General features: G+C 60.7%; 57 protein-coding genes and 1 other RNA gene (2 of these 58 only partly in view). 35 read left to right on the top strand and 23 right to left on the bottom strand.

Annotated features, from left to right (window positions below; all coding sequences use genetic code 11):
* Positions 1 to 799, bottom strand: the 5' portion of a protein-coding gene (locus N2A98_RS25820) for an NADPH:quinone oxidoreductase family protein (RefSeq protein WP_019817790.1). It extends 179 nt beyond the left edge of the window; 799 of the gene's 978 nt are visible here — the first part of the coding sequence; its start codon is at positions 797 to 799; its stop codon lies beyond the left edge, outside the window.
* Between the two features lie 150 nt (positions 800 to 949).
* On the opposite strand from N2A98_RS25820, the gene N2A98_RS25815 reads away from it, so the two are divergent.
* A complete protein-coding gene (locus N2A98_RS25815) occupies positions 950 to 1,357 on the top strand; it encodes a flagellar basal body-associated protein FliL (RefSeq protein WP_014720413.1) in 408 nt (135 codons plus the stop codon).
* Between the two features lie 38 nt (positions 1,358 to 1,395).
* On the opposite strand, the gene N2A98_RS25810 is transcribed toward N2A98_RS25815, so the two are convergent.
* Positions 1,396 to 1,845: an EVE domain-containing protein gene (locus N2A98_RS25810; protein ID WP_044269738.1), complete on the bottom strand. Its 450-nt coding sequence runs from the start codon at positions 1,843 to 1,845 to the stop codon at positions 1,396 to 1,398.
* 195 nt (positions 1,846 to 2,040) lie between these two features.
* Here N2A98_RS25810 and N2A98_RS25805 point away from each other — a divergent pair, with 195 nt between their 5' ends.
* On the top strand, positions 2,041 to 2,190 hold the full coding sequence (locus tag N2A98_RS25805) for a hypothetical protein (RefSeq protein WP_010207387.1): 150 nt from the start codon (positions 2,041 to 2,043) through the stop codon (positions 2,188 to 2,190).
* 12 nt (positions 2,191 to 2,202) lie between these two features.
* Here N2A98_RS25805 and N2A98_RS25800 read toward each other — a convergent pair whose 3' ends face one another.
* The 4 genes from N2A98_RS25800 to N2A98_RS25785 all read right to left on the bottom strand — a co-directional run bounded on the left by N2A98_RS25800 (position 2,203) and on the right by N2A98_RS25785 (position 3,621).
* Positions 2,203 to 2,832 (bottom strand): 5-formyltetrahydrofolate cyclo-ligase, encoded by a 630-nt coding sequence (locus tag N2A98_RS25800; RefSeq protein WP_044269736.1) that lies wholly within the window; start codon positions 2,830 to 2,832, stop codon positions 2,203 to 2,205.
* A gap of 56 nt (positions 2,833 to 2,888) precedes the next feature.
* A non-coding RNA gene (gene ssrS, locus N2A98_RS25795) (6S RNA) lies at positions 2,889 to 3,067 on the bottom strand.
* 30 nt (positions 3,068 to 3,097) lie between these two features.
* The gene (locus N2A98_RS25790) at positions 3,098 to 3,415 is read right to left on the bottom strand and encodes a cell division protein ZapA (RefSeq protein WP_014720410.1); all 318 of its coding nucleotides are present in this window, start codon (positions 3,413 to 3,415) and stop codon (positions 3,098 to 3,100) included.
* The gene (locus N2A98_RS25785) at positions 3,412 to 3,621 is read right to left on the bottom strand and encodes a TIGR02449 family protein (RefSeq protein WP_003177365.1); all 210 of its coding nucleotides are present in this window, start codon (positions 3,619 to 3,621) and stop codon (positions 3,412 to 3,414) included. Before N2A98_RS25785 ends, N2A98_RS25790 begins: the two co-directional genes overlap by 4 nt.
* A 138-nt stretch (positions 3,622 to 3,759) precedes the next feature.
* Here N2A98_RS25785 and N2A98_RS25780 point away from each other — a divergent pair, with 138 nt between their 5' ends.
* From N2A98_RS25780 to gcvH, 8 genes are all read left to right on the top strand, one after another.
* Positions 3,760 to 4,317: a YecA family protein gene (locus N2A98_RS25780; protein ID WP_044269733.1), complete on the top strand. Its 558-nt coding sequence runs from the start codon at positions 3,760 to 3,762 to the stop codon at positions 4,315 to 4,317.
* Between the two features lie 20 nt (positions 4,318 to 4,337).
* On the top strand, positions 4,338 to 5,660 hold the full coding sequence (gene pepP / locus N2A98_RS25775; protein WP_044269731.1) for a Xaa-Pro aminopeptidase: 1,323 nt from the start codon (positions 4,338 to 4,340) through the stop codon (positions 5,658 to 5,660).
* A complete protein-coding gene (gene ubiH, locus N2A98_RS25770; RefSeq protein WP_044269730.1) occupies positions 5,657 to 6,844 on the top strand; it encodes a 2-octaprenyl-6-methoxyphenyl hydroxylase in 1,188 nt (395 codons plus the stop codon). The genes pepP and ubiH overlap by 4 nt, the downstream gene beginning before the upstream one ends.
* A 60-nt stretch (positions 6,845 to 6,904) precedes the next feature.
* The gene (locus N2A98_RS25765) at positions 6,905 to 8,122 is read left to right on the top strand and encodes a 2-octaprenyl-3-methyl-6-methoxy-1,4-benzoquinol hydroxylase (protein ID WP_199520616.1); all 1,218 of its coding nucleotides are present in this window, start codon (positions 6,905 to 6,907) and stop codon (positions 8,120 to 8,122) included.
* A 220-nt stretch (positions 8,123 to 8,342) separates the two neighbouring features.
* A complete protein-coding gene (locus N2A98_RS25760) occupies positions 8,343 to 9,347 on the top strand; it encodes an extracellular solute-binding protein (RefSeq protein ID WP_047712039.1) in 1,005 nt (334 codons plus the stop codon).
* Positions 9,348 to 9,497: 150 nt separating this feature from the next.
* Positions 9,498 to 11,114 (top strand): iron ABC transporter permease, encoded by a 1,617-nt coding sequence (locus N2A98_RS25755; RefSeq protein ID WP_044269724.1) that lies wholly within the window; start codon positions 9,498 to 9,500, stop codon positions 11,112 to 11,114.
* A 156-nt stretch (positions 11,115 to 11,270) separates the two neighbouring features.
* Complete coding sequence (gene gcvT, locus N2A98_RS25750) at positions 11,271 to 12,353, top strand: glycine cleavage system aminomethyltransferase GcvT (protein ID WP_044269722.1); 1,083 nt, start codon at positions 11,271 to 11,273, stop codon at positions 12,351 to 12,353.
* Between the two features lie 52 nt (positions 12,354 to 12,405).
* Entirely contained in the window at positions 12,406 to 12,789 is a 384-nt protein-coding gene (gene gcvH / locus N2A98_RS25745; protein ID WP_047712037.1) for a glycine cleavage system protein GcvH, read from the top strand.
* Between the two features lie 128 nt (positions 12,790 to 12,917).
* On the opposite strand, the gene N2A98_RS25740 is transcribed toward gcvH, so the two are convergent.
* The 6 genes from N2A98_RS25740 to N2A98_RS25715 all read right to left on the bottom strand — a co-directional run bounded on the left by N2A98_RS25740 (position 12,918) and on the right by N2A98_RS25715 (position 18,180).
* Positions 12,918 to 14,063: a DegT/DnrJ/EryC1/StrS aminotransferase family protein gene (locus N2A98_RS25740; RefSeq protein ID WP_044269718.1), complete on the bottom strand. Its 1,146-nt coding sequence runs from the start codon at positions 14,061 to 14,063 to the stop codon at positions 12,918 to 12,920.
* 164 nt (positions 14,064 to 14,227) lie between these two features.
* Positions 14,228 to 14,542: a DUF2388 domain-containing protein gene (locus N2A98_RS25735; protein ID WP_003176799.1), complete on the bottom strand. Its 315-nt coding sequence runs from the start codon at positions 14,540 to 14,542 to the stop codon at positions 14,228 to 14,230.
* Positions 14,543 to 14,610: 68 nt separating this feature from the next.
* Positions 14,611 to 15,057: an NfeD family protein gene (locus N2A98_RS25730; protein ID WP_044269716.1), complete on the bottom strand. Its 447-nt coding sequence runs from the start codon at positions 15,055 to 15,057 to the stop codon at positions 14,611 to 14,613.
* Positions 15,058 to 15,067: 10 nt separating this feature from the next.
* Entirely contained in the window at positions 15,068 to 15,988 is a 921-nt protein-coding gene (locus N2A98_RS25725; RefSeq protein WP_003195285.1) for an SPFH domain-containing protein, read from the bottom strand.
* Between the two features lie 76 nt (positions 15,989 to 16,064).
* Entirely contained in the window at positions 16,065 to 17,759 is a 1,695-nt protein-coding gene (locus N2A98_RS25720) for a GspE/PulE family protein (protein ID WP_078804020.1), read from the bottom strand.
* 82 nt (positions 17,760 to 17,841) lie between these two features.
* A complete protein-coding gene (locus tag N2A98_RS25715) occupies positions 17,842 to 18,180 on the bottom strand; it encodes a hypothetical protein (RefSeq protein ID WP_044269712.1) in 339 nt (112 codons plus the stop codon).
* 127 nt (positions 18,181 to 18,307) lie between these two features.
* On the opposite strand from N2A98_RS25715, the gene N2A98_RS25710 reads away from it, so the two are divergent.
* Positions 18,308 to 18,778, top strand: a complete 471-nt coding sequence (locus N2A98_RS25710; RefSeq protein WP_003195279.1) for an Lrp/AsnC family transcriptional regulator — start codon at positions 18,308 to 18,310, stop codon at positions 18,776 to 18,778.
* A 562-nt stretch (positions 18,779 to 19,340) separates the two neighbouring features.
* Here N2A98_RS25710 and N2A98_RS25705 read toward each other — a convergent pair.
* Positions 19,341 to 20,708, bottom strand: coding sequence for a CYTH domain-containing protein (locus N2A98_RS25705; RefSeq protein WP_056783153.1), 1,368 nt, complete (start codon positions 20,706 to 20,708; stop codon positions 19,341 to 19,343).
* A 158-nt stretch (positions 20,709 to 20,866) separates the two neighbouring features.
* On the opposite strand from N2A98_RS25705, the gene argE reads away from it, so the two are divergent.
* The gene (argE, locus tag N2A98_RS25700; protein ID WP_003195275.1) at positions 20,867 to 22,015 is read left to right on the top strand and encodes an acetylornithine deacetylase; all 1,149 of its coding nucleotides are present in this window, start codon (positions 20,867 to 20,869) and stop codon (positions 22,013 to 22,015) included.
* 133 nt (positions 22,016 to 22,148) lie between these two features.
* Positions 22,149 to 23,447 carry an amino-acid N-acetyltransferase gene (gene argA, locus N2A98_RS25695; RefSeq protein ID WP_003195273.1) on the top strand — a complete coding sequence of 433 codons (1,299 nt, stop codon included), beginning with the start codon at positions 22,149 to 22,151 and terminating at the stop codon, positions 23,445 to 23,447.
* Positions 23,448 to 23,580: 133 nt separating this feature from the next.
* Here the strand turns inward: argA and tauA are convergent, their stop codons facing one another.
* Entirely contained in the window at positions 23,581 to 24,567 is a 987-nt protein-coding gene (tauA, locus tag N2A98_RS25690; protein WP_275622798.1) for a taurine ABC transporter substrate-binding protein, read from the bottom strand.
* Between the two features lie 370 nt (positions 24,568 to 24,937).
* Between tauA and N2A98_RS25685 the strand changes: the two genes are divergently transcribed.
* The 8 genes from N2A98_RS25685 to N2A98_RS25650 all read left to right on the top strand — a co-directional run bounded on the left by N2A98_RS25685 (position 24,938) and on the right by N2A98_RS25650 (position 32,174).
* A complete protein-coding gene (locus tag N2A98_RS25685) occupies positions 24,938 to 26,281 on the top strand; it encodes an OprD family porin (RefSeq protein WP_044269685.1) in 1,344 nt (447 codons plus the stop codon).
* 274 nt (positions 26,282 to 26,555) lie between these two features.
* Complete coding sequence (locus tag N2A98_RS25680; protein WP_003195267.1) at positions 26,556 to 27,194, top strand: peroxiredoxin; 639 nt, start codon at positions 26,556 to 26,558, stop codon at positions 27,192 to 27,194.
* 312 nt (positions 27,195 to 27,506) lie between these two features.
* The gene (gene ssuE / locus N2A98_RS25675) at positions 27,507 to 28,100 is read left to right on the top strand and encodes an NADPH-dependent FMN reductase (protein ID WP_020301824.1); all 594 of its coding nucleotides are present in this window, start codon (positions 27,507 to 27,509) and stop codon (positions 28,098 to 28,100) included.
* Positions 28,101 to 28,197: 97 nt separating this feature from the next.
* Positions 28,198 to 29,166: a sulfonate ABC transporter substrate-binding protein gene (locus N2A98_RS25670; protein ID WP_275622797.1), complete on the top strand. Its 969-nt coding sequence runs from the start codon at positions 28,198 to 28,200 to the stop codon at positions 29,164 to 29,166.
* A 26-nt stretch (positions 29,167 to 29,192) separates the two neighbouring features.
* A complete protein-coding gene (gene ssuD / locus N2A98_RS25665) occupies positions 29,193 to 30,341 on the top strand; it encodes an FMNH2-dependent alkanesulfonate monooxygenase (RefSeq protein ID WP_003195260.1) in 1,149 nt (382 codons plus the stop codon).
* 9 nt (positions 30,342 to 30,350) lie between these two features.
* The gene (gene ssuC, locus N2A98_RS25660) at positions 30,351 to 31,136 is read left to right on the top strand and encodes an aliphatic sulfonate ABC transporter permease SsuC (RefSeq protein ID WP_003195258.1); all 786 of its coding nucleotides are present in this window, start codon (positions 30,351 to 30,353) and stop codon (positions 31,134 to 31,136) included.
* Entirely contained in the window at positions 31,133 to 31,939 is an 807-nt protein-coding gene (gene ssuB / locus N2A98_RS25655) for an aliphatic sulfonates ABC transporter ATP-binding protein (RefSeq protein ID WP_044269683.1), read from the top strand. The genes ssuC and ssuB overlap by 4 nt, the downstream gene beginning before the upstream one ends.
* 19 nt (positions 31,940 to 31,958) lie before the next feature.
* A complete protein-coding gene (locus N2A98_RS25650) occupies positions 31,959 to 32,174 on the top strand; it encodes a TOBE domain-containing protein (protein ID WP_003176783.1) in 216 nt (71 codons plus the stop codon).
* Positions 32,175 to 32,309: 135 nt separating this feature from the next.
* Here the strand turns inward: N2A98_RS25650 and N2A98_RS25645 are convergent, their stop codons facing one another.
* Together N2A98_RS25645 and N2A98_RS25640 are read right to left on the bottom strand one after the other, a co-directional pair.
* Entirely contained in the window at positions 32,310 to 32,939 is a 630-nt protein-coding gene (locus N2A98_RS25645; protein ID WP_003195254.1) for a TetR/AcrR family transcriptional regulator, read from the bottom strand.
* 232 nt (positions 32,940 to 33,171) lie between these two features.
* Positions 33,172 to 34,548 (bottom strand): glutamine synthetase family protein, encoded by a 1,377-nt coding sequence (locus tag N2A98_RS25640; RefSeq protein WP_003195252.1) that lies wholly within the window; start codon positions 34,546 to 34,548, stop codon positions 33,172 to 33,174.
* Positions 34,549 to 34,826: 278 nt separating this feature from the next.
* Here N2A98_RS25640 and N2A98_RS25635 point away from each other — a divergent pair, with 278 nt between their 5' ends.
* From N2A98_RS25635 to N2A98_RS25600, 8 genes are all read left to right on the top strand, one after another.
* Positions 34,827 to 35,066, top strand: coding sequence for a hypothetical protein (locus N2A98_RS25635; RefSeq protein ID WP_078467453.1), 240 nt, complete (start codon positions 34,827 to 34,829; stop codon positions 35,064 to 35,066).
* 79 nt (positions 35,067 to 35,145) lie between these two features.
* Positions 35,146 to 36,504 (top strand): glutamine synthetase family protein, encoded by a 1,359-nt coding sequence (locus N2A98_RS25630; RefSeq protein ID WP_003195249.1) that lies wholly within the window; start codon positions 35,146 to 35,148, stop codon positions 36,502 to 36,504.
* 58 nt (positions 36,505 to 36,562) lie between these two features.
* Positions 36,563 to 37,927, top strand: coding sequence for an aspartate aminotransferase family protein (locus tag N2A98_RS25625; RefSeq protein ID WP_003195247.1), 1,365 nt, complete (start codon positions 36,563 to 36,565; stop codon positions 37,925 to 37,927).
* A 183-nt stretch (positions 37,928 to 38,110) separates the two neighbouring features.
* Entirely contained in the window at positions 38,111 to 39,205 is a 1,095-nt protein-coding gene (locus N2A98_RS25620) for a polyamine ABC transporter substrate-binding protein (protein ID WP_044269694.1), read from the top strand.
* Positions 39,206 to 39,447: 242 nt separating this feature from the next.
* A complete protein-coding gene (locus N2A98_RS25615) occupies positions 39,448 to 40,542 on the top strand; it encodes a polyamine ABC transporter substrate-binding protein (RefSeq protein ID WP_003195242.1) in 1,095 nt (364 codons plus the stop codon).
* Between the two features lie 66 nt (positions 40,543 to 40,608).
* Positions 40,609 to 41,751: a polyamine ABC transporter ATP-binding protein gene (gene potA, locus N2A98_RS25610; protein ID WP_003195240.1), complete on the top strand. Its 1,143-nt coding sequence runs from the start codon at positions 40,609 to 40,611 to the stop codon at positions 41,749 to 41,751.
* A 35-nt stretch (positions 41,752 to 41,786) separates the two neighbouring features.
* Positions 41,787 to 42,668, top strand: a complete 882-nt coding sequence (locus tag N2A98_RS25605; protein WP_169855749.1) for an ABC transporter permease subunit — start codon at positions 41,787 to 41,789, stop codon at positions 42,666 to 42,668.
* Entirely contained in the window at positions 42,665 to 43,549 is an 885-nt protein-coding gene (locus N2A98_RS25600) for an ABC transporter permease subunit (RefSeq protein WP_003195236.1), read from the top strand. The genes N2A98_RS25605 and N2A98_RS25600 overlap by 4 nt, the downstream gene beginning before the upstream one ends.
* Positions 43,550 to 43,690: 141 nt before the next feature.
* Here the strand turns inward: N2A98_RS25600 and N2A98_RS25595 are convergent, their stop codons facing one another.
* Positions 43,691 to 44,332: an HD domain-containing protein gene (locus N2A98_RS25595; protein ID WP_275622796.1), complete on the bottom strand. Its 642-nt coding sequence runs from the start codon at positions 44,330 to 44,332 to the stop codon at positions 43,691 to 43,693.
* A 248-nt stretch (positions 44,333 to 44,580) separates the two neighbouring features.
* On the opposite strand from N2A98_RS25595, the gene N2A98_RS25590 reads away from it, so the two are divergent.
* A complete protein-coding gene (locus N2A98_RS25590) occupies positions 44,581 to 45,546 on the top strand; it encodes a GlxA family transcriptional regulator (RefSeq protein WP_047712030.1) in 966 nt (321 codons plus the stop codon).
* On the opposite strand, the gene N2A98_RS25585 is transcribed toward N2A98_RS25590, so the two are convergent.
* The gene (locus tag N2A98_RS25585; RefSeq protein ID WP_034128991.1) at positions 45,524 to 45,877 is read right to left on the bottom strand and encodes a carboxymuconolactone decarboxylase family protein; all 354 of its coding nucleotides are present in this window, start codon (positions 45,875 to 45,877) and stop codon (positions 45,524 to 45,526) included. The genes N2A98_RS25590 and N2A98_RS25585 overlap by 23 nt on opposite strands.
* Positions 45,878 to 45,976: 99 nt before the next feature.
* Here N2A98_RS25585 and N2A98_RS25580 point away from each other — a divergent pair, with 99 nt between their 5' ends.
* A complete protein-coding gene (locus tag N2A98_RS25580; RefSeq protein ID WP_275622795.1) occupies positions 45,977 to 46,879 on the top strand; it encodes an AraC family transcriptional regulator in 903 nt (300 codons plus the stop codon).
* A 133-nt stretch (positions 46,880 to 47,012) separates the two neighbouring features.
* On the opposite strand, the gene N2A98_RS25575 is transcribed toward N2A98_RS25580, so the two are convergent.
* Together N2A98_RS25575 and N2A98_RS25570 are read right to left on the bottom strand one after the other, a co-directional pair.
* Positions 47,013 to 49,367 carry a penicillin acylase family protein gene (locus N2A98_RS25575; protein ID WP_275622794.1) on the bottom strand — a complete coding sequence of 785 codons (2,355 nt, stop codon included), beginning with the start codon at positions 49,365 to 49,367 and terminating at the stop codon, positions 47,013 to 47,015.
* Positions 49,368 to 49,393: 26 nt separating this feature from the next.
* Positions 49,394 to 49,969, bottom strand: coding sequence for a DUF6436 domain-containing protein (locus tag N2A98_RS25570; RefSeq protein ID WP_032894642.1), 576 nt, complete (start codon positions 49,967 to 49,969; stop codon positions 49,394 to 49,396).
* Between the two features lie 98 nt (positions 49,970 to 50,067).
* On the opposite strand from N2A98_RS25570, the gene N2A98_RS25565 reads away from it, so the two are divergent.
* Complete coding sequence (locus N2A98_RS25565) at positions 50,068 to 51,009, top strand: alpha/beta hydrolase (RefSeq protein ID WP_275622793.1); 942 nt, start codon at positions 50,068 to 50,070, stop codon at positions 51,007 to 51,009.
* Between the two features lie 86 nt (positions 51,010 to 51,095).
* On the opposite strand, the gene N2A98_RS25560 is transcribed toward N2A98_RS25565, so the two are convergent.
* On the bottom strand, positions 51,096 to 51,848 hold the full coding sequence (locus tag N2A98_RS25560; RefSeq protein ID WP_047712026.1) for a DUF2059 domain-containing protein: 753 nt from the start codon (positions 51,846 to 51,848) through the stop codon (positions 51,096 to 51,098).
* Positions 51,849 to 51,979: 131 nt separating this feature from the next.
* Here N2A98_RS25560 and N2A98_RS25555 point away from each other — a divergent pair, with 131 nt between their 5' ends.
* Together N2A98_RS25555 and N2A98_RS25550 are read left to right on the top strand one after the other, a co-directional pair.
* The gene (locus tag N2A98_RS25555) at positions 51,980 to 52,612 is read left to right on the top strand and encodes a 2OG-Fe(II) oxygenase (RefSeq protein WP_003195222.1); all 633 of its coding nucleotides are present in this window, start codon (positions 51,980 to 51,982) and stop codon (positions 52,610 to 52,612) included.
* A gap of 2 nt (positions 52,613 to 52,614) precedes the next feature.
* Positions 52,615 to 53,097, top strand: coding sequence for a DUF523 domain-containing protein (locus tag N2A98_RS25550; RefSeq protein WP_275622792.1), 483 nt, complete (start codon positions 52,615 to 52,617; stop codon positions 53,095 to 53,097).
* A 486-nt stretch (positions 53,098 to 53,583) separates the two neighbouring features.
* On the opposite strand, the gene N2A98_RS25545 is transcribed toward N2A98_RS25550, so the two are convergent.
* The gene (locus N2A98_RS25545; protein ID WP_275622791.1) at positions 53,584 to 54,057 is read right to left on the bottom strand and encodes a transporter substrate-binding domain-containing protein; all 474 of its coding nucleotides are present in this window, start codon (positions 54,055 to 54,057) and stop codon (positions 53,584 to 53,586) included.
* Positions 54,058 to 54,191: 134 nt separating this feature from the next.
* Between N2A98_RS25545 and N2A98_RS25540 the strand changes: the two genes are divergently transcribed.
* Entirely contained in the window at positions 54,192 to 54,632 is a 441-nt protein-coding gene (locus tag N2A98_RS25540; protein WP_044269662.1) for a DUF4399 domain-containing protein, read from the top strand.
* 142 nt (positions 54,633 to 54,774) lie between these two features.
* Here the strand turns inward: N2A98_RS25540 and serA are convergent, their stop codons facing one another.
* On the bottom strand, positions 54,775 to 55,172 hold the end of the coding sequence (gene serA, locus N2A98_RS25535) for a phosphoglycerate dehydrogenase (protein WP_003195214.1). The gene runs 832 nt beyond the window's last position; only the last 398 of its 1,230 coding nucleotides appear in the window; the start codon falls outside the window, past its right edge; its stop codon occupies positions 54,775 to 54,777.

Genomic DNA, 55,172 nt, shown 5'->3' with positions numbered 1-55,172 from the left:
ACGAGCCCCAGAACACCCCGACCACCGCTGCGCCCTTGAGCAACGCCAGGTTCACCGGCAGTTCAGGAATACGCCCGCTGGCGAAACCTACCACCAACAGCCGACCGTTCCAGGCGATCGAACGAATGGCCTGGTCAAACAGGTCACCACCCACTGGGTCGTAGATAACATCGGCGCCGTTGCCATCGGTCAGGCGCTTGACCTCATCCTTGAGGCTGGCTTCGCTGTAGTTGATCAGCTCATCGGCGCCGGCGGCCTTGGCCACTGCAAGTTTATCGGCGCTGCTGGCAGCAGCAATCACCCGGGCGCCCATGGCCTTGCCAATCTCTACCGCAGCTAGGCCCACGCCGCCGGACGCGCCAAGCACCAGCAGGGTCTCGCCGGGTTGCAGGTTGGCGCGTTGTTTCAGCGCATGCATGGAGGTGCCGTAGGTCATGCTGAAGGCGGCGGCGGTGTTGAAATCCATGCTCGGCGGGATCGGCAGCACGTTATAGCCGGGCACCGCGACCTGCTCGGCAAAGCTGCCCCAGCCGGTCAGGGCCATCACGCGGTCGCCGACTTTCAGGTGGCTGACTTTCTCACCCACCTCGCTGACCACGCCTGCCGCTTCGCCACCGGGTGAGAACGGAAAGGGCGGCTTGAACTGGTATTTGCCTTCGATGATCAGCGTGTCCGGGAAATTCACCCCGGCCGCATGCACGTCCAACAGGATTTCGTTCTTCTTGATCGCCGGGCTGGCGATCTCTTCCAGCACCAGGGTTTCGGCGGGGCCGAAGGCTTTGCACAGCACAGCTTTCATCGGACTATTCCTTTTGGCGTCGTGGCCGATAAGTGTAGGAGGGTACGCCCGTGGGTCAACGAGCATGCCCACGCCTGATAAGCCCCCATAAGCTTGTGCTCAGCCTTGCTAGCGTTATGCTACCCGGCAACCGAATTCGAGGAATGAACTGTGAAAGCGTGGATCCTGTTGATGCTGGCCCTGACCTTGCCGATGGCAGCCCAGGCCGAAGAGGCCAAAGAGGGCGAGGCGCCGAAGGTCAGCTATATCAGCCTGAGCCCGCCGTTCGTGGGCAATTACGGCCTGGATGGCACCGCCAAGCTCAAGGTCTACAAGGCCGACATTGCGCTGCGCGTGACCGGTGATGAAGCGGCGAAGTTGGTCAAGGCTAACGATCCGTTGATTCGTAACCAACTGGTGGCGCTGTTTACCCAGCAGACCAACGAGACCATGAGCAGTGTGGAAGGCAAGGAAAAGCTGCGCCAAGAGGCGTTGAAGCAAACGCAGCAGGTGATGAACGATGAAACCGGCAAGCCGGTGGTGGAAGACCTGCTGTTCAACAACCTGATCATCCAGTAGGAGCGAGCAAGCTCGCTCCTACAAGAAGCCGGGGCCAGTTAAAGCAGATGAAGGACCGCTGCCCACTGCTCCGGTGTGACCGCCATGACAGAAAGCCGGCTGCCCTTCTGCACCAGCGGCATTTCAGCCAGTGCGGTTTGTTGCTTTAGATAGCCCAGGCCCAGCACCTTGGGGAAGGTCTGCACATGGGCGACATCGATCGCACTCCACGGGTTTTTCTCCGGCGTGGCCTTGGCGTCGAAATAGTGGCTTTCTGGTTCCAGCGCAGTGGGGTCCGGGTAGGCGGCCTGAATGATTTTGCCGATGCCGGCAATCCCTGGCTCCGGGCAACTGGAGTGGTAGAAGAAAAATTCGTCGCCCACGGCCATAGCGCGCAAAAAGTTGCGGGCCTGATAGTTGCGTACGCCGTCCCAGCGCGCTTCGCCGAGCTTTTCCAGGCCGTTGATGGAGAGTTCGTCGGGCTCGGATTTCATCAGCCAGTAGGCCATTTTGGGGCTCCTGAAAAAGGCATTGGGCAAGTTGTCGGGCAATTGCATGACAAACCGACAGTCGGTTGGCGTCAAGGTTTGCGTGTTGGTTCACGTTACCGCAGAATGCGCGCTTTTAAGCTTGACGCAGCTGCAACGGACTACTTTGGAACGTTGTTGTCATCGTGTACGAGGTGCCTGAAAGGGGGGCAATCGATGCAACGTAAGCCGGATTTACTATGGATTTTGGTTATTTTGTTTGGTCTGGGCGTCGTGACCACCGGTTATGCCCAAAGCCTGTGGTCGAACAAGACCGATGCACCGGTTGAACTGGCTCAGCAGCAGCCACAACCGTTCAAGCGTTAACTCAAGCATTCACTAAGGCGCCGCTGTTTCCAGCGGCGTTTGTGCGACATACCACTGCTTATCGGTGACCGTCCCCGCCAACGGCACATCCCAGCTGGCCTGCGCCAGGCGTTCGACTTTCTGGCATTCATGGGCCAGCCCTAGCAGCGTTGGCTTGCGCCAGCTCTGGCGCCGAGAAAGATAGGCCAGGCTGCGGTCGTAAAACCCGCCGCCCATGCCCAGGCGCCCACCCACATCATCGAACCCCACCAACGGCAACAACACCAGGTCCAGCGCCCAGACTTGGCGTTGGCGATGGGCATTGACCCGTGGTTCAAGGATGCGAAAGCGGTTGGGCAGCAACTTATCCCCAGGGCGTACGCGCTGGAACACCATCTTGGTGCGCGGCCAGGCGCTGAGCACCGGCAGGTAAGTGGCTTTGCCGCGGCGCTGGGCTGCACGCAGCAGCAGGCGCGGATCGATTTCACCGTCCGTGGGCAGATATAAAGAGATATGTTTGGCCCGGCGAAACAGCGGGTGCTGTGCCAGTTGCCGGTACAGGCCGTGAGCGGCCTGGCGCTGCTCGCTTGGCGTGAGGGCGCGGCGGGCCTTGCGCAACATGCGTCGAAGGTGCGGACGAGATAGCGGCGCAGGTTCGGTCATGATTTCGGCTCATAAAACAATGCCAGTCCGGGGACTGGCATTGAGTTTGGGAATTCAGGCTCCCCGACAGAGCCGCTGTCGACTTAGCCCTTGAACCCGAAAGTTCAAGGTGGAAGAAGCAGTAGGCTTTAAGGCTTTCCGTCTAGCGGACATGCACACCAGCCCAACGTGCAACTTCCAGGGTAGTGCGAATCGGCTCAGGGACATCGCCGACTGGCAAACACGCCAGGGAGTGGGGCGAGTATACCTTAAACCCGCTCGGCAATCAGCCCTTGGGTGTGTCTGAATCGGTGGAAAGCACCAGATCCACGCGATCGAGCAGGTCACGCACCTGCTCGCGCGTCGAGCCGCTGGCCTGTACGTCAGGGCGCTCCTGCTTATGCAGCAGGTCGTGGGTAATATTCAGCGCGGCCATCACGGCGATGCGGTCGGCGCCGATCACTTTGCCGCTGCTGCGGATTTCGCGCATCTTGCCATCCAGGTAGCGGGCAGCGCTCACCAGGTTGCTGCGTTCTTCCTGAGGGCAGATGATCGAATATTCTTTGTCGAGGATCTGCACGGTAACGCTATTGCTTGAACTCATGAGTCTTGCTCCAGGGCCTTCAGGCGCGAAATCATCGATTCGACCTTACGCCGGGCGATTTCGTTTTTTTCAATGAGGTGAGCGCGTTCCTCGCGCCAGGTCTTTTCCTGAGCTAATAGGAGTCCGTTTTGACTCTTAAGTTGCTCGACCCGATCAATTAGCAGTTCGAGTCTGGCCATCAGCGCTTGCAGGTCGGTGTCTTCCATTGGGTTCCACTGGATTTGTCTGATGAATGGCAACTGCAGGATAAACGATCTGACGCCCTCGATAGTCTTGGTGCGTCTGCCGGTGCTAGGATACAGCGCTCCATTCTAGACATTGCGCCGTCTGGCGCCTAGCTCACCATGCCCATTCAGAACTCCCCGTACGATGCTTTTTCCAAACTGCTGAGCGCCAGCGGCCATCCATGCTCGCCTGCTGAACTGCACGGCGTGCTGTTGGGCCGCAGTTGCACCGGTGTCGGCTTTGATGCCGACACCTGGTTGGCCGATGTGGCCGAGCTGCTGGAAACCGAACCCACCGACAATGTGCGCAACGCATTGATCGGCCTGCAAGAAATGGTCAAGGGCGAGCTGACCGGTGATGACGTCACCGTGGTCCTGCTGCTGCCCACCGACGACGCCCCGCTGGCTGATCGCGCTGCCGCGCTGGGCCAATGGTGCCAGGGTTTCCTCCATGGTTTCGGCGTGAATGCCGGCGGCCTGGAGCTGAGCACCGACGCCAAGGAAGTGCTGCAGGACCTGGCGGCCATCTCCCAGGTGCAAGATGCCCTGGAAGAATCCGAAGACGGCGAAGGCGACTACATGGAAGTCATGGAATACCTGCGTGTCGCGCCGCTGCTGCTGTTCACCGAGACCCGCAAGTCCGCTGAGCCCGTCGCACCCAAGCCGTCGCTGCACTGAGAAAGGACACCCATCTGCCCATGATCCATATCCCCAAAGCGGAATACACCCGGCGTCGCAAGGCGCTCATGGCGCAGATGGAACCCAACAGCATCGCGATCCTGCCGGCCGCCGCCGTGGCCATTCGCAACCGCGATGTCGAACATGTCTACCGCCAGGACAGCGATTTCCAGTACCTGAGCGGTTTCCCCGAGCCCGAAGCGGTGATCGTGCTGATGCCCGGTCGCCAGCACGGCGAGTACGTGCTGTTCTGCCGCGAGCGCAATGCCGAGCGCGAATTGTGGGACGGCCTGCGTGCCGGCACCGAGGGCGCGATCCGCGACTTTGGCGCTGACGACGCATTCCCCATTACCGATATTGACGACATCCTGCCCGGCCTGATCGAAGGTCGCGACCGCGTGTACTCGGCCATGGGCAGCAATGCCGAGTTCGACCGGCATGTGATGGAGTGGATCAACGTGATCCGTTCCAAAGCGCACCTGGGCGCCCAGCCGCCGAACGAATTCGTTGCCCTGGATCATTTGCTTCACGATATGCGCCTGTATAAATCGGCGGCAGAAGTGAGGGTGATGCGCGAGGCGGCGCGAATTTCCTGTGTGGCTCATGTGCGGGCGATGCAGGCCAGTCGTGCCGGTTTACATGAGTTCAGCCTGGAAGCCGAACTGGATTACGAGTTCCGCAAGGGCGGCGCGAAAATGCCCGCCTATGGCTCCATCGTCGCCGCCGGGCGCAACAGCTGCATCCTGCATTACCAGCAGAATGACGCGGTGCTCAAGGACGGCGATCTGGTGCTGATCGACGCCGGGTGCGAGATCGATTGCTACGCCAGCGACATCACCCGTACCTGGCCGGTCAATGGCAAGTTTTCGCCCGAGCAAAAGGCGATCTACGAGATTGTGCTGGCCTCCCAGGAAGCCGCCTTCAAGCAGATCGCGCCGAACAAACATTGGAACCAGGCCCACGAGGCGACCGTGCAGGTCATCACCGCCGGCCTGGTGAAGTTGGGGTTGTTGCAAGGTGACGTTGACGAACTGATCGCCAGCGAAGCCTACCGCGCCTTTTACATGCACCGTGCCGGCCACTGGCTGGGCATGGATGTGCATGATGTGGGCGAGTACAAAGTGGGCGGTGAATGGCGCGTGCTGGAAGTGGGCATGGCCTTGACCGTGGAGCCGGGCATCTATATTTCCCCGGACAACCAGAACGTGGCAAAGAAATGGCGCGGCATTGGCGTGCGCATCGAGGACGACGTGGTAGTGACCAAGCAAGGCTGTGAAATCCTGACCGGCGGTGTGCCCAAGACCGTTGCCGAGATCGAAGCGTTGATGGCGGCTGCCCGATGAGCCGGGTCAACCTGGCGATTATCGGCGGTGGCCTGGTGGGCGCCAGCCTGGCCCTGGCATTGCAAGCCGGGGCCAAGGCGCGGGGTTGGAAGATCGTGCTGATCGAACCCTTTGCACCGGGCGACAGCTACCAGCCGAGCTACGATGCGCGCTCTTCTGCGCTGTCGTTTGGCGCACGCCAGATTTACCAGCGGCTGGGCCTGTGGCAAGCCATTTCCCGGCGCGCCGAGCCGATCAAGCAGATCCATGTATCGGACCGTGGGCGTTTCTCCACCGCGCGCTTGTCCGCGATGGAGGAGGGTGTGCCGGCCCTGGGTTATGTGGTGGAAAACGCCTGGCTCGGCCAATGCCTGTGGCAAGGCTTGGACAAGGACGTGGTGAGCTGGCGCTGCCCGGCGGAAGTCACGCGCATGGAGCCGCTGCCCGATGGCTATCGCCTGACCCTCAACGATGAAACCGTGCTGGAATGCGACCTTGCCGTATTGGCTGATGGCGGCCGCTCCGGCTTGCGTGAGCAACTGGGCATTGGCGTGAAAACCCGGCCCTACAACCAGAGCGCGCTGATCGCCAACATCACCCCGAGCGAAGCCCACAATGGCGAGGCGTTCGAGCGCTTTACCGATGAAGGCCCCATGGCCTTGCTGCCGCTGCCGGACAACCGTTGCGCGCTGGTCTGGACCCGCATCGGCATGGACGCCCAGCGCCTGGCCAACCTTGACGAACGTAGCTTCCTGAGCGAGTTGCAGGGTGTGTTCGGGTATCGCCTGGGCACCCTCAAGCAAGTGGGCGCCCGCCACCTGTACCCGTTGACCCTGGTGGAAGCCGAAGAACAAGTGCGCTCGCACCTGGCCGTTCTCGGCAATGCCGCCCACAGCCTGCACCCGATTGCCGGGCAGGGGTTCAACCTGTCCCTGCGCGATGCCAGTGCCTTGGCCGAAGCGCTGTTGGCCGGGCCGGCGGTGCCGGGTGACTTGGCGACGTTGCAAGGCTATCGCGAGCGTCAGCGCCTGGACCAGCAACTCACCGTAGGCTTCTCCGACCAGGTCACGCGCCTGTTCGGCAGTGCTCAGCCGTTGGTGGCGCTGGGCCGCAATATGGGCTTGCTCGGCCTCGACCTGTTGCCCCCGGCCAAACGCTGGTTCGCCCGTCAGGCCATGGGCTTGGGCACGCGTTCCGATGTTTGAAGCGGACCACACCTTTACTTGCGGCCTGTGCCGCACACGAGACAAGGCTTGAATATGGACATGCGCGCAGATGTGCTGATTGTCGGGGCTGGAATGGTCGGAAGCGCCCTGGCGCTGGCGTTGCAGGGCAGTGGCCTGCAGGTGCTGCTGCTCGACGGCAGCCCATTGAGCGTCAAGCCGTTTGAGCCGGCTGCGGCGTTTGAACCGCGGGTGAGCGCGTTGTCGGCGGCCAGCCAGCGCATTCTTGAGCGCCTGGGCGTGTGGGACGGCATCGTCTCGCGTCGTGCCAGCCCCTACGGCGAAATGCAGGTATGGGACGGCAGCGGCACCGGGCAGATCCACTTTTCGGCGGCCAGTGTGCATGCCGAGGTGCTTGGGCATATCGTCGAAAACCGCGTGGTGCAGGATGCCTTGCTCGATCGTCTGCATGACTGCGACCTCGGCCTGCTCGCCAACGCACGCCTGGAACAGATGCGCCGCTCTGGCGATGACTGGTTGCTGACCCTGGCCGACGGCCGCAAGCTGCGTGCACCGCTGGTGGTGGCCGCCGACGGTGCCAACTCCGCCGTACGCCGCCTGACCGGTACACCTACCCGCGAATGGGATTACCTGCATAACGCCATCGTCACCAGCGTGCGCAGCAGCCAGCCGCACCAGCGCACCGCGTGGCAACGCTTCACCGACACCGGCCCGCTGGCGTTCCTGCCGCTGGTGCGCGATGGGCAGGAAGACTGGTGCTCGATTGTCTGGTCGACCACGCCCGCCGAATCCGAGCGCTTGATGGCGCTGGATGATGAAAGCTTCTGCCGGGAACTGGAGCGTGCCTTTGAGGGGCGCCTGGGCACTGTGATCAGCGCTGACCCCCGCATTTGCGTGCCGTTGCGCCAGCGCCATGCCAAACGCTACGTGGCCGAGGGCCTGGCGCTGATCGGCGATGCTGCCCACGTGATTCACCCGTTGGCGGGGCAGGGCGTTAACCTGGGCTTTCTTGATGCGGCGGTGCTGGCCGAGGTGTTGTTGGCAGCGACCGAGCGCGGTGAGCGCCTGGCGGATGTAAAGGTGTTGAGCCGTTACGAGCGGCGGCGTATGCCCCACAACCTGGCGCTGATGGCGGCGATGGAAGGCTTTGAACGGTTATTCCAGGCCGATCAGCTGCCATTGCGCTGGCTGCGCAATGCAGGCCTGAAAATCGTCGACCAGATGCCCGAAGCCAAAGCCGTGTTTGTGCGCCAGGCACTCGGATTGACGGGCGATCTCCCCGAACTCGCTAAACCCTGAACTGAAATGCGTCCGTTCGGGCTTGTGTGGGAGCGGGCTTGCTCGCGAATGCAGTGGGTCAGTTGATATTTCTATAACTGACACTCCGCTTTCGCGAGCAAGCCCGCTCCCACAAAAGGCGAATAAAAGCACCTGCAACATCTGGTAACGCCTCCGCCGAGCGTTACCAAATGTGAGTCCTTATCATTTGCCCTCCATTTGCAAATGAGAGACCGCACCCATGTTGGCACCCAAGCGCCTCCTGACTGCCCTGGCACTCACCCTGATCGGCAGCACCACCGTGCAGGCGGCCGACGAAGTCGTGGTCTACTCCTCGCGTATCGACGAGCTGATCAAGCCCGTATTCGACGCCTACACCAAAAAGACCGGCGTGCAGGTCAAGTTCATCACTGACAAGGAAGCGCCGTTGATGCAGCGCATCAAGGCCGAGGGCGAGAACGCCACTGCCGACCTGCTGCTCACCGTTGACGCCGGCAACCTCTGGCAGGCCGAACAGATGGGCATCCTGCAACCCTTCACCTCGCCTGTCATCGACAAGAACATTCCTCTGCAATATCGCTCATCGGCCCACGCCTGGACCGGTTTGAGCCTGCGTGCGCGGACGATCGCCTACTCCACCGACCGGGTAAAGCCGGGCGACCTGACCACCTACGAAGCCCTGGCCGACAAGCAGTGGGAAGGCCGTCTGTGCTTGCGCACGGCGAAAAAAGTCTACAACCAGTCGCTGACCGCCACGTTGATCGAAACCCATGGCGCGGCCAAGACCGAAGAAATCATCAAGGGTTGGGTGAATAACCTATCCACCGACGTGTTCTCCGATGACATCGCCGTGCTGGAGGCCATCAACGCCGGGCAATGCGACGTGGGTATCGTCAATACCTATTACTACGGTCGCCTGCACAAGCAGAAGCCAGACCTGGCCGTGAAGTTGTTCTGGCCGAACCAGGGCGATCGCGGTGTGCACGTGAACCTCTCCGGCATCGGCCTGACCCAGCACGCGCCGCACCCGGAAGCGGCCAAGGCGCTGGTGGAGTGGATGACCACGCCTGAGGCACAGCAGATCTTCGCCGACGTCAACCAGGAATTCCCGGCCAACCCGGCGGTACCGCCATCGGCGGAAGTGGCGACCTGGGGCAAGTTCGTGGCCGATACCTTGCCAGTGGAGGTGGCAGGCAAGCGCCAGGCCGAGGCGATTCGCCTGATGGATCGCGCTGGCTGGAACTGAAGCTGCGCCGCTTAACTGTGGGAGCTGGCTTGCCCGCGATTGCATCACTTCGGTATCACTGATACACCGAGGTGCTTGTATCGCAGGCAAGCCAGCTCCCACATTGGTTAGTGGCCGCTTCAACATCTTTATTTTTCTGAGAGCTTTTCCTTGGCCCACCCCGCCCAACGTCGCTGGTACCTGCCGGTTTTCAGCGTCGCCGCCCTGGTGCTGTTGCCGCTGAGCGTGCTGCTGCTGTCCTGGCAAAGCATCGACCCACAGATCTGGGCGCACCTCTGGGACACTCAGATGCCCCGCTTGCTGGGCAACACCTTGACCCTGGTGTTCGGTGTCGGCCTGGGCGTGACGCTGCTGGGCGTCAGCCTGGCCTGGCTGACCAGCCTGTGCGAATTCCCCGGGCGGCGCTGGCTCGATTGGGCATTGATGTTGCCCTTTGCAATCCCTGCCTATGTGCTGGCCTTCGTGTTCGTGGGCCTGCTGGATTTTGCCGGGCCGGTGCAAACCCTGCTGCGCGAGTGGTTCGGCACCGGGCTGCGTTTGCCGCGGGTGCGCTCCACCAGCGGCGTGGTCATCGTGCTGGTGATGGTGTTCTATCCCTATGTCTACCTGCTGGCGCGTAGCGCGTTCCTGGCCCAGGGCAAAGGCTTGATGGAAGCGGCGCGGGTACTGGGGCAATCGCCATGGCAAGCGTTCTGGCGCGTGGCGTTACCAATGGCGCGGCCAGCGATTGGTGCCGGTGTGGCCCTGGCGTTGATGGAGACGCTGGCGGATTTTGGCGCGGTCTCGGTGTTCAATTTCGACACCTTCACCACCGCTATCTATAAAACCTGGTACGGCTTTTTCAGCCTGTCCAGCGCCGCGCAACTGGCCAGCCTGCTGCTGCTGGTAGTGATGCTGGTGCTGTATGGCGAGCGACGCGCGCGCGGGGCCAGCCGACCGAGCAATGAGCGCCCACGGGGCAAGGCGTTGTACCACTTGCGCGGATTCAAGGCCGTGGCGGCCAGCGCTTGGTGCGGTCTGGTTTTCGCCTGTGCATTCGTGATTCCGATGCTGCAACTGGTGGCGTGGTTCTGGCAGCGTGGCCGCTTCGACCTGGATGAGCGTTACACCGGGCTGATCGTGCATACCCTCTACCTGGGCGGGATCGCAGCGCTGATCACGGTCAGCGTGGCGCTGATACTGGCCTTTGCAAATCGTCTGGCGCCGACCCGCGCGATTCGCTCCGGTATCAGCCTGGCCAATGTCGGCTATGCCTTGCCGGGCTCGGTGCTGGCGGTGTCGATCATGCTGGCGTTCAGCTACTTGGACCGCGAGCTGGTGGTGCCGGTCTCCGGCTGGCTGGGCGGGGCGGGCAAGCCTTTGCTGTTGGGCAGCCTGTCGGCACTGGTGCTGGCGTACCTGGTACGGTTCCTGGCGGTGGCCTACGGGCCGCTGGAAAACAGCCTGGCGCGCATCCGTCCGTCTTTGCCCGAAGCGGCACGCAGCCTTGGGGTGAGCGGCCCACGACTGTTTTGCAAAGTGTATCTGCCGTTATTGCTGCCGGGCGCGTTGAGCGCAGCGCTTCTAGTGTTCGTGGATGTGCTCAAGGAAATGCCGGCCACCTTGCTGATGCGCCCGTTTGGCTGGGACACCCTGGCGGTGCGGATCTTTGAAATGACCAGTGAAGGCGAATGGGCGCGGGCGTCTTTGCCGGCGCTGACCCTTGTGCTGGTCGGCTTGTTGCCGGTCATCGGGCTGATCCGCCGCTCGGCTCGGCAAATCGGTTAGGTGCCAGTCCTACGGCTTGAGGCTACAATGCGCGGCATTCGGTGCGCTCCGTCTTTCGGATCGACCTGCTGTATGTGGCTGCGGGCCTTGTAATACAAGGTGTTCGGCGCAAGTGGCAGCTCTGCGCGCCTTCGCCAAGCCCGGAAGGAGAAACCCATGGGACAGCGTACGCCTCTGTATGACCTGCATCTCGCCCTAGGCGCGAAAATGGTCGATTTTGGCGGTTGGGATATGCCTTTGCATTACGGCTCGCAAGTTGAAGAACACCATCAGGTGCGACGCGACTGCGGGGTCTTCGATGTATCTCATATGACCGTGATCGATGTCACCGGCCCCCAGGCCAAGGAATGGCTCCAGTACCTGCTGGCCAATGATGTCGACCGACTGCACGGCTGTGGCCGAGCGTTGTACAGCGCCATGCTCAACGAGCAGGGCGGGGTGGTGGATGACATGATCGTCTACCGCACCGAAACCGGTTACCGCCTGGTGGTCAACGCCGCCACGCGCGATCAGGACATGGCCTGGATGCAGGCGCAACTGGGCAGCTACTCAGTGCACCTGCATGAGCGCTCCGAGTTGGCCATGCTCGCCATCCAAGGCCCCCACGCCCGGCAGAAAATCGCCGAACTGGTGACCCAGTCCCGTGGCATCCTGATCCATCAGCTCAAACCGTTCGAAGGCCGGGCCGACGGCGACTGGTATATCGCCCGCACCGGCTATACCGGCGAAGACGGCCTCGAAATCGTGCTGCCGGCCGATCAGGCTCCAGGCTTTTTCAACGACCTGGTAGGCGCTGGCATTTCTCCCATCGGCCTCGGTGCGCGCGACACCTTGCGCCTGGAGGCCGGCATGAACCTGTATGGCCAGGATATTCACCAGGCCGTCTCACCGCTGGCGGCCAACATGGCTTGGAGCATCGCCTGGGAACCTGTGGAGCGTAACTTCATTGGCCGCGCCGCGCTGGAAGCAGAAAAAGCAGCCGGCGTGCAGTTCAAACTGGTGGGGCTCGTCCTCGAAGAACGGGGTGTGCTGCGCGCTCACCAAGTGGTTCGTATCGCCAATGTTGGCGAAGGAGAGATCACCAGTGGTAGTTTCTCGCCTACGCTAAGCAAATCCATTGCGCTGGCGCGTGTGCCGACGGCGACTGCCGACCGGGCCGAAGTGGAAATCCGCGGCAAGTGGTATCCGGTTCGAGTGGTCAAGCCGACCTTCGTGCGCCATGGCAAAACCTTGATCTAACCAATTCCGGCAGGCCGAAGGCCGCTGACATTTCATCTTGAGGACACAGACTATGAGCAATATCCCTGCCGACCTGCGTTTTGCCGAAAGTCACGAATGGGCCCGTCTGGAAGCTGACGGCACCGTGACCGTCGGGATCTCCGACCATGCACAGGAAGCTTTGGGTGATGTGGTGTTTGTTGAATTGGCAGAAGTGGGTGCCCATTTTGAAGCGCAAGGCCAGGCGGGTGTGGTTGAGTCGGTGAAAGCAGCCTCGGATATCTACTCGCCGGTTGCCGGCGAAGTGATTGCTGTCAACGAAGAGCTGAGTGGCAGCCCTGAGCTGCTGAACTCGGACCCGTACGGCGCCTGGATCTTCAAGCTCAAGCCAAGCGACAAGGCCGACTTGGACAAGTTGCTGGATGCCGCCGGCTACAAAGCCGTCATCGGCGAATAATCGCCTGCCCCAATACAGGCGCGGGCTAATGTGGGAGCGGGCTTGCTCGCGAATGCGGTGGTTCAGTCATTGATGTATTGACTGACACTCCGCATTCGCGAGCAAGCCCGCTCCCACACTGTACTGCATCAACCTTGAGTGTTCAGTACGGCTTTAACCGCCGCTACAGCTCGCTCCACATCCGCCTCTGTCATCGCCGTGAACATCGGCAACGACACGATCAAACGCCCAACACGCTCTGCCACCGGGAACATGCCTTCCTTGAAACCCTGTGCCCGATACAGGCTCAGCAGGTGGATCGGTGGGTAGTGATAGCCGATACCCACGCCGTGGGCCTGCATCTTTTCCATGAACGTCGCACGGGCTGGTAGGCCATCCTGGCGCTCTGGCAACACCAGTTGGAACAGGTGCCAGTTGCTGTTTTCGAAGTCGGCCGGCGGCAGTTGCGCGCCGTATTGGGCTTCGAAATCGCTGCCCAAGCACTTGAAATAGTGCCGTGCCAGGTTCTGGCGATGGGCGGTGATCTTCTCGATGTGCGCGAATTGCCCCAGGCCGATGGCGGCGGCAATGTCGGTCATGTTGAACTTGCCCCCCAGCACATCCACATCCAGACCATCGAAGCCGCTGCGGGTGACGCCTTGCAGGCGGTACTTCTCGGCCAGACGGGCCTCTTCGGCGTTGTTCAACACCAGGCAGCCGCCTTCGGACGACGTGATGTTCTTGTTCGCCTGGAAGCTGAAGGACACGAAGTCGCCGGTTGCGCCGATGCGTTCCCCATCCCAGCTGGACCCCAGGGCCTGGGCGGCATCTTCGACAATGCGTAGGTTGTACTTGTTGGCCAGCGCGTAGAGCATCGGCATATCCAGGGGCAAGCCGGCCAGGTAGACCGGGATGATCGCCTTGGTGCGCGGGGTAATGGCGGCTTCCACCTGGGCCAGGTCGATATTGCGCGTCACCGGGTCGATGTCGGCAAAGACGGGAGTGGCGCCGACTTCGAGAATCACGTTGGCCGTGGCAACCCAGGAGATTGGCGTGGTGATGACTTCATCCCCAGGCCCGATTCCGGCGATGCGCAAGGCGATCTCCATGGTGCAGGTGCCCGAGTTGAAGGTGCGCACCGGACGGCCGCCAAAATACTCCGACAACTGTGCTTCGAACGCCTGCACCTTTGGCCCGCTGGTGATCCAGCCGGAACGCAGAACATCACCGACCGCCGTGATGGTGGCTTCATCAATGGTCGGTTTGGAAAACGGCAGGAAGGGCTGTTGGCTCATGACGAAGAAGGCATCCGTTTCAGGTAGGCGATGAAAAATACACGTGTCAGTGGGGCATGGTTGCACGCTGAGACTGAATATAGCCTGTCATCCATGAACGATTCGTCATACAACAGGCAAAAAAATGCCGCTTGAAAAAGCGGCATTTTTTATGAGGGCAGTTATTACTCGGTGACAGCATTCTTCGCCAGGATGGCGTTAGCCAGTTCCATGTCCGTGGCTTGGAGGCCAGGGTTGTCGGCGCGGACCTTCTGCATCGCCGCTTCCAGGTACGGGCCGCGAATGCCGCCGTCGCTGGCGACGAAGCTGCCTGCGTCGTCCTGGGCCGCGACCACCAGCTTGTGGTCCTTGAACGTCAGGTAAGTCGAGCCAGTGGTGGCGCCCGACGAGATGACATTACGCCAGAAGCTATCGGCCATGGCTGAGCCGACAGGTAGGGAAAGCACAGCGAGGGTTGCGACAGCATATTTGAGACGCATGATGGGTGACTCCGGTGGGTTATCTGTACGTTTTGATTGTAGTTAACCCGATCCAGTTCCATCACTGACTAAACAGTTTCAACCTTTAAAATAACCCCATCCTGCCCAACCACGCGGACTTGAGCGCCCACGGGGGCGTCGGCACCGGTGACCATCCACACGCCATCGCCGACTTTGACCTTGCCGCGACCATCCACAATGGCTTGATGCACCACGAAAGTGCGCCCCACCAACTCTGAACCGCGCTCGTTCAACCCCGGTTGATCACTGGCCTTGGCGCTGCTGCGTTGGCGTTTCCACCAGTACACGGCAGTCAGTATCGACAACATCGCAAACAGCAGCAGTTGCCATTCCAGCCCGAGCGGTGGGAACAGGAACTTGATCACGCCCACGGCAGCGGCGGCGATACCCATCCACAGCAGGTAGCCTCCGGCACCGAACACCTCGAGAATCAACAGCACGGTGCCCAGTGCCAACCAGTCCCAGAACGACAAATGCAGCAGGAAGTCCCACATGGTGATGGCCTCAGCCTTTCTGGTTGCCGAAGGTTGCCTTGACGATTTCGCCGATACCGCCCACGGCGCCAATCACTTGGCTGGCTTCTAGCGGCATCAGGATGACCTTGCTGTTGTTGGCCGACGCAAGCTTGCCCAAGGCGTCGATGTATTTTTGCGCGACGAAGTAGTTCACCGCCTGCACATTGCCGGACGCGATGGCTTCGGACACCACTTGTGTCGCCCGCGCTTCGGCTTCAGCCTGACGCTCACGTGCCTCGGATTCCAGGAACGCGGCCTGGCGGCTGCCTTCGGCTTCAAGGATTTGCGCTTGCTTTTTGCCTTCCGCTGTCAGGATCGCCGACGCCCGCAGGCCTTCTGCTTCGAGGATCTGTGCACGCTTGATTCGCTCGGCTTTCATCTGGCCGGACATGGCGGCCATCAGGTCGGCGGGCGGGCTGATGTCCTTGATCTCGATACGGGTGATCTTGATGCCCCATGGCGCAGTGGCTTCATCCACAGTGCGCAGGAGTTTCTCGTTGATGCCGTCACGCTGGCTCAGCATGGCGTCCAGCTCCATGGAGCCGAGTACGGTGCGGATATTGGTCTGCAGCAGGTTGCGGATAGCATGTTCGAGGTTGTTGACCTCATAGGCGGCCTGGGCGGTGTTGACCACCTGGAAGAAGCACACGGCATCGATCTGCACGGTGGCATTGTCGGCGGTGATGACTTCTTGAGGCGGGATATCCAGCACGCTTTCCATCACGTTGATCTTGCGACCGATGCGGTCCATGACCGGGATGATGATATTCAGGCCGGGTTTCAAGGTGTTGGTGTAGCGGCCGAAACGCTCGACGGTCCATTGGTAGCCCTGGGGCACCACTTTGAAACCCATGAACAGGATGGCGATGGCCAAGCCTACGAACAGAAGCAGTACGGTTCCGATCTGCATAGCGATTCCCTATCTGAAGGTGTCAGTGAATGACATTAGGCCGATTGTAACGGTCTGGTCACGGATAAAGACGGTTTCATGCCCCAATAAACAAAGGATTTGTTTCTGAATCCCCTGGCGTGACCCGCAATACCTCCGTCATCGTGGTCAGTCCGGCCTTCACTTTCTCGATGCCGGCCATGCGCAGGCTGCTCATGCCCTGCGCCAGTGCCCCACGGCGCAGGGCTTGTACGTCCGCGCCCGGGGTGACCAGCGCCTGGAGGGCTGGGTCCATGAGCATGATTTCATACAGCCCGGCCCGGCCTCGATAACCGCTGTCACGGCATTGCGCACAGCCGACAGCATCAAAGCCGCCAGCGTCCTCCTGGCCCATGGGGCGCTTGCAATGGCTGCACAGAACCCGCACCAAGCGCTGCGCCATCACGCCTATGAGCGTGGCTTTGATCAAATAGTGAGCAATACCCAGCTCTTGCAGGCGGCTGATGGCGCTGGGCGCGTCGTTGGTGTGCAAGGTCGATAGCACCAGATGCCCGGTCAGCGCGGCCTGGATAGCCATCTCTGCGGTTTCCTGGTCGCGGATTTCGCCGATCATGATGATGTCCGGGTCCTGGCGCAGCAGGGCGCGGATGCCGCTGGCGAACGTGAGGTCGATGTTGTGCTGGACCTGCATCTGGTTGAAGGCCGGCTCGACCATTTCAATCGGGTCTTCCACCGTGCACAGGTTGACCTCGCGGGTCGCCAGTTGCCTGAGGGTGGTGTAGAGGGTGCTGGTCTTGCCCGAGCCGGTTGGGCCGGTGACGAGGATGATGCCGTGGGTGCGTCGCGTCATGGCGTGCCAGCGTTGCTGGTCGGCGTTGGACAAACCCAACTGGTCAAAATCCTTGAGCAGCACCTGAGGGTCAAAAATTCGCATCACCAGCTTTTCGCCGAATGCCGTGGGCAGGGTCGAAAGCCGCAATTCCACCTCGATACCCGCAGGGTTTCGGGTCTTGACGCGGCCATCCTGGGGTTTGCGTTTCTCGGCCACGTTCATGCGCCCCAGGCTTTTCAGGCGGCTGACCACGGCCATGGTGACCTGCGGGGGAAATTGATAGACGTCATGCAGCAGCCCATCAATGCGAAAGCGCACCCGGCCCTGGTCGCGGCCGGGCTCAATATGGATATCGCTGGCCCGTTGGCCAAAGGCGTATTGCAGCAGCCAGTCGACGATGTTGACGATATGCGCGTCGTTGGCATCCGGCTCCTTGTCACTGGCGCCGAGGCTGAGCAAGTCGACATTGCCAGGCACCGTCATCTTTTGATCCGCACCGCTGACGGACTTGGCCAAGCGGTAAAACTCGTTGATACAGCGTTGGATGTCCTGGGGGTTGGCAACCACGCGCTTGATCGTGCGTTTGAGCACCTGGGACAGCCCGGCTTCCCAGGCGGTGATATGGGGTTGGGCACTGGCGACCGTTACGCTGCGGGCATCCACGGCGACTGCAAGAATGCCGTGGCGCTGGGCGAAGGCGTGGGACATCAAGGGCACCACGGCCGCCACGTCGATCTGCAACGGGTCGATGCGCAGGTAAGGCTGGCCGACCTGCCGGGCCAGCCATTGGGTCAAGGTCTCCAGGCAAGGGCCCTGGGCTGCGATGCATTCCAGGGGGTGCTGGCTGGCGGGCGCTGGCACCACCTTTTGCGCCGCCTGCGCCGTGATCAGCCCTTGCTCGACCAGCGCCGGCAACAATTGCTGCAGTTCCAAGGGGTGATCGTGGGCGATGACGGGCATGCAGGTTTTCCTGGGCGGCTCGGGGTGTAATCCCAGGCTAGCCAACCGCTGAAGATCTGGCGTGCGCGTGTATTGCAGGTTTTTACTGCGCCATCGCCGCCAGCGCTTGGGGCCGCTCGGAATCAGCTGACCACAGCTCCAGGGTGCACACGCTGATCAGGTTTCGAATCTTTTCACCGATCACTTGGGCGCGGTGCCAGCTCAGGCCGGTCATCACGATATCGATGCTCAGCAGGTCGGCTTCCCGGTTCACGCTGACCTGGGTGGGCGTGAGCAATTGCAGCGCGAAGTAGTTCAGCACCCGGCACAGCACGTCCGGTTCGGCCTCGGCGACGATATGATAGTGCGCCCGGCAGTGGCTGCTATTGGCCGCCCACGCATCGACGCGGGTGGCAGGGTAGGCGGTTTCGACGGCGTGCATGCTGACTCTCCAAATTCGACTGGAGGAATTTTTACATTCGCCTCGGGAGATTTCTTATCTAAGATGAGCCTGTTTGGCGATAAATCGACTCAATCAATTCAAGATCATCCTATTAATGGGTACGTTTATGCACAGTGAGTTGGACGCCTACGACCGCCGCATCCTGGCCTTGCTGCAAGAGGATGCCTCGCTCTCCAGCGCACAGATTGCCGAGCAGGTCGGCCTGTCGCAGTCGCCGTGCTGGCGGCGCATTCAGCGGCTCAAGGAAGAGGGCGTGATCCGCGGCCAGGTCACGCTGCTGGACCGCAAGAAAATCGGGCTCAACACGCAGATTTTCGCCGAGGTCAAACTCAACGCTCACGGTCGCTCCAATTTCACCGAGTTCACCGAGGCGATTCGCGGGTTTCCGGAAGTGTTGGAGTGTTATGTGCTGATGGGGGCTGTGGATTTTCTGCTGCGTATCGTCACCTCGGATATCGAGGCGTATGAGCGGTTTTTCTTCGAGAAGTTGTCGATGGTGCCGGGGATTCAGGAGGTCAACTCGATTGTGGCGCTGTCGGAGATCAAGTCCACCACCAGCCTGCCAGTATTGCGCTGACAGCGAGGGCCTCATCGCGGCATAGGTATCTACACAACTTCGAGGCGACGCTGGACCTGTGGCGAGGGAGCTTGCTCCCGTGACGGCCTGACAGTCGACGCTTATCTACCTGACGCGCCACGGTCCAAATGTGGGAGCTGGCTTGCCTGCGAAGACGGCCTGACAGTCAACACAGCTGGATTGTGTACATATCCATTGCTGCGGTAACGGCTACTTAGGGTTCCGCCTGACGGCGGCTCACTTTTGAAAAGCGCAAAAGTAAGCAAAACGCTCTTGCCCCACCACTCGGCACCTCGCCTAGGCTCGGTGTGCCCGTAATCCGCCAGTGATTTGGGGGGCCGCCGCCACGCGCCATCCATGGCGCGGGGCGGCTAAACCGGCATCCCTGCCGGTTTACCCCCCAAATCCCTGTCGAATTCCGGCCAGCGTGGTTTAACGGGGCGCCTGAGATCAAAAGCAGATCAAGATCAAGAGCGGCTCGCTTCGCATCGTGGTTACCGTTGAGCGTTACAGATTTGTGTAGATACCTAAGCTCATCGCGGGCAAGCCCGCGATAGCGATATTACAGGCGCAGCAGGGTCTTCCAGGCACGATTCTGATACACCGCAATCGCCTGATGCATACGCGCATCCAGGGATTCATCGGTAATCGGCCCGTTGGCCAGGTGCGCCAGTTTGTTCAGCTCGCCGTACAAGCGGTCCAGTTCAGGAATGTCCACCACGTGGCGTGCATGGTGCAGCCAGGCCTGGATGCGTTCGATGCGCGGCAGTTGCTCGGCCAGATCTTCCGGCTGCTGCTGGTAGCGCTGCAGTTGCAGGGCGACGGCGTCGTCGGCCAACAGGCGTGGCAGCCAGTTGGTGATTTGCGCAGCGCCCTGGCGGTTGCCACGCACGTTACGTTCGGCTGTCCAGGTGCGAGCCAGCAACCAGCGCGAGAGGTTGAGTGAGAACAGGCCCCAGCGCACGTCTTGCAGCTCTTCGATGAACTGCTCGGGTGCGGCTTTGCGGATGTCTTCATCGTCGTCACCGGCCTGGACCAGCGGGCGCCAGTCTTCCAGCAACGCATCCAGGGCGCTGCGCAGTTCGCTGGTGGATTGGCGTGGCGCGGCCTGGCCGAGGCTGCCGATCAGGGCGCGCAATTCACCGAGGTTCTCGACCCAGTCTTGCAGCAGGCGCCAGTGGCCATTGAAGCGGTATTGCTCGGCCAGGCGCTGGCTGCTGCCCAGCAGGTGCCACAGGATCGCGGCGAAGGCATCGTCCAATGGCATTTCGGCGTGGATCTGTGGCGCCGGCAGGCTCAGGGAGTAGCTGCTGGCGTCATACAGGCGGTAGCCGCGTTCGGCCTTGCTGATGTCGCACGGCATCAGGGCCAGTGTCGCGGCCAGCTCGGCAGCCAATTCCAGCAGGGCAGCCGGTTCGCCTTCGCGCAGTTCCAGTTCCAGCTCGCAGATTTCTTCTTTCTGCTTGCCGACCACCACGTGGCCCAGGTCCAGGGCGGCTTCGATCACCACCTTGGCCTTGCCGCGGCCCCAGGCGATTTCGGCGCGCTCACGCACGAAGTCGGTGGTAAAGATCGGCTTGAGGGTCTTTTTGTCCAGCTCGGCCAGTTGCTCGGGCCAGCACTCGCCATCGAGTTTCTTCACGTCGAGCTTGGCTTTGGGCAGGTCCCAGTTGTATTCGTTGCGTTCCGACAAGCCGGCGACGCTTTGGCCGCGGGTTTTGAGGGTCTGGATGATGTCGTCACCGTCCTTGCGCAGGCGCAGGGCAACCTTGGCCTGGGCCAGGTCGCGCTCGGGGGTATCGAAGTACTGGTTCATCAACTCACGGCGTTCCCAGCCACTTTTGTTGCGTTTTTTCAGTAACGGGTGCTCACGCAGCGCGGCGAGTGTTTCGCGGCTGACGCGTAGCTTGATTTCGGTTTCTTTCTGCATGGCCGGAAAATCCAGGATCGGGAGCGCAGCCGGGGAAAAGTGTGGCTGCCAAGGTCGTGCAGTGTACAGGACTGAGCCCGGCAACGCGCCGCAACGGTTTATTGTGTTGCGCAGATGCCTCTATAGTGAGGTTCATCCGGGAAGTTGGGAGACCGCGCATGCCGTTACCGTCCATGAAAGAGCAGTTCGCCGCCTTGATCGCCGCGCCGTCGGTGAGTTGCACCCAGGCGTCTCTCGACCAGAGCAACCGCCCGGTGATCGACCTGCTCGCCGCTTGGCTGGGCGACCTGGGCTTTGCCATCGATATCCAACACGTCAGCCCCGGCAAATTCAACCTGTTGGCCAGCTTCGGCAGCGGCCCCGGTGGCCTGGTACTGGCGGGGCATAGCGATACCGTGCCGTATGACGCGGCGCTGTGGAAAACCGACCCGCTCAAGCTGACGGAAGTCGATGGCCGCTGGGTAGGGCTGGGCAGTTGTGACATGAAGGGTTTCTTCGCCCTGATCATCGAAGCGGTGTTGCCGCTGCTCGACCAACCCTTCAAGCAACCCCTGTTGATTCTTGCCACCTGTGACGAGGAAAGCTCCATGTCCGGTGCCCGTGCGCTGGCCGAGGCGGGGCGCCCGCTGGGTCGCGCGGCGGTGATCGGCGAGCCGACCGGGCTCAAGCCGATCCGCCTGCACAAAGGCGTGATGATGGAGCGCATCGACATCCTCGGGCGCAGCGGCCACTCGTCGGACCCCAGTCTGGGCCACAGCGCGCTGGAAGCCATGCATGACGCCATCGGCGAACTGCGGGGCCTGCGCCTGGCGTGGCAGCGCGAGTACCGCAACGCGCAATTCAGCGTGCCGCAGCCGACCATGAACTTCGGCTGCATTCACGGCGGCGACAACCCCAACCGCATCTGTGGCCAGTGCTCCCTGGAGTTCGACCTGCGACCCCTGCCGGGCATGGACCCCGAGGTGCTGCGCGCCGCGATTCGCCAGAAGCTCGAACCCGTGGCCGAGCGGCATAAGGTCAAGATCGACTACGCGCCGTTGTTCCCCGCAGTGCCACCCTTTGAGCAGCCAGAAGACGCCGAGCTGGTGAGGGTGGCGGAACGTTTGACCGGTCATCGTGCCGAAGCAGTAGCGTTCGGCACCGAAGCGCCTTATCTTCAGCGCCTCGGTTGCGAAACCCTGGTGCTCGGGCCTGGCGACATTGCCTGCGCTCACCAGCCGGGCGAATACCTTGAAATGTCACGCTTGACGCCTACAGTGCGTCTATTGCGGGAACTGATCGAACACTACTGCCTGAAACCTGCATAAATTTACCCCTGCCCATTCGTACATAAGGAGAGTGAGCGTGTCGCCAAGCCTGTTCCGACGATAACCATCAGCCGCTGTGCGCTTTCACGATTGATCCTTTATTTGGCTGCTTTTTATTACAGGCCCAGGTGTTATGCCCGAATACGTCAACTGGCTTCGTCACGCTTCGCCCTACATCAACGCCCACCGCGACTGCACCTTTGTGGTCATGCTGCCCGGCGATGGTGTGGACCACCCCAACTTCGGCAATATCGTCCACGACCTGGTGCTGCTCCACAGCCTGGGTGTGCGCCTGGTGCTGGTGCACGGCTCGCGCCCGCAAATCGAAACCCGCCTTGAAGCACGCGGCCTTACCCCGGCTTACCACGAAGGCTTGCGCATCACCGATGCCGCGACGCTGGAGTGTGTGATCGACGCGGTGGGGCATTTGCGTATTGCCATCGAGGCGCGCTTGTCCATGGACATGGCGTCCTCGCCGATGCAGGGCTCGCGCCTGCGTGTGGCCAGCGGCAACCTGGTCACCGCACGGCCAATCGGCGTGCTGGAAGGCGTGGACTACCACCACACCGGCGAGGTGCGCCGGGTCGATCGCAAGGGCATCAACCGTTTGTTGGACGAACGCTCCATCGTGCTGCTGTCGCCCCTGGGGTATTCGCCCACCGGCGAGATCTTCAACCTGGCCTGCGAAGACGTCGCTACCCGCGCCGCCATCGACCTGGGCGCCGACAAGTTGCTGCTGTTCGGCGCCGATCCCGGTCTGATTGATGAGAACGGCCGCCTGGTGCGTGAGTTGCGCCCACAACAAGTGCCCGCGCACTTGCAACGCTTGGGCAGCAACTATCAAGCCGAACTGCTCGATGCCGCTGCCGAAGCCTGCCGGGGTGGAGTAGGGCGCAGCCATATCGTCAGCTACGCCGAAGACGGCGCCTTGCTCACCGAGCTGTTTACCCGCGACGGCGGCGGTACGCTGGTGGCCCAGGAACAATTCGAACTGGTGCGCGAAGCGGCGATTGAAGACGTCGGCGGCTTGCTGGACCTGATCAGCCCGCTGGAAGAGCAGGGCATTCTGGTGCGCCGTTCGCGGGAAGTGCTGGAGCGTGAGATCGAACAGTTCAGCGTGGTCGAGCGCGAAGGCATGATCATCGCCTGCGCGGCGCTGTATCAGATCGCGGATTCGGATGCGGGCGAGCTGGCGTGCCTGGCAGTGAACCCGGAATACCGCCACGGCGCGCGCGGCGATGTGTTGCTCGAACGTATCCAGACCCGTGCACGAGCGCAGGGGTTGAAGACCTTGTTCGTGCTCACCACGCGCACGGCCCACTGGTTCCGCGAACGCGGCTTTGTACCCAGCAGCGTGGACCGCCTGCCGTCGGCGCGGGCGTCGCTGTACAACTATCAGCGTAATTCCAAAATCTTCGAAAAGGCTCTGTAACCCCGGCCCTTAAGAATGCTGCAGATCAAAATGTGGGAGCGGGCTTGCTCGCGAAATCGCAGTGTCAGTCAATACATCAATGACTGAACCACCGCCTTCGCGAGCAAGCCCGCTCCCACACTGGACCGCGTTTTTATTGTGGGATGAATTTGTCGGTCACATAGGCCGAATAATCCGGCAGCACCGTCTCCACCTTCCCCTGTTCCTTCAAGAACTTCGCCGTCTCCCCAATCGCCTTCGCCGTGCCGCCCTTGAGCAGCGCAGCGGTTTGCTGTGCCTGTGCATCCGGAAACGTCGTGCCCGCCAGTAGCTCCGGAATGTCGTCGGCATTGGAACCTGTCAATTTGGCGATTTTCTGCACCGGCTCCGAATCCACCGTCCAGCTGTCTTTGTGGGCGGCGTAGTCGGCAAAAGCATCCAGGGTGACCTTGGCGAACTTGGCCACTACGTCAGGATGTTTTTCCGCGAAATCCTTGCGCGCCACCCACACCTCAAATGTGGGTGCACCCCATTGGCCCACCTGCGCCGCGTCTGTGAGGGTTTTTCCGCTCTTGCGGATTTCGCCCAAGGCCGGCGACCACACGAAAGCCCCATCAATATCGCCGCGTTTCCAGGCAGCGGCGATTTCGGCCGGTTGCAGGTTCACAACTTTGACTTGTTTGGTGTCCAGCCCCCAGTGTTTCAGCGCGCCGAGCAGGCTGTAATGGGAGGTCGATACGAACGGGGTGGCGATGGTTTTGCCGATCAGGTCTTGGGGGTTGTCGATGCCACTGCCGTTGCGCACCACCAGGGCTTCAGAAGCGTTGATCTGTGCCGATACGATAAACGCCACAATCGGCAGGTTGCGCGACGCCGCCGCCGCAAGCGGGCTGGAGCCGAGATTGCCGATGTGTACATCACCCGAAGCGATGGCCGTGACCACCTCTGGCCCGCTGTTGAAGCGGCGCCAGGCGATTTTTTCGCCAATGGCTTTTTCGTAGAGGCCGTCGGCCTGGGGAACCTTGCTGGGATCGATGCCGGTCTGATAGCCCACCGTCAGGTCGGCGGCGTTGACACCAAAAGAAAGTAATAGCGATACAAAAACTGTAACAAATTGACGGGAGGATGTGCGTTTGGCCATGATGGCGTCGCCTTTTTGATCGTGAGTGACGTATGTAACCGTACGGCCACACTAATCGATCTAAAAAAGCACCAGTAAATACCCTTTAGGAATTAGCTTATGGAGCGGCACGTCTATCCGGACCGGCCAGCTTCACGGAAAGTCTTATTCCTGGATCGTATGAAAAAGAATGAAATAATTCTTTTTGGGTGTATGAAAAACTCATTACCCTGCAGGGACCAAATCAACTGCGATTAGACGAAGGTAGTAGACACACAAGGTTACGATTGACTTGGTAGTCACTATCTGGCGCTAATCGCGCATCTGTGGATCGAGGGCGTCAGACCCGAGACCAAAGAAATACAAAAATTAGAAATGAGAGGAGCGGTACATGAAGAAGTCCACCTTGGCTGTGGCTGTAACGTTGGGCGCAATCGCCCAGCAAGCAGGCGCTGCCGGTTTCATCGAAGACAGCAAGGCCACACTGGGCCTGCGCAACTTCTACATCAACACCGATAACCGCGAAGGCACGGCCAACCCGAGCCGCAACGAAGAATGGGGCCAAGGCTTCGATCTGCGTTTCATCTCCGGTTACACCCAAGGCACCGTTGGCTTCGGTCTTGATGCTATCGGCCTGTTGGGTATCCGCCTGGATTCGGGCGGTGGTACCAACGGCGCGACTGCCAGCTCCTACGGCGGCACCGTCTTCCCGAGCAAGTCCAATGGCGAAGCCGTTGATAACTACTCGAGCCTGGGCCTGACCGCCAAGGCCAAGATCTCCCAAACCGAACTGAAGCTGGGTACCTTGCAGCCTAAGCTGCCGGTCATCGTCACCAACGATGGTCGTATGCTGCCGCAGACCTTCCAGGGTGGCCAGATCACCTCCAGCGACATCAAGGACCTGACCCTGGTTGCCGGCCAGATCGAAAAAGCCAAGGGCCGTAACTCCAGCAACAACGAAAGCCTGTCCATCTCCGGCGCCAACAGCCGTGGCGTGAACTGGCGTTCGAGCAACAAGTTCTACTACGCCGGTGGCGACTACAAGATCACCAAGGATCTGACCGCCCAGTACTACTACGGCAACCTGGAAGATTTCTACAAGCAACACTTCCTGGGCCTGACCCACAACTGGGCCATCGGTCCTGGCGTGTTGAAGTCTGACCTGCGCTACTTCAACAGCTCCGACGATGGTAACAACGGTAACCAGTCCGCTTACTTCTCGACGGGCAACTACAGCGGCGTGAACTCCGGCCGTGGCAAAGTCGACAACAACCTGTACAGCGGCCTGTTCCTGTACTCGGTGGCCGGTCACACCTTCGGTGGCGGTTACCAGGTCAGCAACGGCAGCAGCGACTTCCCTTGGCTGAACCAGGGTGACGGCTCGTCGGCTTACATCACCACCGACATGCAAATCCAGAAGTTCGCCCGTGCCGGCGAGCGTACCTGGCAAGCTCGCTACTCCTACGACTTCGCCAAAGTCGGCGTACCTGGCCTGACCGCGGGTGTGGTTTACCTGAAGGGCGACCATATCGACACCGTCGCCAGCAACCGTACCGAGTTCACCGGCCAGTCCGAGTGGGAACGTGACATCACTGTTGCCTACGTTGTACCGGAAGGTCCGCTGAAGAACGTCGGCGTGGCGTGGAAGAACGCTATGTGGCGCAGCGACATCGCCAACGCGCGTAACCAGGACGAAAACCGCTTGATCGTCAGCTACTCGATCCCGCTGTTGTAAGACTGTAAAGCCTTGCCCGGCGCAATGCCGGGCAAGGTGTCTTGCTGTTCAAGTCGGGCTCAACCCCCGCAAGCCCTTCCTGAACCCCTCTTTTTTGCAGCGTCTCAAGGCCTTCTCGAACCTTGAAAGCGATGTTGGCCTCAGGCCGTTCCCAAGTCCAATGAACTGATTTTTAATATTCTTTTATCGTCTAGATAGATCGATATTTATTCTTTTTAAATCAGAAAAAATCCATGCACAGTGGGCTCCATAAGCACTCACCAGGAGCCACACCATGAGCCTAAGACTGGGCGACATCGCCCCCGACTTCGAACAGGATTCCAGCGCCGGCAAGATTCGTTTCCATGAATGGCTGGGCGACAGCTGGGGTGTGTTGTTTTCCCACCCGGCGGACTTCACGCCGGTGTGCACTACCGAACTGGGTTTCACCGCCAAGCTCAAGGACGAATTCGCCAAGCGGGGGGTCAAGGCCATCGCCCTGTCGGTAGACCCGGTGGACTCGCACCACAAGTGGATCGAAGACATCAACGAGACCCAGAACACCGTGGTCAACTTCCCGATCTTGGCCGACGCCGACCGCAAGGTCTCCGACCTCTACGACCTGATCCACCCGAATGCCAGCGATACCCTCACGGTGCGCTCCTTGTTCGTGATCGACCCGAACAAGAAGATCCGCCTGACCATCACTTACCCGGCCAGCACCGGGCGTAACTTCCATGAAATTCTGCGGGTGATCGACTCCCTGCAACTGACCGACAACCACAAGGTGGCGACGCCCGCCAACTGGCAGGATGGAGACGAAGTGGTGATCGTGCCGTCGCTCAAGGACGAGGAAGAGATCAAGAAACGCTTTCCCAAGGGCTATCGCGCGGTGAAGCCGTACCTGCGCCTTACCCCACAACCCAATCGTTAAGGCTGATATCGCCATCGCGGGCAAGCCCGGCTCCCACAGTTGACCGCATTCCCCTGTGGGAGCCGGGCTTGCCCGCGATAGCGGCCTTATCAACAACACATGTTTCCAAACCGTCTCACACAGCAGGGGTTTTCAGGCCGTTTCGACGGCCTTTTTTTTCGCCTGGCGATTGATTAAACGCTTATGTATTTATGGAATAAACAAATGAATAAATAAGATTTATAGATATATAAATCTGCTGATAAGGTCTATCCCATCTTGGCGCCATCGCCGTACAGCGAACCGCCGACACTTGCTCAAGGAATCTCCTGCATGCTGGTCGTAACACTTGGAGGCAGTCCCAGCCAGCGTTCCCGCTCTGGGGTCTTGCTGGATAAAACCCGTCAGTGGCTGCAACAGCAGGGCGTGGAAGTGGTGAGTTACCAGATACGGGACTTCCCGGCTGAAGACTTGCTGCATGCGCGCTTCGACAGCCCCAAGGTCATTGACCTGCTGCAACAAGTCGCCAATGCCGACGGCCTGGTGATCGCCACGCCGGTGTACAAGGCGTCGTTTTCCGGTGCGTTGAAGACCGTACTGGACCTGCTGCCAGAACGCGCCCTGGCCCATAAGGTGGTGTTGCCGATGGCGACCGGCGGCAGCATCGCCCACATGCTGGCGGTGGACTACGCCCTGAAGCCGGTGCTGTCGGCGCTCAAGGCTCAGGAATTGCTCCACGGTATTTTTGCCGAAGACAGCCAGATCGCCTATGGCGAAGGCAGCGTCCAGGCGCAGTTGGTGCCGGTACTCGAACAGCGTCTGCACGAAGCCCTGGAGCAGCTCTACAGCGCCATGGCGCGCCGGCCAAAACCGCTGGACCCTGACGTATTGAATGAACGTTTGTTGAGTGCTCGCTGGAGCATCTGAGCCTCACCCCGAAAAGCTGGAAACCCTCACCTTACTCAGCCGACAACGGCCAAGCAGGTGCAGCCAAAACCCTAATCGCACAGTTGGAGAGAGCGCCATGCGCACTGTCATCTTGCGTCGTGGTCTGGTCGCACTCTTTGCTGCGGCTGTGTCCTTCGGCGCCATTGTTCAAGCCCACGCCGCCGAGACCTTGCGGATCGGTTATCAGAAGTACGGCACCCTGGTGCTGCTCAAGGCCAAGGGCACCCTGGAAAAACGCCTGGCCGCCCAAGGTGTGCAGGTGCAGTGGACCGAGTTTCCCGGTGGCCCGCAATTGCTCGAGGGCCTGAACGTCGGCTCCATCGACTTCGGCGTTACCGGCGAAACCCCGCCGGTGTTCGCCCAGGCGGCTGGCGCCGATCTGCTCTATGTCGCCTACGAGCCACCCGCGCCTACCAGCGAAGCGATCCTGGTGCCCAAGGACTCGCCAATCAAATCGGTGGCCGAGCTCAAGGGTAAAAAGGTTGTGCTCAACAAAGGCTCCAACGTGCACTACCTGCTGGTGCGTGCCCTGGGAGACGCCGGCCTCAACTACACCGACGTGAAGACCGTATTCCTGCCGCCCGCCGATGCCCGTGCCGCGTTCGAGCGTGGCAGCGTGGACGCCTGGGTGATCTGGGACCCGTACCAGGCCGCCGCCGAGAAGCAACTGCAAGCGCGCACCCTGCGAGACGGCACCGGGATTGCCGACAACCATCAGTTTTACCTCGCCACCAAGCCCTACGCCGAACAACACCCGCAAGTGATCAAGGCGTTGGTAGAAGAAGTGCGTGCGGTAGGCGAATGGTCCAAGGCCAACCCGCATGAAGTGACTGAGCAGGTCGCCCCATTGCTCGGCCTGCCGGCAGATATCACCCTCACTTCGGTGAAACGCCAGGGCTATGGCGCGCTGTTTTTGACCCCGGAAGTGGTCGCCGCCCAGCAGAAAATCGCCGACAGCTTCTACCAACTCAAATTGATCCCCAAGCCCTTGAGCATCAAGGACGTGATCTGGACGCCACCCGCCGCGGTTGCCAAAGCGCCGTAATCCGATTTCATTCAGGAGACAACTCCATGAGCCTCAATATTTTCTGGTTCCTGCCCACCCACGGCGACGGTCATTACCTTGGCACCGCCGAAGGCGCCCGCGCCGTCGACCACGGTTATTTGCAACAAGTGGCCCAGGCCGCTGACCGCCTGGGTTTCGGCGGGGTGTTGATCCCTACGGGTCGCTCCTGCGAAGACTCGTGGTTGGTGGCAGCCTCGCTGATCCCCGTGACCCAGCGCTTGAAATTTCTGGTTGCCCTTCGCCCCGGGATCATCTCCCCGACCGTGGCCGCGCGTCAGGCCGCGACCCTGGACCGACTGTCTGGTGGCCGTGCGCTGTTCAACCTGGTCACCGGTGGCGATCCGGAAGAACTGGCAGGCGACGGTTTGTTCTTGAGCCATGAAGAACGCTACCAGGCGTCGGTGGAATTCACCCGCATCTGGCGCCGTGTCCTGGAAGGCGAGACCGTGGACTACGACGGCGAACATATCAGCGTCAAAGGCGCCAAATTGCTCTACCCACCGATTCAACAGCCACGCCCGCCGCTGTATTTCGGTGGTTCCTCCGAAGCCGCCCAGGACCTGGCGGCCGAACAAGTGGAGATGGTGCTGACCTGGGGCGAGCCGCCGGCAGCCGTCGCGGAAAAGATCGCGCAGGTACGCGCCAAAGCCGCAAAGCTGGGGCGCACGGTGCGCTTCGGTATTCGCTTGCACGTGATCGTGCGCGAAACCAACGACGAAGCCTGGAAAGCCGCCGACAAACTGATCTCCCACCTGGACGACGAGACCATTGCCCGCGCCCAGGCGTCTTTGGCGCGTTTCGATTCGGTGGGCCAGCAACGCATGGCAGCCTTGCATGGCGGTAGCCGTGACAACCTGGAAGTCAGCCCCAACCTGTGGGCCGGCGTCGGCCTGGTACGTGGCGGCGCAGGGACGGCGCTGGTGGGCGATGGCCCAACGGTTGCGGCGCGGGTCAAGGAGTACGCGGACCTGGGTATCGATACCTTTATCTTCTCCGGTTATCCACACCTGGAAGAGTCGTATCGGGTGGCGGAGCTGTTGTTCCCGCACCTGGATATCGAACGTCCCGAGCTGCCCAAAAGCGCCGGCTACGTCAGCCCGTTCGGCGAGATGGTTGCCAACGACATCCTTCCCAAAGCTGCGTCACAGAGCTGAGGCGCCGTTATGGACTTAGAAAAAATCAGCCATCGCGTGGCGCCCTGGGTGCTGCCGATCTTATTGCTGGCGGTGTGGCAGTTGTCGGTGTCGGCGGGTTGGTTGTCGACGCGCATTCTGCCAGCGCCGAGCGCGGTGATCGAAGCCGGGGTGAACCTGGTGGTCAGCGGCGAAATCTGGACGCACCTGGCCATCAGCGGCTGGCGCGCCGGCCTGGGCTTTGTGATCGGTGGCAGCATCGGTCTGGCCCTGGGCTTTATCACCGGGCTGTCGAAGTGGGGCGAGCGCTTGCTTGACAGCTCCGTGCAGATGATCCGCAACGTGCCGCACCTGGCGCTGATTCCGCTGGTGATCCTGTGGTTCGGCATCGATGAGACCGCGAAGATTTTCCTGGTGGCCCTGGGCACCTTGTTCCCGATCTACCTGAACACTTACCACGGCATCCGCAACGTCGACCCGGCGCTGGTAGAAATGTCGCGTAGCTATGGCTTGTCCGGTTTCAGCCTGTTCTGGCAAGTGATCCTGCCGGGCGCGCTGCCGTCGATCCTGGTGGGGGTGCGCTTTGCCCTGGGCTTCATGTGGCTGACGCTGATCGTGGCGGAAACCATCTCGGCAAGTTCCGGCATCGGTTACCTGGCGATGAATGCCCGTGAATTCCTGCAAACCGACGTGGTGGTGCTGGCCATCGTCATGTACGCCATCCTCGGCAAACTGGCCGACCTGGCAGCCCGTGGGCTGGAACGTGTGTGGCTGCGCTGGCACCCGGCGTATCAAGTCAAAGGAGGTGCAGCATGACCGCTCAACAACCTCCGCGCTTGTTGAAGGGCATCCCGTTGGCGGTGCGCAAATTGCGCAAGGCCTTTGGTACCCGCGAAGTGCTCAAAGAGATCGACCTGCATATTCCCGCAGGGCAGTTCGTGGCCGTGGTCGGCCGCAGTGGTTGCGGCAAAAGTACCTTGCTGCGTCTGTTGGCGGGGCTGGACAACGCCAGTGGCGGCGAGCTGCTGGCCGGCTCCGCGCCACTGCACGAAGCGATTGAAGATACGCGGTTGATGTTCCAGGAAGCGCGTTTGCTGCCCTGGAAAAAGATCATCGACAACGTCGGCCTGGGCCTCAAGGGCGACTGGCGCCCCAAAGCGCTGGAGGCGCTGGAAGCGGTCGGCCTGGCCGAGCGCGCCAATGAGTGGCCGGCGGCGTTGTCCGGCGGCCAGAAACAGCGCGTGGCACTCGCCCGGGCGTTGATCCACCAACCGCGCTTGTTGCTGCTCGATGAGCCGCTGGGCGCACTGGATGCCCTGACCCGCATCGAGATGCAGCAACTGATCGAGAACCTGTGGCGCAAGCACGGCTTCACGGTGCTGCTGGTGACCCATGACGTCAGCGAAGCCGTGGCGATTGCCGACCGCGTGATTCTGATTGAAAACGGCGAAATCGGCCTCGACCTGAACATCGACCTGCCACGCCCACGGGCCCGTGGTTCACACCGCCTGGCCGCGCTGGAAGCCGAAGTGCTCAACCGCGTGCTGTCGCTACCCGGTTCCCCACCGGAACCCGAACCTGTTTCACCGCTGCCGACGCAATTGCGTTGGGCTCAATAACTCACACAGGAAACACATCATGACGATTAAAGCCATCAACGTGCGTAACCAGTTCAAAGGCACCATCAAGGAAATCGTGGTCGGCGACGTGCTGTCGGAAATTGACGTGCAGACCGCATCCGGCATCGTCACCTCGGTGATCACCACCCGTTCGGTCAAGGAGCTGGAGCTGGTGATCGGCAGTGAGGTGATTGCCTTTGTGAAGTCCACTGAGGTGTCGATTGCCAAGTTGTGATTGGCGTCGGCCTTGAGGCCGCTTTCGCAGCGATGCGGCGACCCGACAAGCCAGCTCCCACATTTGAATGCATTCACCTATCAAAATGTGGGAGCTGGCTTGCCTGCGATGAGGCCGGCCCAGACAACACTGCATTCAGCGCTTGGGCAGGTAGGCCGGCAAATAAAGCCCCACATACGCATCAAACACCCGCATCCCTTCCTCCGCCATGCGCGGGGTAATCAGCCCATGCTGATGCACCGAACGCGCGTATACGCGGTCGCTCAACTCCAACGCCAGGGCAAACACATCCACGTCGCTCGGTAGCGTTGGCACTTCAAAGTGGCGATTGAACACCGCCAGCATCAAGTCGCCCAATTCCAGATCATGCTGGCGATCAGCCTGGGTCACTTCGGTCAACCCATGCTGGGCCAGGATCAACTGGCGTGCCGCGGCATCGTTGCTGTAGATGCTGAGCATGCGTTGTTCGACGATGTAGGACAGGTCGCGCCAATGCTTGAGTGATTCATGCTCGATGGGCGCCTGGATGGCAGCGCGAAAGGCCGCGTGAATGTCAGCGGTCAACGCCTCCAGCAATGCCGGCACACTGGCGAAAAAGTGGTACACCGACGACGGCGGAATCTGTGCTCGTTCGGCCACGCTGTAGATCGACAAACTGGCCACGCCTTCGGCGGCCAGCAAGGTGCGGGCGGCGTCGAGGATCGCATCGATCCGGGCCTGGCTGCGGGCGCGGGGTTTGCGAACAGTGGCGGGGCGGGTGGTCATGGATGTCTCCTACAAGGCAGCGGGCATTGTATGAGCAGGAAGGTTGTGTTGTCTGCCAAGCCGCCTTCGCAGGCAAGCCAGCTCCCACATTTGACCGAGTTCAAGACTTGAAATGCGATCCACTGTGGGAGCTGGCTTGCCTGCGATGAGGCCAACCCGGTTTCCCAAAATAAACCCATAAAAAAACGCCGCGGACCAAAGCCAGCGGCGTTCCTTCGACAGCTACCACCGCTTACACGGTATGCAGGTACCAGTTGTACTCAAGGTCGGAGATGGAGTGTTCAAACTCCTCCAGCTCACTTTCCTTACAGGCGACGAAGATATCGATGTATTTAGGATCGATGTACTTGGCCATCACCTCGCTGTCGTCCAACTCGCGCAAGGCATCGCGCAGGTTGTTCGGCAGGCTCTGCTCGTTTTGCTCGTAGCTGTTGCCTTCCACCGGAGCGTTCGGCTCGATCTTGTTGGTCAGGCCGTGGTGCACGCCCGCCAATACCGAGGCCATCAGCAGGTAAGGGTTGGCATCGGCGCCGGCCACGCGGTGTTCGATACGCACGGCATCGGACGAGCCGGTGGGTACGCGAATCGCCACGGTGCGGTTATCAAGGCCCCAGCACGGCGAGTTCGGCACGTAGAACTGTGCGCCGAAACGACGGTAGGAGTTGACGTTAGGGCACAGGAACGCCATTTGGGCGGGTAGGGTCTCCAGCACACCGCCGATCGCGTGACGCAATGCGGCGTTCTGCTCGGGATCCTCGCTGGCAAAGATGTTCTTGCCGTCCTTGTCCAGAATGGAAATGTGTACGTGCAAACCGTTGCCTGCCTGGCCTGGGTAAGGCTTGGCCATGAAGGTGGTGTCCATCTCATGGTCGTAGGCGATGTTCTTGATCAGGCGCTTGAGCAGTACCGCGTAATCGCAGGCCTTGATCGGGTCGGCAACGTGGTGCAGGTTCACTTCGAACTGCGCCGGGGCACTTTCCTTGACGATGGCGTCCGCCGGGATACCTTGCTCCTTGGCACCTTCCAGAATGTCCTGGAGGCAGTCGACGTATTCGTCGAGGTCGTCGATCAGGTAGACCTGTGTAGAGTGCGGGCGTTTGCCGGAGATCGGCGAGCGGGGCGGTTGTGGGCGGCCGTTCACGTTCTCCTGGTCGATCAGGTAGAACTCAAGCTCGAAGGCGGCGCAGATGGTCAGACCGAGGTCGTCAAACTTGGTAACAACTTGGCGGAGCACTTCGCGCGGATCGGCGAAGAAAGGTTCACCTTCAAGTTCGTGCATGGTCATCAGCAGTTGCGCGGTAGGGCGCTTTTGCCAGGGCTCATTGCACAGGGTGTCGGGGATTGGATAACAGATTCGGTCAGCATCACCGATGTCCAGGCCCAGGCCGGTGCTTTCCACCGTAGAGCCGTTGATATCCAGGGCAAATAAAGAGGCAGGCAGGTTAATGCCCTTCTCGTAAACCTTGTGGAGGCTGGTGCGTTCGATGCGCTTACCGCGCACCACACCATTCATATCCGCAATTAGAAGGTCTACGTACAGAACCTCAGGATGATCCTTAAGGAACGCGTTCGCTTCGTTAAGCTGAACGGCACGCGGGGGTACCGACATGATGCAACACCTTTGTTGTTAAAAATATCAATCATTGATCTTTTCTGGTTTCAGTCAACCCGAACGGCCTGCCGAAGTCAAGCGAGGCATTTTTTGCCCTAAAAAAGCGCCAGGAAGGCTTTTTTGCGGCGTTTTGGGGCGGTTTTTTGGGTTTGGGGGGCTTGGGACCTGCAGGCTTGAGCGGGCCGTGTAGGATTTTTTACGGGGGTGTTGTGTAAAAAAATGAACAAGGCTAAGCTCGATTCAAACCCATAACAGCAATAATACCGGGGTGCTTCATGTTTCACCTGCCGCCAATCGGCGTCTCTGCCTGCTTCAGCCAGGCTTTGTCTGCAGCTCGTTCGCCCCGCGTGAATGCCCAGGCACCGGCCAATATTCTTGACGGCCCGGCCGATCTCCTTTTTGCCATCTCCTACGCCACTGACCGGGCCTCATCCGCCGTGCCGATCATAATTGCGCACAACTTTGGCCTGAGGAATGCAACCCATGGGCAAATGGCAGGTAAGCTCCTACCCTGAATGAAAAAACGACGCGGATGCTGCGTCAACCAACGCCTGGCCTTTAATGGATGCCAGGAAACCCAGCCCAGAGGCATTTATGAGTAACAACCTCGACCAGCTCACCGATTGGTTGAAAGACCACAAGATCACAGAAGTCGAATGCATGATTGGCGACCTCACCGGTATTACCCGGGGCAAGATCTCGCCGACCAACAAGTTCATTGCCGAAAAAGGCATGCGCCTGCCCGAGAGCGTTCTGTTGCAGACCGTGACCGGCGACTATGTCGAAGACGACATCTATTACGAATTGCTCGACCCGGCCGACATCGACATGATCTGCCGCCCCGACCAGAACGCGGTATTTCTGGTGCCGTGGGCCATCGAGCCGACCGCCCAGGTGATCCACGACACCTACGACAAGCAAGGCAACCCGATCGAGCTGTCGCCGCGCAACGTGCTCAAGAAAGTCCTCAAGCTCTACTCCGACCGCGGCTGGCAGCCCATCGTGGCCCCGGAGATGGAGTTCTACCTGACCAAGCGCTGCGAAGACCCGGACTTCCCGCTGCAACCGCCGATTGGCCGCTCCGGCCGCCCAGAAACCGGTCGCCAGTCCTTCTCTATAGAAGCGGCCAACGAATTCGACCCGTTGTTCGAAGATGTCTATGACTGGTGCGAACTGCAGGAGCTGGACCTCGACACCCTGATCCACGAGGACGGCACCGCGCAGATGGAAATCAACTTCCGTCACGGCGATGCCCTGTCCCTGGCCGACCAGATCCTGGTGTTCAAGCGCACCATGCGTGAAGCCGCGCTCAAGCACGACGTGGCCGCCACCTTCATGGCCAAGCCCATGACCGGCGAGCCCGGCAGCGCGATGCACCTGCACCAGAGCATCATCGACATCGCCACCGGCAAGAACGTCTTCTCCAATGAAGACGGGACCATGAGCCAACTGTTCCTCAACCACATTGGCGGCCTGCAGAAATTCATCCCTGAATTGCTGCCTTTATTCGCCCCCAACGTGAACTCGTTCCGCCGCTTCCTGCCCGACACCTCGGCGCCGGTGAACGTGGAATGGGGCGAAGAAAACCGCACCGTCGGCCTGCGCGTACCGGATGCCGGCCCGCAGAACCGTCGTGTGGAAAACCGCCTGCCGGGCGCCGACGCCAACCCGTACCTGGCGATTGCCGCCAGCCTGTTGTGCGGCTACATCGGCATGGTCGAAGGCCATAACCCGAGCGCGCCGGTGGTGGGCCGTGGTTACGAGCGACGCAACCTGCGTCTGCCGTTGACCATCGAAGACGCCCTGGAACGCATGGAAAACAGCAAGACCATCGAGAAATACCTGGGGCAAAAATTCATCACAGGCTACGTCGCGGTCAAGCGGGCCGAGCATGAAAACTTCAAGCGCGTGATCAGTTCGTGGGAGCGGGAATTCCTGCTCTTCGCCGTCTGATGCGCCGGGCGCGTCCTTCAAACGGCGCGCCCTTCACTGAAAAGTCTAGGAGATTGGTATGTCCAGCAACAACCCGCAAACCCGTGAATGGCAAGCCTTGAGCAATGATCACCACCTGGCGCCGTTCAGCGACTTCAAGCAATTGAAAGAGAAAGGCCCAAGGATCATCACCAAAGCCCACGGCGTTTACCTGTGGGACAGCGAAGGCAACAAGATCCTCGACGGTATGGCCGGCCTGTGGTGCGTGGCGATCGGTTACGGTCGCGATGAACTGGCCGATGCCGCCGCCAAGCAAATGAAAGAACTGCCGTACTACAACCTGTTCTTCCAGACCGCACACCCGCCGGTATTGGAGTTGGCCAAGGTCATTTCCGATGTTGCGCCGGCCGGCATGAACCATGTGTTCTTCACCGGCTCTGGCTCCGAAGGCAACGACACCATGTTGCGCATGGTCCGCCACTACTGGGCGATCAAGGGCCAGCCCAACAAGAAAACCATCATTGCCCGCAAGAATGGCTACCACGGCTCTACCGTGGCCGGCGCCAGCCTGGGCGGCATGACCTATATGCACGAGCAGGGCGACTTGCCGATCCCGGGCATTACCCACATCGCCCAGCCGTACTGGTTTGGCGAAGGCGGCGACATGAGCCCCGAGGAATTCGGTGTGTGGGCGGCCAACCAGTTGGAAGAGAAAATCCTGGAGCTGGGCGTGGACAACGTCGGCGCCTTTATTGCCGAGCCGATCCAGGGCGCCGGTGGCGTGATCGTGCCGCCTGCCACGTACTGGCCGCGCATCAAGGAAATCCTCGCCAAGTACGACATCCTGTTTGTCGCCGACGAAGTGATCTGCGGTTTCGGCCGTACCGGTGAGTGGTTCGGTAGCGATTTCTACGACCTCAAGCCACACATGATGACCATCGCCAAGGGCCTGACTTCGGGTTACGTGCCCATGGGCGGCCTGATCGTGCGCGACGAAGTGGTGGCGGTGCTCAACGAAGGGGGCGATTTCAACCACGGCTTTACCTATTCCGGTCACCCGGTCGCCGCGGCTGTGGCCCTGGAAAACATCCGCATCCTGCGCGATGAAAAAATCGTTAACCGTGTGCACGAAGAAACGGCACCGTATTTGCAGAAACGTCTGAGGGAACTGGGCGATCATCCGCTGGTGGGTGAAGTACGCGGCGTCGGTATGCTCGGTGCGATCGAGCTGGTGCAGGACAAGGCGACGCGCAAGCGTCATGAAGGCAAAGGCGCCGGCATGATCTGCCGAACCTTCTGCTTTGAAAATGGCCTGATCATGCGCGCCGTGGGCGACACCATGATCATTTCGCCGCCACTGGTTATCAGCAAGGCTGAAATCGACGAACTGGTGACCAAGGCCCGTCACTGCCTGGACCTGACTTTGGCTGCCTTGCAGGGCTAAGTGCTAGGCTCAGTGCGCGGTGTACTGGGCAGTTACAAATGCAGGGGCTTTGGTTGAAAGCCGGCCCCTGAACTTGCCAGACTGTCGCCCTGTTTTGTTGCCCTTCGGTTGGGCCGTAAAACATACAACGCTTGTGGCCCAAAAAAGAAAAAATTGGAGCATCACCAAATGAAGGCATTAGGTTTGAAGAACGCTGGCAAGACCCTCCTCGCCTTGTCGCTGATGGGCGCAATGGCGGGCGCGGCCCAGGCAGACAGCAAAGTGCTGCACGTCTACAACTGGTCCGACTACATTGCACCGGACACCATCGCCAACTTTGAAAAAGAGTCGGGCATCAAAGTGGTGTACGACGTTTTTGACAGCAACGAGACCCTGGAAGCCAAGTTGCTGGCAGGCAAGTCCGGCTACGACATCGTCGTGCCGTCGAACAACTTCCTCGCCAAGCAGATCAAAGCCGGTGTCTATCAGGAACTGGACAAGTCCAAGCTGCCTGCCTATAGCAACCTGAACGCATCCCTGCTCAAAGCCGTGTCGGTCAGCGACCCGGACAACAAGCACGCCTTCCCGTACATGTGGGGTTCGATCGGCATCGGCTACAACCCGGAGAAGGTCAAGGCTGCGCTGGGCGTGGACAAGATCGACTCGTGGGATGTGCTGATGAAGCCAGAGAACATCGCCAAGCTGAAAAGCTGCGGCGTGAGCTTCCTCGATTCGCCGACCGAAATGCTGCCGATTGCTTTGCACTACCTGGGCCTGCCGACCGACACCCAGAAGAAAGCCGACCTCAAGCAGGCTGAAGACCTGTTCTTGAAGATCCGTCCTTCGATCGGCTACTTCCACTCCTCCAAGTACATCTCCGACCTGGCCAATGGCAACATCTGCGTGGCCGTGGGTTACTCGGGTGACATCCAGCAGGCCAAGTCCCGTGCCGCTGAAGCCGGTGGCAAAGTCAAAGTTGCCTACGACATTCCGAAAGAAGGTGCCGGCAGTTTCTTCGACATGGTTGCCATCCCTAAAGATGCGGAAAACGTCGACGCTGCCTATGCATTCATGAACTACCTGCTCAAACCTGAAGTGATGGCGAGCATCACCAACAGCGTGCGTTTCCCGAACGGTAACGAGAAGGCCACCGCACTGGTAGACAAAGACATCACCAGCGACCCGGGCATCTACCCGGCCGCTGATGTGCAGGCCAAGCTCTACGCAATTGCTGACTTGCCGGCTGCTACTCAGCGTGAAATGACCCGTAGCTGGACCAAGATCAAATCCGGTAAATAACGCACAAACCTGTAGGAGCGAGCTCGTGTGGGAGCGGGCTTGCTCGCGAATGCGCAGTGTCAGCCAGCATATGTATCAACTGATACGCCGCTTTCGCGAGCAAGCCCGCTCCCACACAAAACAGCTCTCACAAATTAAATGACAGAAAGTTTTGCCGGATCGGTTTATCGACGGTAAGTTGCGCGCCGGTTTTGTTGCCGGGCAACAACTTCAAGGCCCCAACTATTCAAGAGGACCTCCACTTGCCAATTTCTTTATTTCGCAAAGCCATGCTGGTGGGTGCAGGTATCACGCTGGCTGCCAGCGTGCAGGCCGCACCGACGGTGCATATTTATAACTGGTCGGATTACATCGGCCCCGACACCCTGGCCAACTTCGAAAAGGCCAGCGGTATCAAGCCCGTGTATGACGTGTTTGACTCCAACGAAACCCTGGAAGGCAAGTTGCTCGCCGGGCGCACCGGCTACGACGTGGTGGTGCCGTCCAACCATTTCCTGGGCAAGCAGATCAAAGCTGGGGCGTTCCAGAAGCTCGACAAGTCACTGCTGACCCACTACGCCAACCTCGACCCGGTACTGCTCAAACGCCTGGAAAAGAACGACCCGGGTAACCAGTACGCCGTGCCGTACCTGTGGGGCACCAACGGCATTGGCTACAACGTCGACAAGGTCAAGCAAGTGCTGGGTGTCGACAAGATCGACTCCTGGGCCGTGTTGTTCGAACCGGAAAACATGAAGAAGCTGGCCACTTGCGGCGTGTCGTTCATGGACTCGGCCGATGAAATGCTGCCGGCGGTACTTAACTACATGGGCCTGGACCCCAACAGCACCAACCCGGCCGACTACAAGAAAGCCGAGGAAAAACTGCTGAAAGTGCGGCCCTACGTGACCTACTTCCATTCCTCCAAATACATCTCGGACCTGGCCAACGGCAACATCTGCGTGGCGGCCGGTTTCTCCGGCGATGTGTTCCAGGCCAAGGCTCGCGCAGCAGAGGCGGGCAAAGGCGTGAACATCGCCTACACGATTCCCAAAGAAGGCGGCAATCTGTGGTTCGACGTGCTGGCGATTCCCAAGGATGCCAGCAACGTCAAGGAAGCCCACGCCTTCATCAACTATTTGCTGCAGCCTGAGGTGATCGCTCAGGTCAGCGATCAAGTCGGTTACGCCAACCCTAACCCAGGGGCGGACAAACTGATGGAGCAATCGATACGCACTGACGCAGCGGTTTACCCACCGCAGGCGGTTCTCGAGCGGACATTCGTCAACTTTGAGCTACCCCCGAAAGTGCAGCGTTTAATGACCCGTAGCTGGACCAAGGTCAAGACGGGCAAGTAAGGCTCAAACTATCCAAGGCTGGCCTGCATTGGGCCGGCTGCACAGTTTTTTTTGGGAGTTTCGTAAATGGCAGTTGCCTCCGGCGCCTATAAGAAAGCCCTCGAGGGCGACCAAACACCGAAAAAGGTGCTGGTCAAAATCGACCGGGTCACGAAGAAGTTCGACGAGACGATTGCCGTGGACGATGTGTCCCTGGAAATCAAGAAAGGCGAGATCTTCGCCTTGCTCGGCGGTTCGGGTTCGGGCAAATCCACCTTGCTGCGCATGCTTGCAGGTTTCGAGCGCCCAACCGAAGGTCGCATCTACCTCGACGGTGTGGACATCACCGACATGCCGCCCTACGAGCGGCCGATCAACATGATGTTCCAGTCCTACGCCTTGTTCCCGCACATGACCGTGGCGCAGAACATCGCCTTCGGCCTGCAACAGGACAAGATCCCCAAGGCTGAAGTCGACGCACGCGTGGCCGAGATGCTCAAGCTGGTGCAGATGAGCCAGTACGCCAAGCGCAAGCCGCACCAGTTGTCCGGCGGCCAGCGCCAGCGTGTGGCGTTGGCCCGCTCCTTGGCCAAGCGCCCGAAACTGCTGCTGCTCGATGAGCCGATGGGCGCGCTGGACAAGAAGCTGCGCTCGCAGATGCAACTGGAGTTGGTGGAGATCATCGAGCGCGTTGGGGTGACCTGCGTGATGGTGACCCACGACCAGGAAGAGGCCATGACCATGGCCGAACGCATTGCGATCATGCACCTGGGCTGGATCGCCCAGATCGGCAGCCCCATCGATATCTACGAAACCCCCACCAGCCGCCTGGTGTGCGAGTTCATCGGCAACGTCAACATCTTCGACACCCAAGTGGTGGACGACGCTGAAGGCCACGCGGTGCTCAAGTGCCCGGACCTGGACCGCGACATCTACGTGGGCTACGGCATCGCCACCTCGGTGGAAGACAAGTCGGTGACCTACGCCATTCGCCCGGAAAAGCTGCTGGTGACCACCGAAATGCCGACCTGCGAGCACAACTGGTCCAGCGGCAAGGTGCACGACATCGCCTACCTGGGCGGCCACTCGGTATTCTACGTGGAGCTGCCGAGCGGCAAGCTGGTGCAGTCTTTCGTCGCCAACGCCGAACGCCGTGGCCAGCGCCCAACCTGGGGTGACCAGGTGTACGTGTGGTGGGAAGACGACAGCGGCGTGGTACTTCGCTCATGAACATGAAGAAATTCAAGCGGCGCTTGGATCGCATCGTGCCCAATGGCAAGCAGGTGGTCATCGGGATTCCCTTCCTCTGGCTGTTCCTGTTTTTCGCACTGCCGTTTTTCATCGTGCTGAAAATCAGCTTTGCCGAAGCCGATGTGGCGATCCCGCCCTATACCGAGATCTATACCTACGTTGAGCAAAAGCTGGAGGTGGTGCTGAACCTGGCCAACTACAGCTTGCTGGCGGGCGACGAGTTGTACATCGCCGCCTACCTGGGCTCGTTGAAGATGGCGTTTTTCAGCACGCTGCTGTGCCTGCTGATCGGCTACCCGATGGCCTACGCCATCGCCACCGCGCGCAAAGAGATGCAGACCGTGCTGGTGCTGCTGATCATGATGCCCACCTGGACCGCGATCCTGATCCGGGTGTATGCGTGGATGGGCATCCTCAGCAACAACGGCCTGCTCAACGGCTTTTTGATGTCCATGGGCTTGATCAACGAGCCACTGCAGATCCTCAACACCAACATCGCGGTGTACATCGGTGTGGTCTATTCGTACCTGCCGTTCATGATCCTGCCGCTGTACGCCAACCTGGTGAAGCACGACCAGAGCCTGCTGGAAGCCGCTTCCGACCTGGGGTCGAGCACCTTCAACAGCTTCTGGAAAATCACCGTGCCGCTGTCCAAGAACGGCATCATCGCCGGTTGCATGCTGGTGTTTATCCCGGTGGTGGGCGAGTTCGTGATTCCTGAACTGCTCGGCGGCCCGGAAACCCTGATGATCGGTAAGGTGTTGTGGCAAGAGTTCTTCAACAACCGTGACTGGCCGGTGGCGTCCGCCCTGGCGGTGGTGATGCTGGCGATCCTGATCGTGCCGATCATCCTGTTCAACCGCAGCCAAGCCAAAGAGTTGGAGGGCAAGATATGAAGCGTTTTCGTTTCTCCAGCTTCATGCTGGTCGCAGGGTTGTTGTTCATCTACCTGCCGATGTTGATCCTGGTGATCTACTCGTTCAACGAATCCAAACTGGTGACGGTGTGGGGCGGATGGTCGATCAAGTGGTACGTGGGCCTGTTGGACAACACCCAGTTGATGGGCTCGGTGGCCCGCTCCCTGGAAATCGCCTGCTACACGGCGGTGGCGGCGGTGGCGTTGGGTACCCTGGCAGCCTTCGTGCTGACGCGCATCAGTCAGTTCAAGGGCCGCACGCTGTTCGGCGGCCTGGTGACGGCGCCGTTGGTGATGCCGGAAGTGATCACCGGTCTGTCGCTGTTGCTGCTGTTCGTGGCCATGGCGCAGATGATCGGCTGGCCTCAGGAGCGTGGCATCGTCACCATCTGGATCGCTCATACCACCTTCTGTGCGGCGTATGTGGCGGTGGTGGTGTCGGCGCGCTTGCGTGAGCTGGACCTGTCGATTGAAGAGGCGGCGATGGACTTGGGCGCACGGCCGTGGAAGGTGTTCTTCCTGATCACTATCCCGATGATTGCGCCGTCGCTGGCGGCGGGCGGGATGATGTCGTTCGCGCTGTCCCTGGACGACCTGGTACTGGCCAGCTTCGTGTCGGGCCCCGGTTCCACCACCTTGCCGATGGAAGTGTTCTCTGCGGTGCGCCTTGGGGTTAAACCCGAGATCAACGCCGTGGCGAGCCTGATTCTGTTGGCGGTGTCGCTGGTGACCTTCCTGGTGTGGTTCTTCAGCCGTCGGGCCGAAGAACATCGCAAGAAGGCCATTCAGCAGGCAATTGAAGAAGCGGCGGCGGATGGCTGGCAACAGCCGGACAAACGCCGGGCGCCAGCACCGGTCTAATCAGGCCTGCCTGAAGAAACCGGATCAAAATGTGGGAGCGGGCTTGCTCGCGAATGCTGAGTCTCAGTCACCAGATGTCTCGACTGATCCACCGCATTCGCGAGCAAGCCCGCTCCCACATTTGATTGCATTCCAGGTTGATTACGCAGCCCACGGCGACGTGCGGATCACCTGCACAAAATTCATCGGCTTGAACCCAGGCTCCTGGTCCACCAGCACATCGGTCTTCACGTTGCCAAACGTGGTCTGCGGGCGATGGCGCAAGCCGTCGGCGAACGCGCAGATGATGCACTCCTTGAACCCTTCACCCCGTGGATGTGCATGCACCACCGCTTCGCGCTGCACGCTGCTGAACGCGGCGTAGTCCATGCCCAGTACGTCCATCTCCACACCAGCGGTCGCCAGCGCTACGGTGGGGCGCAGGTGTTTCGGCACGCCTGGCGTGGTGTGCAGGGCGATGGACAACCACACTTGTTCGATATCGTCATCGCTCAACCCATAAGGCTTGAGGAACGCGGCGGCGGCGTTGGCGCCGTCCACTTCGAAACGCTCATCGTCACTGCGGTGGCCTTCCACCAGGCCCAAGTCATGGAACATCGCGCCAACGTAGAGCAACTCCGGGTTGTAGGCCAATTGCTTGCGCTCACCGCTCAAGGCGCCGAACAGGAAGACTCGGCGCGAATGGTGGTAGAGCAGGTCGGACTCGACGTCACGGATGTATTCGGTGGTGGCCCTGGCCAAGGCGCTGTCAGGAATCTGGATACCGGCTATGGTGGTGCTCATGGTGGATCTCCTCTGGAAAGATTCCAGTCTGGTCCCATGACCCTGGAGCGGCTATCACCACAGGGAGGCGATCCCGGCCAATGTGCCGCCACATCGTGCCAAGCATGTAGGCGATCCCCTGTGGGAGCTGGCTTGCCTGCGATAGCATCACCTCGGTGTACCTGAGGTACCGAGCCGTCTGCATCGCAGGCAAGCCAGCTCCCACAAGGGGGTCGCGTTTATCCAGTTGGAAAAAGGTGTTTGTGAGTATGGGCAAAACCGTCGCCATCCTGATCTTCCCCGGGGTCCAGTCGCTGGACGTGACCGGGCCGATGGATGTGTTCTGCGAGGCCAACCGCTTCCTGGCGCCCGAGGATCACTATCGGCTGGAAGTGCTCGGCTTCGGCCACGGCGCCATGGCGGCCTCCAACGGTTTGTCATTGCAGGCGCACAAGCACTACAGCGAAGCTCGGCAACCCTACGACCTGCTGCTGGTCGCCGGTGGCCCGCAGTTACCCTTCGACGATTTCGGCCCCGAGTTTGACGCCTGGCTGCGCACTGCCGCCGCTAAGGCACAGCGCTTCGGCTCGATCTGCAACGGCGCCTTTATGCTGGCCCGTGCGGGCCTGCTGGACGGCAAGACCGTCACTACTCACTGGAACGACGCCGCCAGCCTGGCGCGCCTGTGCCCCTCGGCCCAGGTCGAAGCCGACCGTCTGTATGTGCAGGACGGCAAGCTCTACACCTCCGCCGGGGTCACGGCAGGTATCGACCTGTCGTTGTACTTGCTGGCCCAGGATCACGGCCCGGAAGTCGCGCTGAGCGTGGCCAAGCGCCTGGTGGTGTTCACCCAGCGCTCGGGCGGGCAATCGCAGTTCAGCCCGTTCCTCACGCCCCATGCCGAAACCACCTCGGCGGTGGCGCTGGTGCAACTGTACGTGCTGGCCAATCTGACGGGAGACTTGACCATTGCCGACCTGGCCAAGGCGGCCAATATGAGTGCGCGCAATTTCTCCCGGGTGTTTGCCCGTGAAGCGCGGATTACGCCGGCGGAGTTTGTCGAGAGGGCGCGTGTGGATGCGGCGCGGGTGATGCTTGAAAGCAGCCACGCACCGCTTAAAACCGTGGCCTATCAATGCGGCTTTCGCGACGCCCAGCACATGCGCAGTGTGTTCAACCGCCGGCTGGGCGTCACGCCGCAACAGTTCAGGCTTAACTTTGCGGCGCCGGTTTGAGCGTGTCGTAGGCTTCCAGGGCGCGCAGCGAGTAGATGTAGGCCGCGCCTGCATTCAGCGAGATCGCGGTGGCCAGCGTGGCCGCCACTTCTTCGCGGGTTGCCCCGGCCTTGATGGCGGCGTCGGCATGTACGCCGATGCAACCGTCGCAGCGGGTGGTGATCGCCACGGCGATGGAAATCAGTTCACGGGTCTTGGCGTCGAGTACATTGTTTTCCTCGGCAGCTTCCCCCAGCGCCATGTAGGCTTTGACCATCTTCGGGTTGCTCTTGCCCAGTGAGCCAAAGGCTTTCTTTACGGTAGGCAGCAAGTCGGACCAGTTATTGAACATTGCAGTGACTCCTGAACAGGTTGGGTGTGAAGCCAGTCTGCGCCGTTCAGGGCTGGGGCTATTGTTCAATCCGCTCATCTTTTTGACCGATATTCGCAAATGAATGCCATCGACACCCTTATCGCGCTGGCCAACCTGCGCGGCAGCCTGGATTTGCGTTGCCAGTTCCAAGGGAACTGGGCGCTGGACCATGCGCCGGAAAACCTCGGCGTGGCGCCGTATCACATCGTGCTCAGCGGCACCTGCCGCGCCGAGTTGTCTGGCGGGCAGTGTGTGACGCTGGAGGAGGGCGATATCCTGCTGATGCCCGGTGGCGGTACCCACCTGCTGCGCAGCCAGGGCGCGCGCATCCGCCCGATGCAGCCTCGCGTTATCGACGGTGGGGTGCTGACCGTGCACCGTTTGGGCGGCGAACAGCCGGATGTGGATATGCTGTGTGGCAGCTTTCACTACAACCGCCAGTCGCTGTTGTTCGATGCGTTGCCGGACTATCTGGTGGTGTCCAGCCGCCAGTGGCAGAGTGATGGGCAATTGGCGGCGTTGATCGCCTTGCTGCGCAGCGAAGCGGACGGGCAGCAATTGGGCGCCCGTTCGTTTATCAATGCGCTGTCTTCAGCCCTGTTCACCTTGATCCTGCGCAGTTGGTTGAGCGACCAGGCGCCAGTGGCGGGTACCTTCGCCTTGCTCGCTGACAAGCGCTTGAGCAAGGCCTGGCAAGCCATGCTGGCTGAACCTGGGCATGAGTGGACCATCGACAGCCTGGCGTTGGCGGCCAGCATGTCCCGCGCCACCTTTATGCGTGCGTTCGTCAAAGTGGCAGGCGTATCGCCCTGGGTGCTGCTCACTCAGTTGCGTATGGAGAGGGCGTTCAACCTGCTGCGTCAGTCACGCCTGAGCCTGATCGATATCGCCGCCCAGGTGGGGTATCAGTCCCAGGCGGCATTCAGCAAGAAATTCAAGGACACCTACGGCCAAGCGCCAGGGCGCATGCGGGCAGGCTAGCCCCATGCCTGTAGGCGCGAGCTTGCTCGGGAAGAACGCACAGGCGCCGCGTTCATTCAGGAAGCGCGCGTTAGCGTTGACGTTTTCGCGAGCAAGCTCGCTCCTACAGACAGGGGGTCGGATAGGTTGGTCCTTATCGGGCGGGCAGCAGTTTCAAGGTGCCGCGGGTATTGGCCGTCACTTCCTCGTCACTGAAGTGCGCCTGCTCGTACCTTCCCTCGATATAGCTCTGCGCCTGGTCGCCATAGTGCGTATCAAACGGCACGCCGCTTTGCCCCACCGGGTTGATGGTGAGGGCGTGGGTCGGGTCGGCGAAGTCGATCAGGCGTCGTGTCGACGGGCCGTAGGTCACCGGCCACGGTGCCGGGCCAATTGGGGCGGTCTGGTTGTTTGGCACTTCGTGGCTGCCCGGCGCCGGGAACGGGCCGACGTTGAAGATCTTATCCAGCGGCTTTTGCAGGCCCAGCGGGTGGCCGTGGGTCAGGGTGTGCGCCTTGCTCCACTGCCACTGCGCCGGGTCATCGCCGAACGTCGCCTTGAGGTGGGTCAGGCTGTTGTCCCAGGCGAGCTTGACGGTATCGGCGCGGTTGCCGTTCCACCAGGGCGAGTCTGCCGATGCGGCCAGGCGTGGCAAGGCGGCGTCGATCACGCGGGTGCCGAGCAGGGTCTTGAACAAGGCATCGCCGAGTTTGGGGTGAAAGGTCGCGTCGCTAAGGTTGAACAGCAACTGGTTGAACAGCGTGGCACTGGTGGAGTCCAGCGGGTAGTCACCCTTCCAGTTGGCAAGCTGCTCCACCAATTTGAGCTGCGCCGGGTCCTTGACCACCTCGCGCAGCACCGGCAACAGCGGCGCCAGCAGGCGTGGGCCATAGGCGGTGGTGGTGCCCAGTTGCAGGGCCTGGCTGTTGGTCACATCCCACTTAACGCTTGTATCGCTCAACTGCGCGTTCAACTGCTGGCCACGGTCAGCCAGGTTGTAATAGCCGGGGATCGGCATGCCGGTGGGCGATGCCGGCTGGGCATTGGCGGACACCACATAGCCGCGCGGCGGATTTTCTTCCTGGGGGTTGGCACTGAAGGGGTAGAAACCCAGCTTGTCGGCTTGGGCGGTACTGCCGTCGAGGATGAACGCCGGGTTGACGCCAGCCGGGCGGATCGGCAACTGCGCCGCCGCCCACCAGCCGATATCGCCCTTGGCATTGGCCCACACGATGTTCAGGCCCGGCGCCGAGACCTTCGCGGCCGCGGCACGCGCCTTGGCCAGGGTATCGGCACGGTTGAGCTGATAGAAACCATCGAGGATCGGGTTTTCGCTGTCGAGGAACGCCCACCACATGGCAATTGGTGTGCTGCCGGCGTTCTCACCGAGCACGTCGTTGATGATCGGGCCGTGGGGCGAGCGGCGCAGGGTGAGGGTCACCGGCGCCTGGCCCTTGACCTGGATCTGCTGCTCGCTGCTGCTCATGTCCACCCATTGGTCGTGATACCAAACCTGGTTGGGGTTGTTTGGGTTGACCTTCTCGGCGACCAGGTCGAGGTCGTCGTTCTGGAACATGGTCAGGCTCCAGCCGAAGTCCTGGTTGTGCCCCAGGAACGCCACCGGTACCAGCGCGTTGTGGTAGCCGTACAACTCAAAGCCTGGCGCCGACAACTGCGCTTCGTACCACACCGAAGGCACCGAAAAACGGATATGCGGATCACCCGCCAGCAACGGCTTGCCGCTTTGGGTATGGCTGCCGCTGACGGCCCAGGCATTGCTGCCTTCGAACTGCGGCAGGCCGTTATCGGCCAGGGCCTGTTCGCTCAGGGCGGCGATGGCGCCAAGGGTCTGCCAGTCGCTGGCCGCCAGATTGAGGGCGCCCTTGGGTTGCCAGTCCAGATCGAAGACCTTCAAGTAGTCGCTGCCCAGCCGGTCGCGCACATAGGTCAGCACCGGCTCGGTGCGAAAGGCGGCGGCAAAGCTGTAGGCCATGTACCCGGCGACGCTGATGCTGTCTTCGGCGGTAAACGGGCGCTTGGCGATGCCCAGCACATCGAACTCCATAGGGCTGGCGTGGCTGTCCTGATACTGGTTGATCCCGTCCAGGTAGGCTTGCAGGGCCTTGGACGAGGCTGAGCCAGGGTCCATGTGCTCCACGTAGCTCAAGGCACGCTCGCGAATGCGCAGGCTGCGAAACAGTTTGTCGGTTTCCAGCAGCTTGGGCCCCAGCACCTCGGCCAGCTCGCCACGGGCCAGGCGCCGCATGATCTCCATCTGGAACAGGCGGTCCTGGGCATGCACGTAGCCCAGGGCGCGGTACAGGTCGGCTTCGTTTTCGGCGCGGATATGCGGTACACCACGGTCGTCGTAGCGCACCGTGACCGAGCCTTGCAGGTGCGCCAGCGTCACCGTGCCCTGGCGCGTAGGTTGTTTGCTGTAGACGTACCAACCGGCGCCCAGGGCGACCAGCACAATCAGCACCGCAAAAACCTGCAGGACGCGCTTCATGAACATTCCTTACCAGAGTGGGCGGACTACAGATCCTTAGGCCACGAACAATAGCAGCCTACCGCGAGAGTGTGAGTGGCATTCACCTCGCGTCCGGCTCCAAGGGCCTTGAGGATCGGCTCGATAAAACTGTTGCTGGCGTTGCACGTGAGGCCTTCGCTGTAGGGGCCGAAATACGCCAGCTTGCCGGTGCGATCCCAAATGCCCACGGCCGGGCTGGCGGGGATCTGGTCCGCGCCGGGCAGGGCATCAAGGACTTTCAGATGGCGCAGGTTCTCGGGCAACTGGCCGTGGCTGCCGGGTTTTTGCAGGGCATAGAACTCCACGCCCTGGGGCGCGTACTGCTCGATCAACTCGCCCAGGTGTTGCTGGTTACCGACATTGCACGGGCAGGCCGGGTCCCAGAAGTGCACCAGACGAATCGGGCCAGGGCCGCTGAGGGCGGCAGGCAGTTGCAGCGCATCGCCGGAAAATACCGCCGTGTGTTCGCTGAAGGCGCGCAGGTAGCGGCCCTGGAACCAGTCATACGCAGCCCACAGCACCCCCGCGCAGATAACCAGGATCAGGCTGGCGAACAGGGCATTACGGTAGGGCGGTCGCATTGGATGTATCCTCGCAGGTCGCGTAGCTTGCCATGCTTGTCCTGACAGATGAATATCGCAGCTCGATATTCATCTTCACCGCAAGTCTGGAAGCCTTTATGCCCGTCACCTTTGACCCTGATCATCTGCGCGAAAGCTTGCGCCCGCTGGTGGATGCGCAGCCGCTGTCAGCCGAGGCGAGGGTTTACCAGCGTTTCTACGGGCTCGACCTGGCCGCACGCCAGGTGCCGGCGGTGAGCCGCCTGGGGCGTTTTGAGGCGGATGGGTTTGAGGTGGTGGCCCAGGTCTGGTGGCCGCCGGCGCCGGTGGCGACGATGTTCCTGTTTCACGGTTTCTACGATCACATGGGGCTGTATCGCCATGTGGTGGAGTGGGCGTTGGACCAGGGCTTCGTGGTGATCGCCTGCGACCTGCCGGGCCATGGCTTGTCCAGCGGCGCACGCGCCAGCATCGATGACTTTGCGGTGTACCAGAGCGTGGTGCAGGCCTTGTTCGTCGAGGCCAAGGCGTTGCAATTGCCGCAACCCTGGCACCTGTTCGGGCAAAGCACCGGCGGCGCCATTGTGGTAGACCACCTGCTCAACCACGGCGCCCAAAGCCCGGCCCAGGGCAAGACCTTCCTGCTGTCGCCGTTGGTGCGGCCGCGTGCCTGGGGTTGGTCGCAGGTCAGCTATTACCTGCTGCGCCCGTTCGTCAAAGGCATCGCCCGGCGTTTCAGCGATAACTCCAACGACCCGGCGTTCAAGCCGTTCCTTGAAGCCGACCCGCTACAGCCTCGCCAATTGCCTACCGCCTGGGTGGGGGCGCTGGCGCGCTGGATCAAACGCATCGAAGCCGCACCGCGCAGCCCCCGGCGCCCGGTGATTGTGCAGGGCGAGGAAGATATGACGGTGGATTGGCAGCACAATCTGCAGGTGTTGCGGGGTAAGTTCGACCGGCCTGAGGTGTTGATGCTCAAGCGGGGTCGGCATCACTTGGCCAATGAAATTGCGCAGATTCGCGATGAGTACTTCAGTTTTCTCACCCGCCACCTGAAATAACGCAATCCAAATGTGGGAGCTGGCTTGCCTGCGATAGCGGTGTAACTGACAGATCGCAATCGCAGGCAAGCCAGCTCCCACAGGGTTTACTGCGTCAGGCTTGAGGTGCTTTGGCCGACCGCCAGCCCTGCGCGAATGGCTGCAAGGGCGGCCTGGTAATACGCCTTACCCTCCGGCGACTCGGCAAAGGTGGCGAACTCTTCCAGCTCCGGGTCGGACAAATCCCGGTAGACATACAGCAAGGTGTTGTTCAAATCCTTGTCGATCTGCTGCATCAGCCGCTCGCGCTGGCCATTCAACATGCCTTGCGCCTGACCGCCGCCGAGCAGGCCGGGGATCATCTGGCTCAAGCTGTCGGCCGCCACGCCCGCAATCGCCAGGCTGACCTCGGCACCGGCCTCGCGGGCGGGCAGGGCCTGGGCCAGGTGGCCGATGATCAGGCTGCGGGTGGCATCGGCTTCGAGTTTGGGCAGGCCCTGGGCGTTTTTCGCCAGTTGGTCGCGGCGCGTGGCCAGCAACTCGGCGGCGACGATCTTGCGGCCCAGGGGCGATTGGAAAAACGCCAGGGCAGGTTTCGGGTCGGGCAAGTGCTTGCGCAGTTGCGCCTCGGCACGCTGGTCCATGGCCTGGGCGGCAAAGCGTTTATTACTGTTGTCCACCAGCGCCTGGTACACCGCTGGCGGCAGGCTATTGCGGTAGCGCTGCTGGGCGGCACTGAGGGCGTCATTGAAGTGCGCACGTTGTTCGGCCCAGCCGGCGACCTTGTACAACTGGTCATGGCCGTCTGCCCAGGCGGGCAAAACGCAGAACATCAACACAGAAAAAAACAAACGACGCATAAGGACTCCTGTCAGTCGGCCACTATTGTCCGTGTCGGGCGTAGGATTTGTCGAGAAGTCCTATCAGTCACCTGACTAAAGTGTATTCGGACGCTCAACGGCGCTGTCGGATTTTCAGGCGTATGGATACTATGCGCGCCATGCAAATACCCCTCGATCACCCGCTGCTGCAACGCATCGTCGACGACCTGGCCGAAAAAGGCTGGTCGCAGCAAAATGGCTTCCTGCCCCAGGCTCTGACCCTGGAGCTGGCGGCTGAGTGCCGTAAACGTGCGGCGCAGGGTGAACTGGCGCCCGCAGCGGTAGGGCGTGGGCCGGCCCAGGAGATTCGCGAAGGCATTCGCGGTGACCATATCCAGTGGCTGGAGGAGGGTGACGCGCCTATCTGCGACACCTACATGGGCGTGATGGACGGCCTGCGCCTGGCGATGAATCGCAGCCTGTTCCTGGGCCTGGAAGATTTCGAAAGCCACTTTGCGATGTACCCGCCGGGGGCGTTTTACCTCAAGCATGTAGACCGTTTCCGCGACGACGACCGGCGCATGGTCTCGGCGGTGATTTACTTGAACGATGCCTGGCTGCCCGAGCATGGCGGCCAACTGCGCATGTACCTCAAGGGCGGCGTCGAATACGACGTGGTGCCCACCGGGGGTTGCCTGGTGGTATTCCTGTCGGGCGAGGTGCCCCACGAAGTCCTGCCCGCTACGCGCGAACGCCTGTCCTTGACGGGCTGGTTTCGCCGGCGGGGCAACGAGCCGTTTTGAGCATGGAAAAGATTCTGGTCAGCCGCTGCCTGCTCGGGCACAAGGTGCGCTATGACGGCGGGGCCAGCGGCCCATTCGACCAACTGGCGGTGTGGCAAGCTGAAGGCCGCGTGGTTGCCATCTGCCCGGAAGTGGCGGGCGGCTTGCCCACACCGCGGCCCTCGGCCGAAATCCCAGGCGGGCAGGGCATCGACGTGTGGGAAGGCCGCGCCCAGGTGCTGACGGCCGAGGGCGAAGACTTCACCAGCGCCTTTCTCGACGGTGCCCGCCAAGCCTTGGCGCTGGTGCAACGGCATCACATCCGCATCGCCATTCTCAAGGCCAACAGCCCATCCTGCGGCAATCTGTTGACCTATGACGGCACCTTCAGTGGGGTGAAGGTCAGTGGCGAAGGCGTCACGGCGGCGCTGCTCAAGCGCCATGGTGTGCAGGTGTTCAGTGAGTTGCAGTTGCCTGAGGCGGCGGTGGCTCTCACGCAGCTTTAGAAACTTGCATAGATCAAATGTGGGAGCTGGCTTGCCTGCGATGACGGCCTGCCAGGCGACACAGTTGGATTGGGTGTATATCCATTGCTGCGGTAACGGCCACTTAGGGTTCCGCCCTGACGGCGGGTCACTTTGGAAAAGCCCCAAAGTAACCAAAGGGCTCTTGCCCCACCACTCGGCACCTCGCTTAGGCTCGGTGTGCCCGAACGCAGGCTTGAATCCGTGGGCCGCCGCCACGCGCCATCCATGGCGCGGGGCGGCTAACCCGGCGTCCTGCCGGGTTACCCACGAATTCAAGCCTGCGTTCGGCCAGCGTGGTTTAACGGGGCGCCTAAGATCAAGAGCAAGATCAAGAGCGGCTCGCTTCGCATCGTGGTTGCCGTCGACTGTTACAGAGTTGTGTAGATATCTATGCTGCGATAGCGGTGTATCAACAGCTTATGCGTAGCTGACAGATCGCTATCGCAGGCAAGCCAGCTCCCACATTTACTGCATCTCAAACCACTTCTTTGTCAGCGCCTTCAGCCGTCCATCGTCCTTCAGCCGCTTCAACGCCCCGTTCAAACTGGTCTTGAACGCCGGGTTGCCCTTCTGGAACGGGATCGCCAATGCCGGCTTCTGGTGATAAGCCTCACTGAAATCGAAACGATCCTCAAGCTCGGCAGTCATAGCGATATGGTTAATGGCCACGTCGTACTTGCCGGTTTCCACGCCGGAAAGCAGGTCGGCGTTATCGGTGGTGATAAACGAGGAGCGCACCTCCATTTCCTTGGCCAGCAGTTCACCCAGCTCCACTTCAAAGCCGGCGAGTTTGTCGCCCTCTTTGAAGTTGTACGGCGGGGTGTTGGCTTCCAGGGCGATGCGCAGTTCACCGCGATCGTTGACGTCGTCAATCAGTTCGGCATGAGCCAAGGGGCTCAGAAGAGCAAGCAACAGCAACAGGCCAGGCGAAAAGCGCATGGTCACTCCTAAAGAATTCGTACAGGCGAGGCGCCGTTCAGCAACGTTTTGTTATGGTGTCGGGTGCCTTGGACCGCAATTTATCGCGAAGTTGTCATAACCCTACAGATTTCACCGAAAAACTGGAGAAGCGAATGAAAGCCCTTTTGTCCCGTGCAACGATTGCCAGCCTTTTGCTGGGTACCTCGCTGTTGGCCAGCGCCGCAGACCTTCCGCGTACGCCTGCACCTGAAGGCGCCGAAGTGTTTATTGTCTCGCCGCAAGATGGCGCCACCGTCGGCCAAACCTTCACCGTCAAATTCGGGGTCAAGAAGCTGGACCTGGAGCCGATCGACAAGCAAGTGCCTAACGCCGGTCACCACCACCTGCTGGTAGACCAGGAAGTGGGGGCGCTCAACGCCAATGAGGCGATCCCGGCCACGCCTACCTCGATTCACTTCGGCAAGGCGCAGACCGAAACCGAGCTGACCCTGACGCCAGGCAAGCACACCCTGCAACTGGTGGCCGGCGACAACGTGCATCGCCAGTTCGAACCCACTGTTGCATCGAAAGTGATCACTGTTAACGTCAAATAAAAAAACGGGAGCCCTTTGCGGGGCTCCCGTTTTTTATTGGTAGGAGCGAGCTTGCTCGCGAAAATCCCAAGGGCGCTGCGTTTAATCAGGTTAAGGTTAAACGCGTCATCGTTGACGTTCTTCGCGAGCAAGCTCGCTCCTACTAGAACAACACGCGGCTACGAATCGTGCCGTTGATGTGCTGCAGCTTCTCTTGCGCCAGGTCCGAGTACTCGGCGTCGACGTCGATTACCACGTAGCCGACCTTCTCGTTGGTCTGCAGGAACTGACCGGAGATGTTGATGCCGTTTTCCGCGAAGACCTTGTTGATCTCCATCATCACGCCAGGGATGTTCTGGTGGATGTGCAGCAGGCGGTGCTTGCCCGGGTGAGCCGGCAGGGCCACTTCCGGGAAGTTGACCGACGATACCGAAGTACCGTTGTCGCTGTACTTGACCAGCTTTTCCGAGACTTCCAGGCCGATGTTGGCTTGGGCTTCAGCGGTGGAGCCGCCGATGTGCGGGGTCAGGATCACGTTGTCCAGGCCACGCAGCGGGCTTT

The sequence above is a fragment of the Pseudomonas sp. FJ2-5-13 genome (assembly GCF_029201605.1).
Taxonomy (GTDB): Bacteria; Pseudomonadota; Gammaproteobacteria; order Pseudomonadales; family Pseudomonadaceae; genus Aquipseudomonas; species Aquipseudomonas lactis.
Note: the sequence above shows the minus strand (reverse complement) of the source record. Positions and strands in the feature narration are given on the sequence as shown.

Coding starts and splice junctions, on each gene's coding strand:
- N2A98_RS25705 (WP_056783153.1), bottom strand. CDS start 20,708: ATGCAGAAAGAAACCGAAATCAAGCTACGCGTCAGCCGCGAAACACTC.
- N2A98_RS25805 (WP_010207387.1), top strand. CDS start 2,041: ATGCAACGTAAGCCGGATTTACTATGGATTTTGGTTATTTTGTTTGGT.
- gcvH (WP_047712037.1), top strand. CDS start 12,406: ATGAGCAATATCCCTGCCGACCTGCGTTTTGCCGAAAGTCACGAATGG.
- N2A98_RS25810 (WP_044269738.1), bottom strand. CDS start 1,845: ATGGCCTACTGGCTGATGAAATCCGAGCCCGACGAACTCTCCATCAAC.
- N2A98_RS25765 (WP_199520616.1), top strand. CDS start 6,905: ATGCGCGCAGATGTGCTGATTGTCGGGGCTGGAATGGTCGGAAGCGCC.
- N2A98_RS25580 (WP_275622795.1), top strand. CDS start 45,977: ATGAATGCCATCGACACCCTTATCGCGCTGGCCAACCTGCGCGGCAGC.
- argE (WP_003195275.1), top strand. CDS start 20,867: ATGCCGTTACCGTCCATGAAAGAGCAGTTCGCCGCCTTGATCGCCGCG.
- N2A98_RS25630 (WP_003195249.1), top strand. CDS start 35,146: ATGAGTAACAACCTCGACCAGCTCACCGATTGGTTGAAAGACCACAAG.
- N2A98_RS25645 (WP_003195254.1), bottom strand. CDS start 32,939: ATGACCACCCGCCCCGCCACTGTTCGCAAACCCCGCGCCCGCAGCCAG.
- N2A98_RS25710 (WP_003195279.1), top strand. CDS start 18,308: ATGCACAGTGAGTTGGACGCCTACGACCGCCGCATCCTGGCCTTGCTG.
- ssuD (WP_003195260.1), top strand. CDS start 29,193: ATGAGCCTCAATATTTTCTGGTTCCTGCCCACCCACGGCGACGGTCAT.
- N2A98_RS25575 (WP_275622794.1), bottom strand. CDS start 49,367: ATGAAGCGCGTCCTGCAGGTTTTTGCGGTGCTGATTGTGCTGGTCGCC.
- N2A98_RS25680 (WP_003195267.1), top strand. CDS start 26,556: ATGAGCCTAAGACTGGGCGACATCGCCCCCGACTTCGAACAGGATTCC.
- N2A98_RS25650 (WP_003176783.1), top strand. CDS start 31,959: ATGACGATTAAAGCCATCAACGTGCGTAACCAGTTCAAAGGCACCATC.
- N2A98_RS25735 (WP_003176799.1), bottom strand. CDS start 14,542: ATGCGTCTCAAATATGCTGTCGCAACCCTCGCTGTGCTTTCCCTACCT.
- N2A98_RS25720 (WP_078804020.1), bottom strand. CDS start 17,759: ATGCCCGTCATCGCCCACGATCACCCCTTGGAACTGCAGCAATTGTTG.
- ssuC (WP_003195258.1), top strand. CDS start 30,351: ATGGACTTAGAAAAAATCAGCCATCGCGTGGCGCCCTGGGTGCTGCCG.
- N2A98_RS25640 (WP_003195252.1), bottom strand. CDS start 34,548: ATGTCGGTACCCCCGCGTGCCGTTCAGCTTAACGAAGCGAACGCGTTC.
- N2A98_RS25590 (WP_047712030.1), top strand. CDS start 44,581: ATGGGCAAAACCGTCGCCATCCTGATCTTCCCCGGGGTCCAGTCGCTG.
- N2A98_RS25725 (WP_003195285.1), bottom strand. CDS start 15,988: ATGCAGATCGGAACCGTACTGCTTCTGTTCGTAGGCTTGGCCATCGCC.
- N2A98_RS25555 (WP_003195222.1), top strand. CDS start 51,980: ATGCGCGCCATGCAAATACCCCTCGATCACCCGCTGCTGCAACGCATC.
- ubiH (WP_044269730.1), top strand. CDS start 5,657: ATGAGCCGGGTCAACCTGGCGATTATCGGCGGTGGCCTGGTGGGCGCC.
- N2A98_RS25670 (WP_275622797.1), top strand. CDS start 28,198: ATGCGCACTGTCATCTTGCGTCGTGGTCTGGTCGCACTCTTTGCTGCG.
- N2A98_RS25715 (WP_044269712.1), bottom strand. CDS start 18,180: ATGCACGCCGTCGAAACCGCCTACCCTGCCACCCGCGTCGATGCGTGG.
- N2A98_RS25800 (WP_044269736.1), bottom strand. CDS start 2,832: ATGACCGAACCTGCGCCGCTATCTCGTCCGCACCTTCGACGCATGTTG.
- N2A98_RS25685 (WP_044269685.1), top strand. CDS start 24,938: ATGAAGAAGTCCACCTTGGCTGTGGCTGTAACGTTGGGCGCAATCGCC.
- N2A98_RS25740 (WP_044269718.1), bottom strand. CDS start 14,063: ATGAGCCAACAGCCCTTCCTGCCGTTTTCCAAACCGACCATTGATGAA.
- ssuB (WP_044269683.1), top strand. CDS start 31,133: ATGACCGCTCAACAACCTCCGCGCTTGTTGAAGGGCATCCCGTTGGCG.
- N2A98_RS25595 (WP_275622796.1), bottom strand. CDS start 44,332: ATGAGCACCACCATAGCCGGTATCCAGATTCCTGACAGCGCCTTGGCC.
- N2A98_RS25585 (WP_034128991.1), bottom strand. CDS start 45,877: ATGTTCAATAACTGGTCCGACTTGCTGCCTACCGTAAAGAAAGCCTTT.
- N2A98_RS25545 (WP_275622791.1), bottom strand. CDS start 54,057: ATGCGCTTTTCGCCTGGCCTGTTGCTGTTGCTTGCTCTTCTGAGCCCC.
- N2A98_RS25730 (WP_044269716.1), bottom strand. CDS start 15,057: ATGTGGGACTTCCTGCTGCATTTGTCGTTCTGGGACTGGTTGGCACTG.
- N2A98_RS25635 (WP_078467453.1), top strand. CDS start 34,827: ATGTTTCACCTGCCGCCAATCGGCGTCTCTGCCTGCTTCAGCCAGGCT.
- argA (WP_003195273.1), top strand. CDS start 22,149: ATGCCCGAATACGTCAACTGGCTTCGTCACGCTTCGCCCTACATCAAC.
- gcvT (WP_044269722.1), top strand. CDS start 11,271: ATGGGACAGCGTACGCCTCTGTATGACCTGCATCTCGCCCTAGGCGCG.
- N2A98_RS25625 (WP_003195247.1), top strand. CDS start 36,563: ATGTCCAGCAACAACCCGCAAACCCGTGAATGGCAAGCCTTGAGCAAT.
- N2A98_RS25600 (WP_003195236.1), top strand. CDS start 42,665: ATGAAGCGTTTTCGTTTCTCCAGCTTCATGCTGGTCGCAGGGTTGTTG.
- N2A98_RS25565 (WP_275622793.1), top strand. CDS start 50,068: ATGCCCGTCACCTTTGACCCTGATCATCTGCGCGAAAGCTTGCGCCCG.
- N2A98_RS25780 (WP_044269733.1), top strand. CDS start 3,760: ATGCCCATTCAGAACTCCCCGTACGATGCTTTTTCCAAACTGCTGAGC.
- N2A98_RS25760 (WP_047712039.1), top strand. CDS start 8,343: ATGTTGGCACCCAAGCGCCTCCTGACTGCCCTGGCACTCACCCTGATC.
- N2A98_RS25570 (WP_032894642.1), bottom strand. CDS start 49,969: ATGCGACCGCCCTACCGTAATGCCCTGTTCGCCAGCCTGATCCTGGTT.
- N2A98_RS25785 (WP_003177365.1), bottom strand. CDS start 3,621: ATGGAAGACACCGACCTGCAAGCGCTGATGGCCAGACTCGAACTGCTA.
- tauA (WP_275622798.1), bottom strand. CDS start 24,567: ATGGCCAAACGCACATCCTCCCGTCAATTTGTTACAGTTTTTGTATCG.
- potA (WP_003195240.1), top strand. CDS start 40,609: ATGGCAGTTGCCTCCGGCGCCTATAAGAAAGCCCTCGAGGGCGACCAA.
- N2A98_RS25540 (WP_044269662.1), top strand. CDS start 54,192: ATGAAAGCCCTTTTGTCCCGTGCAACGATTGCCAGCCTTTTGCTGGGT.
- N2A98_RS25550 (WP_275622792.1), top strand. CDS start 52,615: ATGGAAAAGATTCTGGTCAGCCGCTGCCTGCTCGGGCACAAGGTGCGC.
- N2A98_RS25560 (WP_047712026.1), bottom strand. CDS start 51,848: ATGCGTCGTTTGTTTTTTTCTGTGTTGATGTTCTGCGTTTTGCCCGCC.
- N2A98_RS25790 (WP_014720410.1), bottom strand. CDS start 3,415: ATGAGTTCAAGCAATAGCGTTACCGTGCAGATCCTCGACAAAGAATAT.
- pepP (WP_044269731.1), top strand. CDS start 4,338: ATGATCCATATCCCCAAAGCGGAATACACCCGGCGTCGCAAGGCGCTC.
- ssuE (WP_020301824.1), top strand. CDS start 27,507: ATGCTGGTCGTAACACTTGGAGGCAGTCCCAGCCAGCGTTCCCGCTCT.